The 57,671-nt window shown below is 68.9% G+C and carries 49 protein-coding genes (2 of these 49 cut by a window edge); 38 read left to right on the top strand and 11 right to left on the bottom strand.

The features are described from left to right. Positions 1-138 carry the 3' end of an oxygen-binding di-iron domain-containing protein gene (locus AC07OZ_RS24010; RefSeq protein WP_495469586.1) on the top strand. Its footprint begins 615 nt before the window's first position, so only the last 138 of its 753 coding nucleotides appear in the window; its start codon lies off the left edge, out of view; its stop codon occupies positions 136-138. A 36-nt stretch (positions 139-174) separates the two neighbouring features. Here the strand turns inward: AC07OZ_RS24010 and AC07OZ_RS24005 are convergent, their stop codons facing one another. Beyond that, positions 175-1,275 carry a hypothetical protein gene (locus AC07OZ_RS24005; RefSeq protein ID WP_495469585.1) on the bottom strand — a complete coding sequence of 367 codons (1,101 nt, stop codon included), beginning with the start codon at positions 1,273-1,275 and terminating at the stop codon, positions 175-177. A 164-nt stretch (positions 1,276-1,439) separates the two neighbouring features. On the opposite strand from AC07OZ_RS24005, the gene AC07OZ_RS24000 reads away from it, so the two are divergent. The 3 genes from AC07OZ_RS24000 to AC07OZ_RS23990 are packed head-to-tail and all read left to right on the top strand — an operon-like array spanning position 1,440 to position 4,557. Beyond that, positions 1,440-3,581: a GNAT family N-acetyltransferase gene (locus tag AC07OZ_RS24000; protein ID WP_495469584.1), complete on the top strand. Its 2,142-nt coding sequence runs from the start codon at positions 1,440-1,442 to the stop codon at positions 3,579-3,581. Then, positions 3,578-4,051 carry an ASCH domain-containing protein gene (locus AC07OZ_RS23995; protein ID WP_495469583.1) on the top strand — a complete coding sequence of 158 codons (474 nt, stop codon included), beginning with the start codon at positions 3,578-3,580 and terminating at the stop codon, positions 4,049-4,051. The genes AC07OZ_RS24000 and AC07OZ_RS23995 overlap by 4 nt, the downstream gene beginning before the upstream one ends. A gap of 5 nt (positions 4,052-4,056) precedes the next feature. Next, positions 4,057-4,557 (top strand): hypothetical protein, encoded by a 501-nt coding sequence (locus AC07OZ_RS23990; RefSeq protein WP_495469582.1) that lies wholly within the window; start codon positions 4,057-4,059, stop codon positions 4,555-4,557. A gap of 48 nt (positions 4,558-4,605) precedes the next feature. Here AC07OZ_RS23990 and AC07OZ_RS23985 read toward each other — a convergent pair whose 3' ends face one another. From AC07OZ_RS23985 to AC07OZ_RS23960, 6 genes are all read right to left on the bottom strand, one after another. Next, complete coding sequence (locus tag AC07OZ_RS23985; protein WP_495469581.1) at positions 4,606-5,793, bottom strand: glycerophosphodiester phosphodiesterase; 1,188 nt, start codon at positions 5,791-5,793, stop codon at positions 4,606-4,608. Positions 5,794-6,022: 229 nt separating this feature from the next. Then, a complete protein-coding gene (locus AC07OZ_RS23980) occupies positions 6,023-6,946 on the bottom strand; it encodes a DUF2145 domain-containing protein (RefSeq protein WP_495469580.1) in 924 nt (307 codons plus the stop codon). Between the two features lie 104 nt (positions 6,947-7,050). Continuing rightward, on the bottom strand, positions 7,051-7,533 hold the full coding sequence (locus AC07OZ_RS23975; RefSeq protein WP_495469579.1) for a hypothetical protein: 483 nt from the start codon (positions 7,531-7,533) through the stop codon (positions 7,051-7,053). Positions 7,534-7,611: 78 nt separating this feature from the next. Beyond that, on the bottom strand, positions 7,612-8,010 hold the full coding sequence (locus AC07OZ_RS23970) for a hypothetical protein (RefSeq protein ID WP_495469578.1): 399 nt from the start codon (positions 8,008-8,010) through the stop codon (positions 7,612-7,614). A 6-nt stretch (positions 8,011-8,016) separates the two neighbouring features. Then, entirely contained in the window at positions 8,017-8,592 is a 576-nt protein-coding gene (locus AC07OZ_RS23965; RefSeq protein ID WP_495469577.1) for a hypothetical protein, read from the bottom strand. A 164-nt stretch (positions 8,593-8,756) separates the two neighbouring features. After that, positions 8,757-10,844 (bottom strand): CocE/NonD family hydrolase, encoded by a 2,088-nt coding sequence (locus tag AC07OZ_RS23960; protein WP_495469576.1) that lies wholly within the window; start codon positions 10,842-10,844, stop codon positions 8,757-8,759. Between the two features lie 237 nt (positions 10,845-11,081). Between AC07OZ_RS23960 and AC07OZ_RS23955 the strand changes: the two genes are divergently transcribed. From AC07OZ_RS23955 to AC07OZ_RS23945, 3 genes are all read left to right on the top strand, one after another. Next, positions 11,082-11,495 carry a response regulator gene (locus tag AC07OZ_RS23955; protein WP_495469575.1) on the top strand — a complete coding sequence of 138 codons (414 nt, stop codon included), beginning with the start codon at positions 11,082-11,084 and terminating at the stop codon, positions 11,493-11,495. A gap of 68 nt (positions 11,496-11,563) precedes the next feature. Beyond that, a complete protein-coding gene (locus AC07OZ_RS23950; protein WP_495469574.1) occupies positions 11,564-13,474 on the top strand; it encodes a sensor domain-containing diguanylate cyclase in 1,911 nt (636 codons plus the stop codon). A gap of 213 nt (positions 13,475-13,687) precedes the next feature. Beyond that, a complete protein-coding gene (locus AC07OZ_RS23945) occupies positions 13,688-15,244 on the top strand; it encodes a methyl-accepting chemotaxis protein (RefSeq protein WP_495469573.1) in 1,557 nt (518 codons plus the stop codon). 62 nt (positions 15,245-15,306) lie between these two features. Here the strand turns inward: AC07OZ_RS23945 and AC07OZ_RS23940 are convergent, their stop codons facing one another. Next, entirely contained in the window at positions 15,307-15,843 is a 537-nt protein-coding gene (locus AC07OZ_RS23940) for a carboxymuconolactone decarboxylase family protein (RefSeq protein ID WP_495469572.1), read from the bottom strand. Between the two features lie 233 nt (positions 15,844-16,076). On the opposite strand from AC07OZ_RS23940, the gene AC07OZ_RS23935 reads away from it, so the two are divergent. Next, positions 16,077-17,018, top strand: coding sequence for an AraC family transcriptional regulator (locus AC07OZ_RS23935; RefSeq protein ID WP_495469571.1), 942 nt, complete (start codon positions 16,077-16,079; stop codon positions 17,016-17,018). A 119-nt stretch (positions 17,019-17,137) separates the two neighbouring features. Here AC07OZ_RS23935 and curA read toward each other — a convergent pair whose 3' ends face one another. Then, entirely contained in the window at positions 17,138-18,211 is a 1,074-nt protein-coding gene (curA, locus tag AC07OZ_RS23930) for an NADPH-dependent curcumin/dihydrocurcumin reductase (protein WP_495469570.1), read from the bottom strand. A 71-nt stretch (positions 18,212-18,282) separates the two neighbouring features. Continuing rightward, entirely contained in the window at positions 18,283-19,515 is a 1,233-nt protein-coding gene (locus AC07OZ_RS23925; RefSeq protein ID WP_495469569.1) for an MFS transporter, read from the bottom strand. 77 nt (positions 19,516-19,592) lie between these two features. Here AC07OZ_RS23925 and AC07OZ_RS23920 point away from each other — a divergent pair, with 77 nt between their 5' ends. The 30 genes from AC07OZ_RS23920 to AC07OZ_RS23775 all read left to right on the top strand — a co-directional run bounded on the left by AC07OZ_RS23920 (position 19,593) and on the right by AC07OZ_RS23775 (position 57,541). Then, entirely contained in the window at positions 19,593-20,687 is a 1,095-nt protein-coding gene (locus AC07OZ_RS23920) for an AraC family transcriptional regulator (RefSeq protein ID WP_495469568.1), read from the top strand. A gap of 279 nt (positions 20,688-20,966) precedes the next feature. Beyond that, a complete protein-coding gene (locus tag AC07OZ_RS23915) occupies positions 20,967-21,668 on the top strand; it encodes a DVUA0089 family protein (protein ID WP_495469567.1) in 702 nt (233 codons plus the stop codon). A gap of 13 nt (positions 21,669-21,681) precedes the next feature. Then, positions 21,682-23,601 (top strand): S8 family peptidase, encoded by a 1,920-nt coding sequence (locus tag AC07OZ_RS23910; protein WP_495469566.1) that lies wholly within the window; start codon positions 21,682-21,684, stop codon positions 23,599-23,601. Between the two features lie 315 nt (positions 23,602-23,916). Then, entirely contained in the window at positions 23,917-26,463 is a 2,547-nt protein-coding gene (locus tag AC07OZ_RS23905) for an RHS repeat domain-containing protein (RefSeq protein ID WP_495469565.1), read from the top strand. A 3-nt stretch (positions 26,464-26,466) separates the two neighbouring features. Continuing rightward, positions 26,467-28,734, top strand: coding sequence for an RHS repeat-associated core domain-containing protein (locus AC07OZ_RS23900; RefSeq protein ID WP_495469564.1), 2,268 nt, complete (start codon positions 26,467-26,469; stop codon positions 28,732-28,734). Beyond that, positions 28,731-29,156 (top strand): DUF4279 domain-containing protein, encoded by a 426-nt coding sequence (locus AC07OZ_RS23895; RefSeq protein ID WP_495469563.1) that lies wholly within the window; start codon positions 28,731-28,733, stop codon positions 29,154-29,156. The genes AC07OZ_RS23900 and AC07OZ_RS23895 overlap by 4 nt, the downstream gene beginning before the upstream one ends. 585 nt (positions 29,157-29,741) lie before the next feature. Further along, positions 29,742-30,737 (top strand): EpsD family peptidyl-prolyl cis-trans isomerase, encoded by a 996-nt coding sequence (locus tag AC07OZ_RS23890; RefSeq protein WP_495469562.1) that lies wholly within the window; start codon positions 29,742-29,744, stop codon positions 30,735-30,737. Further along, positions 30,734-31,597: a polysaccharide export protein EpsE gene (epsE, locus tag AC07OZ_RS23885; RefSeq protein ID WP_495469561.1), complete on the top strand. Its 864-nt coding sequence runs from the start codon at positions 30,734-30,736 to the stop codon at positions 31,595-31,597. Before AC07OZ_RS23890 ends, epsE begins: the two co-directional genes overlap by 4 nt. A gap of 57 nt (positions 31,598-31,654) precedes the next feature. Then, on the top strand, positions 31,655-33,067 hold the full coding sequence (gene epsF / locus AC07OZ_RS23880; protein ID WP_495469560.1) for a chain length determinant protein EpsF: 1,413 nt from the start codon (positions 31,655-31,657) through the stop codon (positions 33,065-33,067). Continuing rightward, the gene (locus AC07OZ_RS23875; RefSeq protein WP_495469559.1) at positions 33,067-33,972 is read left to right on the top strand and encodes a polysaccharide biosynthesis tyrosine autokinase; all 906 of its coding nucleotides are present in this window, start codon (positions 33,067-33,069) and stop codon (positions 33,970-33,972) included. Before epsF ends, AC07OZ_RS23875 begins: the two co-directional genes overlap by 1 nt. A 96-nt stretch (positions 33,973-34,068) precedes the next feature. Further along, a complete protein-coding gene (gene xrtB, locus AC07OZ_RS23870) occupies positions 34,069-34,995 on the top strand; it encodes an exosortase B (RefSeq protein WP_495469558.1) in 927 nt (308 codons plus the stop codon). 21 nt (positions 34,996-35,016) lie between these two features. Beyond that, positions 35,017-35,769 carry an exosortase C-terminal domain/associated protein EpsI gene (locus AC07OZ_RS23865; protein ID WP_495469557.1) on the top strand — a complete coding sequence of 251 codons (753 nt, stop codon included), beginning with the start codon at positions 35,017-35,019 and terminating at the stop codon, positions 35,767-35,769. A 53-nt stretch (positions 35,770-35,822) separates the two neighbouring features. Continuing rightward, positions 35,823-37,367 carry an O-antigen ligase family protein gene (locus AC07OZ_RS23860; RefSeq protein WP_495469556.1) on the top strand — a complete coding sequence of 515 codons (1,545 nt, stop codon included), beginning with the start codon at positions 35,823-35,825 and terminating at the stop codon, positions 37,365-37,367. Continuing rightward, entirely contained in the window at positions 37,364-38,407 is a 1,044-nt protein-coding gene (locus AC07OZ_RS23855) for an acyltransferase family protein (RefSeq protein WP_495469555.1), read from the top strand. Before AC07OZ_RS23860 ends, AC07OZ_RS23855 begins: the two co-directional genes overlap by 4 nt. Continuing rightward, on the top strand, positions 38,404-39,984 hold the full coding sequence (locus AC07OZ_RS23850; protein WP_495469554.1) for an Atrophin-1 multi-domain protein: 1,581 nt from the start codon (positions 38,404-38,406) through the stop codon (positions 39,982-39,984). Before AC07OZ_RS23855 ends, AC07OZ_RS23850 begins: the two co-directional genes overlap by 4 nt. Continuing rightward, entirely contained in the window at positions 39,981-40,613 is a 633-nt protein-coding gene (locus AC07OZ_RS23845) for a serine acetyltransferase (RefSeq protein ID WP_495469553.1), read from the top strand. The genes AC07OZ_RS23850 and AC07OZ_RS23845 overlap by 4 nt, the downstream gene beginning before the upstream one ends. 25 nt (positions 40,614-40,638) lie before the next feature. Beyond that, positions 40,639-42,120 (top strand): Atrophin-1 multi-domain protein, encoded by a 1,482-nt coding sequence (locus tag AC07OZ_RS23840; RefSeq protein WP_495469552.1) that lies wholly within the window; start codon positions 40,639-40,641, stop codon positions 42,118-42,120. Continuing rightward, positions 42,117-43,466: a glycosyltransferase family 4 protein gene (locus tag AC07OZ_RS23835; RefSeq protein WP_495469551.1), complete on the top strand. Its 1,350-nt coding sequence runs from the start codon at positions 42,117-42,119 to the stop codon at positions 43,464-43,466. The genes AC07OZ_RS23840 and AC07OZ_RS23835 overlap by 4 nt, the downstream gene beginning before the upstream one ends. Continuing rightward, the gene (locus tag AC07OZ_RS23830; protein ID WP_495469550.1) at positions 43,459-44,667 is read left to right on the top strand and encodes a glycosyltransferase family 2 protein; all 1,209 of its coding nucleotides are present in this window, start codon (positions 43,459-43,461) and stop codon (positions 44,665-44,667) included. The genes AC07OZ_RS23835 and AC07OZ_RS23830 overlap by 8 nt, the downstream gene beginning before the upstream one ends. Before the next feature lie 98 nt (positions 44,668-44,765). Next, positions 44,766-45,617: a WecB/TagA/CpsF family glycosyltransferase gene (locus AC07OZ_RS23825; RefSeq protein ID WP_495469549.1), complete on the top strand. Its 852-nt coding sequence runs from the start codon at positions 44,766-44,768 to the stop codon at positions 45,615-45,617. After that, entirely contained in the window at positions 45,614-46,606 is a 993-nt protein-coding gene (locus tag AC07OZ_RS23820) for a glycosyltransferase family 2 protein (protein WP_495469548.1), read from the top strand. Before AC07OZ_RS23825 ends, AC07OZ_RS23820 begins: the two co-directional genes overlap by 4 nt. 11 nt (positions 46,607-46,617) lie before the next feature. Continuing rightward, positions 46,618-48,117 carry a lipopolysaccharide biosynthesis protein gene (locus AC07OZ_RS23815; protein ID WP_495469547.1) on the top strand — a complete coding sequence of 500 codons (1,500 nt, stop codon included), beginning with the start codon at positions 46,618-46,620 and terminating at the stop codon, positions 48,115-48,117. Then, complete coding sequence (locus AC07OZ_RS23810) at positions 48,114-49,121, top strand: polysaccharide pyruvyl transferase family protein (protein ID WP_495469546.1); 1,008 nt, start codon at positions 48,114-48,116, stop codon at positions 49,119-49,121. The genes AC07OZ_RS23815 and AC07OZ_RS23810 overlap by 4 nt, the downstream gene beginning before the upstream one ends. Continuing rightward, positions 49,121-50,164 carry a glycosyltransferase gene (locus tag AC07OZ_RS23805; protein ID WP_495469545.1) on the top strand — a complete coding sequence of 348 codons (1,044 nt, stop codon included), beginning with the start codon at positions 49,121-49,123 and terminating at the stop codon, positions 50,162-50,164. The genes AC07OZ_RS23810 and AC07OZ_RS23805 overlap by 1 nt, the downstream gene beginning before the upstream one ends. 13 nt (positions 50,165-50,177) lie before the next feature. Further along, positions 50,178-51,497 carry a glycosyltransferase gene (locus AC07OZ_RS23800; protein WP_495469544.1) on the top strand — a complete coding sequence of 440 codons (1,320 nt, stop codon included), beginning with the start codon at positions 50,178-50,180 and terminating at the stop codon, positions 51,495-51,497. Positions 51,498-51,552: 55 nt separating this feature from the next. Next, complete coding sequence (locus AC07OZ_RS23795; protein ID WP_495469543.1) at positions 51,553-52,638, top strand: glycosyltransferase family 2 protein; 1,086 nt, start codon at positions 51,553-51,555, stop codon at positions 52,636-52,638. A gap of 239 nt (positions 52,639-52,877) precedes the next feature. Continuing rightward, complete coding sequence (locus tag AC07OZ_RS23790; protein ID WP_495469542.1) at positions 52,878-53,885, top strand: NAD-dependent epimerase; 1,008 nt, start codon at positions 52,878-52,880, stop codon at positions 53,883-53,885. 52 nt (positions 53,886-53,937) lie between these two features. Then, a complete protein-coding gene (locus tag AC07OZ_RS23785; RefSeq protein ID WP_495469541.1) occupies positions 53,938-55,290 on the top strand; it encodes a UDP-glucose dehydrogenase family protein in 1,353 nt (450 codons plus the stop codon). 148 nt (positions 55,291-55,438) lie between these two features. Continuing rightward, positions 55,439-56,236: a glycosyltransferase family 2 protein gene (locus tag AC07OZ_RS23780; RefSeq protein WP_495469540.1), complete on the top strand. Its 798-nt coding sequence runs from the start codon at positions 55,439-55,441 to the stop codon at positions 56,234-56,236. Positions 56,237-56,383: 147 nt separating this feature from the next. Next, entirely contained in the window at positions 56,384-57,541 is a 1,158-nt protein-coding gene (locus AC07OZ_RS23775; RefSeq protein ID WP_495469539.1) for an acyltransferase family protein, read from the top strand. Here AC07OZ_RS23775 and AC07OZ_RS23770 read toward each other — a convergent pair. Further along, on the bottom strand, positions 57,513-57,671 hold the 3' portion of the coding sequence (locus AC07OZ_RS23770; RefSeq protein ID WP_495469538.1) for an O-fucosyltransferase family protein. 807 nt of this gene lie beyond the right edge of the window; 159 of the gene's 966 nt are visible here — the last part of the coding sequence; its start codon lies off the right edge, out of view; its stop codon occupies positions 57,513-57,515. The two genes, AC07OZ_RS23775 and AC07OZ_RS23770, sit on opposite strands and share 29 nt — an antisense overlap.

Here is a 57,671-nt window from a genome sequence, read left to right as displayed (position 1 = left end):
CCATTGCCCATCCGCATGATCGTGCCGCAGCACGGCGCGCCGCTGGTCGGCGACGCGGTGCGCCAGTTCATAGATTGGGTGGGGACGATCAGCTGCGGGATCGATCTGGTCACGCAGCGCGACTACGCGATGCCGTGAGCGCGTCCTCGATCGCGAGGCCGCGAGCGCGACGCGTCAGTGCTTCGTCGGCGGTTCTTCGCGCTTCAGCAGCTTGTCGACGCCCGTCGTGTCGACCACGCGGATGGTCAGGTCCTTGGCCCAGTTGAGCCCCTTCCTCGCGGCATCCACCGCCTGGTTGGCCGCATCCGCCGTGGTGCTGCGGACCTGCTCGGCGGAGGGCAGCTGCTGCTGCGTCCAGTCCGCCGTCTTGCGCGCGGCGTCCCAGGCCTGGGTGGCGGCGGTGGCCGTGGTGACGAGCACCTGGTCCGCGCTCGGCAGTCGCTGCTGCGTCCAGTCGGCGGTGTCGACCAGCACCGTGCGCACCTGCCCGGCAGCGGCACCGGCGAGCGTCACGGTCTGGGTCCAGCGCTTGGAGAGCTCGCCCGGCGGCGCGGTCGCGAGCAGGCGCACCACGGTGTCCAGCGACGCGGTCTCTTCCGTCGTCAGCGGCCCGCCGGCTTCGAGCATCCCGCGCATGAAGATGCCGAGGTCCTTGGCGATCGCCGCGTGGTTGCAGTCGGGATTGAGGTGGAGGAAGCCCGCACCCTCGACCGCCATGGCTTCGAGCTCGCTGCCGGCCAGCCGTGCTTCGACGGCGGCGACGGACTGCTCGACGAAGGCGCGGTTCAAGCCCCAGTCGGCGATCAGATGGTCGATGAGGTACTGACGTTCCGCGGGTTCGACGGCGCCGTCGACCGCGGCCAGCCGCAGCGAGAGCGGCGCGATCAGGTCGAACAGCGCGAGGCCCAGCGTGTCCAGCGGCGTGTTGAGGTACTTGGGGATCTCGATGACGCGCTCGCCCTTGGTCGAGCTCAGCAGCCGGTACATGCCGTAGCAGGCGCCGCCCGACGCGAGCGCGGCGAAGGCGACCCAGCCGATCGGCGTGGCCGACGCGCCGAGCAGCGATGCGACCATGCCGGTCTTCGCGACGGCCGCGCCGGCGCCCGCGGCGCCGAGCACGTCCCACACCTCGCGGCCGCGGCTGATCATGCGCAGCGAGGTGTAGGCGGCCTCGCCGATGGCGAGCTTGGCCTTGAAGCGCAAGGGATCGGCGACGACCTGGTCGACGCCTTTCAACTCGGGCGGGGGCAGCAGCAATGGCGCGGGGGCAGGCATGGGGGAGGACTCCAGTCGGATAGGGGGAGTCTAGCGAAGTGGAAAGTCACATCCCCATGCAGGCCATGTATGACGGCTGCAACACCACTCATCGGACGTCGGTCCAGGCATGGCTAGCATCGTGCATCCAGTTCAGGGACGGGTAAGAGATGGAGACCAATCGAATGCACACGTTGATGTCGGCGGATCGGGTCAAAGCACATCTGCCCGCCGTTGTCGCAGCGGCGGATGGCGATCGTCTGGCGCTCGGCTTCTTCGCAGATTCGATGTACGCGGACTTCTGTCGGAAGGAACAGCTCTTCGTTCTGATCGATGTTCAAGGAGCTGCGGAGACTTATGCCGGACATCTCTTGTTCGACGTGAAGTTCCCAAAGGCACATGTCCTGCAGATTCACATCGCAAGGCCATTTCGGGGAAATCGACTCGGCGCCGCGTTATTGAACGATCTAAAGAAGCACCTGACGGATCTGGGGTTCATCTCGATCTTTGCGCGTGTCGCAGAAGATCTTGTGGAGGCCAACGGCTTCTGGAATGCACAGGCCTTCTATACGCAGCGCGTGGCTCAGGGAGGAAAGAGTCGGAACCGGACCATCGTCGTGCGCGCTCACGAGTTGGCGTCTCCCCAACTCTTTGCCGCCAGCGGCATCAGTGCTGCAGATCCACTTGGACTCGATTTTGGTGAACGGCGAACGAGGCCGCTGTACTTGCTGGACCTGAACGTATTGTTTGATCTCGGACCGAGGCGCGAACGTCATCCTCTCGCCTTGGATGTTTTTCGCGCAGAACGCATGCAGATCTGTGCGCTGGCGATCAGTTCAGAAATCGAGGTCGAACTGGAGCGCACGGCGCGCGATGCCAAGACTGACCCCATGCTGGCCTTCGCCGGGACGTTGTCGCGCTTTCCAGTTCCAGACGCGCACGTGCTGGATCGTCTGCTGCCAAGGCTCGGCGAGATTGTGTTCTCCGAACGTTCGCGCGCCGGTACTCTCAGGCCAAATGATCTCTCCGACCTCAAGCATCTCGCGACGGCCATCCACAACGGTCTTCCAGGCTTGATCACCAATGATGAGACTGTATTGGCGGGGGCGCCTCTGTTGCAGAAAGAGTTCGGGCTGGACGTGTTGTCTCCGGCGCATTTCCAGGCTCCATTGGACGAACACGAATTGCCTGTTGTTCATACGGCTGCAAGCGACGGAATGGTCACGATCGAGCGCGCGCAGCGCGAAGATTCCACGGTCATTCAGACCTTGTTGACGTCCCTGGGAGTCGCAGTGGCCGATCAGGCCGCGCAATGGGCAGCGACCGATGACAGGACCTCAGCGTGCGTGCGTCTGGTTGCGCGATGCGGGGGCGCGCTGGCTGGATACATGGCCTGGCCAGCCAGTTTGAATCGACCCGGCATGCGAGCGCACGTTGCGATCCGGGAGGACTTGCCTGGCGCGGAAGCGGCGGCTCAAGCTTTTCTTCATCGCCTCGCCGAGAGCGTTCCGGTCGGCGGTGTTGCGAACACTCATCTCAGCTGTCCGACCCGCCAAGTGGTTCTGCGAGAGGTGGCTGCGTCGTTCGGTTACACCGCATCGCCAAGCGCGCCAACGGAACTGATGAAGATATCCTTGAAGCAGCACGTCCGCACTTCGACATGGGACGCTGCGCGGCAGGCATTGCTTTCGGCCTCGGCCATGCAATTGCCAGAAAGTCCACCCCTGTTCCGTCACGTTGACCAGCAGTTGCCGGTGATCCGGCGAGACGGGCAACAGATGCATGTTCCGCTGTTCCAGCTTGAGGCGCATTTGGCCCCTGCATTGCTGTGCCTCCAGGGGCGAGGTGGCGTGATGGTGCCGATACAGCGTCGCTTCGAAGAGTCCTTGATCGCCCAGTCACCGCAGGCTTCGTGGTTGCCCATGAACAAGGCTCAACTGCGTCCGCAGCGTCTCTATGTCAGCGGTCCCAACACGCTGAAGAGCTTCCAGCGAGGTGACCTGATGTTCTTTTATGAATCGAGCAAGGACAAGGGATCTCGATCGGTGATCGCGATCGGTCGTGTCTTGAGGGCCTTCCATCGAGGCCAGGGGGATTCGGACGCTGCGGACCTTTCGGGATCGGTCCTGACGGAGGATCAATTGTCGGAAATCGGCGCCTCGGCCACGAAGACAATCACTGTCTTTGACAACGTCCTCAGGCTGACTCGCCCGGTGGTTCTGGAGGAGCTCAAGGCCCTGGGCTGCGGGGCTCCACAACAGCTTCTGACGACTCAACGTTTGTCGGCACAACAGGTCCAGGGAATTTTGGAGAAGGGTTTTCAATGACGCAGCATGTCCTGATTTCTCTTGAAGAGCGGCACGCCAACAACATCCTCGCCGGTACGAAAACCGTCGAGCTTCGCCGCAGGTCGATGCACGTTGAACCGGGCACGATGGTCTGGTTCTATGTCAAGAAGCCCGTCGCTTGCATTGTCGGCTTTGCGATAGCGGGAACGCGAATCGCCGCAGCACCTACGGCCGTTTGGCACAGGTTCGGGCAGGTGTCCGGACTCGAGAAGAAGGAGTTCATGGACTACTTCGTTGGCTGCAAGGAGGCCTCGGTCATGCCTCTCGATGCGCCTACACGGTTGCGGAAATCAGTCGGTCTCGACGAGGTCAGGGCCAGCGTGCCGGGCTTCCATCCGCCGCAGTTCTACATCCGCATGAACGACGAGTCTCCTCTAAGAGATCTGTTGACTTCCCGCTTGCCAAGGCGACCACGCCGCAGTGCCGGCGCCACAGGCTTGATTAACTGACCTCTATGCTTGTTGTCCAGATCGTCACGATCTGGTGGACCAAAGCCCTGCGGGGCGCGGAGGGCGCGGTCGTGCGCCGCGATCTGCCGCGTGCGTTCCCGATCGAGGATCCGACGGACGGATTCCTGCTGCAGCATCTGAGGCTCGAGGACCGTTCGTCGTTCGCGCCGAAGCTGATCAAGCGGGAGACGCGGCCGACACCGCCCGCTTGTCTCGACGAACTGCGCATCGCGCGGTCCGGCGATGGCGCCTACTCGCTCGGGCTGACGGGCACGACCGGTGGCGGCATGCCGCGGCGCCATCCGATCCCTGAACTGGTCGTCGTCGAGCCCGGAAGCTGGGCGAGGATCACCGTGAACGCACGGCACACCAGCTATTCGGGCCAGCATTATTCGGAGACGACGTACAACGTCGCCGTCGCGTCCCGTGGGAGCCCGACGGCGATCGATCTGTTCCAGTCGACGGCCCCCGCACGCGACAAGGATCTGCGCGCCCATCTCTTCTGAAGACGGGCCGCGGGACGGCCGAGTCGGTGCGCGCGTCGTCGCCGGAATTCAGCGCTTCACGTACGCATCGATCGCCTTGCGCGCCAGGAACGACTGGTCGCTGAACAGGCCGTCCATGCCGAGCTTGAGGAAAGCCTCGATCTGGCCGGCGAGGTTGCCGATCGCCGCCGGATCGGCGCTGCTGTCGAAGTCATCGGGCAGGAAGACGTTCTCCGCGCGGAAGGTCCAGCCGTGCACGATGAGGCCGGCCGCGTGCGCGTCCTTCACCAGCGTCGTCGGCGTGCCCAGGCGGCCGGCGACCAGCGGGATCATCAGATTGGTGTTCGCGCCGATGCCCTGCGCGTAGCTGGAGATCTCGGCCAGGCCGGCCGGCTTGACGAGGTCCGCATAGGTGCGCGTGTCGCCGCTCGCCGTGAAGTCGTAGGGTTGGCCCGATCCGTTGATCAGTTGCACCAGCGGCACCCGCGTCATGCGGTTCAGCTTGCGCAGGTTGCCGACCTCGAAGGACTGGATGAAGACCGCCGAGTCCGGGCTGCGATAGCCGTACTTGTTGAGCATGCGGACCAGCGGTTCCTCCAGCGGCTTGCCGATGCCGGCGAAGTAGGTCGGGTGCTTGGTCTCGGGGTACACGCCGATCGGCTTGACCTTCTGGCCATGGTGACCGTGGCCGCGGCCGTCCCTGCCGTCCTTGGACGCTTCTTCCCTGCGGCGTTCGTTGGCCTGCTGGACCAGTTGCAGCACCTCCTCGAAAGTGGGCACCTCGAACATGTCGTTGAAGCGCGTGTTGCCCGGGCGGATCTGCGGAATGCGCTCGCGGGCGCGCAGGGTCTTGAGCTCGGCCAGCGTGAAGTCCTCGGTGAACCAGCCGGTGATCGCGACGCCGTCGATGGACTTGGTCGCCTTGCGGGACGCGAACTCGGGCCGCTCGGCGACGTCGGTCGTGGCTTCGCGCACCGAGCCGTCGGGATTCAGGATCGCGATGGCGTTCTCGTGGCGCGCGACCAGCACGCCGTCCTTCGTCAGCACGAGGTCGGGTTCGACGTAGTCGGCGCCTTGCTCGATCGCCAGCCAGTAGGCGGCGAGCGTGTGCTCCGGGACGTAGCCGCTGGCGCCGCGGTGCGCGATCAGCAGCGGCTCCTTGGCGCGCGGCGGTTGCTGGCCGCCATGGGCGCAGGCGGCGGTCACCAGCGAGACGGCCGTGAGGGTCGAGAGGACGGCAGTGCGAAGCAGCTTCATGCGGAGGTCTCCTTCGGGTGGATGCGACAGTCGGCGCGTCGTGATCCCGAGTGTTCGCGCGGGATCACGACCGCGTTGGAAAAACGTGAGGCCAAGTGGCGACCGAAGGGTAGGGCCAGGCGGATGAAGGTTTGATGATGACCCTGATGAGGGCAGGTCCCCTGAAACAGGTCTTACAAAGCGCCGGGGCCATGCGCCGCGCCGCGCTTCGCTGAGGAGACGCCGGGCGTCAGGACGCGAGCGGCAGGACCTCGTCGCCTTCGCTGGCGCGGCAGTCCGCCGGCAGCGGTTCCCAGCCGCGGCGGACGACGATCGTCGAGCCGGTGGCGCAGAACTCGACGCGTTGCGCATCGGGCACGAGCCGATGCGCGAAGGCCTCCAGCGCCGTCGGTGTCGAGACCTTCAGACGCATCGCGTAGAGATCGTCGATCGGGTGATCGTCACTGTGGATCAGCGGCACGAACTGGGCTGCGAACATGACCGCGTGAGACGGCACGACGACCGGCGCGGGGTCGTAGCCGAGCGCCTTCAGCCACTGCTGCGCCTGCAACCGTGTCGGCGTGCGGCCATCCGGTGGAGGAGCGCCGTCGGGGCGCGCATCAGCAGCCACAGCCGCACTGTCGTCGCGCGGTGCCCAGGCGAAGCCCATCAATTCCGCCACCCATTGGTTGCAATTCTGATATTGCGTGCTGAAGGCGTAGGCGCTGGCGCTGTATCGCGGCGACAGCAGCGCGAGCGCGCGCCGGTTGTCCAGCGCGCTGGCGGCGAGCCGGGCGCCTTCGCGCTCGGGCAGCGTGACGATCGAGAGCCGGATCGGCTCGGTGCGGCCGGCGCTCAGCAGGAAGCCGGCGAGACCCTGGTCGTAGAGCTTCGCCTGGGATTCGTCGCAGGCGTAGTAGAGCTGCCGCACCGACCACGGGCTGTTGCGGCTGTCCTTCAGCGCGATGCCGCTGTGGGAGTACTGCAGGTGGAAGCGGCTCAGGTCCGTGCCGGAGCGCGAGACGAGCGCGGCGGAGGCGCCGCTTGCTTCCAGAGCCCGCCGCGCGATCGCAACGACCTGAAGCTGGCGGTCCTGCTCGGTGGCGCTGACTTCGTTGCCACGATCGCAGAAGGTGGCGGCTTGCGAGGTCGACGCCGCAGCGAAAGCGGTCATCGCGACGACTGCTGGCGCGAGGCCGCGAAGCACCGGGATGATGCCGGTGCCGCTCAGGGTGGGTCGACTTGCCGCCCGAGCCCGCGTGCGGGGCCCGGCGGGGATCACAGCGTCACCGGATGCGATTCAAGCTCGCGGTGCCAGTCGTCGTGCAGCGCGAGCAGGAAGGCCTGCTTGTTCTCGGCACGGGCGAACTCGTAGCCGTAGTCGCGCTTCTGCGCCAGCACGTGGTCGCCGACGCGCAGCGGCTGGCCGGCGATGGCCTGCTTGGGCACGTAGAGGAAGAACTCGGTGCCGCCTTCGGCGCGGACCGGCTGCAGGCGCAGGCGCTGCGTGTCGGCGCGGCCGGCGGCGTCCTCGACGGCGAGGACCTTGTACTCGCCCTCGGCGACCTTGCGGTCCTTGCTGGAGCTGTCGCTGGACTGGCCGATCGAGTCGGACAGCTGGCGCGAGGACACCGAGCCGGCGCTCGAGGCGGAGGTGGCGATGCTCTCGGCATGCGCCGGCAGCGTCGCGAAGCCGGCGAGTGCGGCGATGGTCGCCGCAGCGGCGGAAGCGAGGGAGAAACGGGAAGAGCTGTGGCGCATAAAACCGTCCATGGGCTGGTCAGTCCGGCCGCGGAACAGCGGCCGGACGGCGCAAGCATAGGGGATGCGACGACATGATCAGGTTTCCGTGTCTGCACACGTCGCAAAGGTCTTGCGCGCGCCTTCGATCTGTTCGCTCAACATCCTTTGATCGACCGGATTCTCCAACTCGTAATCGGCGCGAACTCGCCGGTCGCGTTGCGCCCTCATCAGAAGGCCGAGCGCCCGAGAGCGTTCCGCGATCCTTGCATCGCACATGGGGTCAGGATCCCTGAGACAGTTGATCAACCACACATGAACGCTCCCGGATTTCGGCGGTTCTGGACGATTCGGAAGAAGACTGACCCACGCTAGGCACCGGTGATAGGCAGCGTAGTACGCGCGGGACACTGCGGATCGGCGCCGAGCCTCCGATGTGAATCCGTTGGCAAGCGCCTCCGCGTCCTTGAGGAGTTCTTTGGGAGCGATGGACTTCATGGTGAGCTATTCCTCGTCTCCATCGTCGTCGTCCCCGTCGAGAGCCGGATGCGGACAAGCGCTCCAGTCCTTGGGCTGACAAGGGTGGATGGACCTGAAGCCCACCAGGAATCCGCCGCTGCGACGGTGACAATGCACGGCGTTCATCCGTAGTTCGTCCTCGAGCTCGTAAGTGCGATCGTCGTCCGTATCGACACTGAGTGTCACGCGCGCAAATTGGAAACCGTCCTCCGCCAGACAATGGCTGATGTCCACGGGCCCGCTGCACAGGCGCACCGAGTTGTTCGCCAGAACGCCGAGCGCCAGCCTGACCTCGAGGTAGGCATCGACGCATGTCTCCTTGTTCTCTTCGAACAGCCGGCAGAGCACTTCCCGGACCTCCTCCCAGTCGATGTGCCTGAAAACCGGGGCGGGGATCTGGCCAATCACATAGGGGTTGGTCTTCTCCGGATATCGAAGCAGGTGGAGCAGCGCATCCAGCCCTTCAGTCCATGCGGGCGCCGGTATCTCCTTCTGCAACGCCGTCGGCACTTCGACGGACGCCTGTCCCGGCGTTTCCAATTCCTTCAACACTGCACTCATCTCGCTCATCCTTTCAAGCTGCGAAGTCATCGTCAATGACCAGCAGTTTCGGCAGGCGGCGCGATGAAATCACTCCCTCGCAAGAGCGCTTCGATGGGGGATACACCTCTGAGTAGGTCATTCCCCCGACGAATGCAGATTGGTGGGATTGGGGTTCGCAGGGCTTAGTTGAGCTCCCCGGCCGGCACCACCGGCAGCACGATGCTCGACGGCCGCAGCGACCCGGCGTGGATCGTCGTCACGTTGCCGTTGGCCTGCTGCTGCAGCGGCGTCGGCCAGATGCCCTGGGCCTGGTTGCTCGCGCTGATCGCGATGCGAAGCCGGTGCCCCGCGCGGACCAGGGCCGCGACCGGGAAAACCTCCACCGGCACCAGCATCGGCTCGTTGGCCACCACCGGCAACGCCGCGCCCGCCGTGAACGGATGCCACGGCTGGATCATCGTGCCGTTGACGAAGCGCGAACGGCTCGTGTCCACCGCGCGGTGCGCCGCCGACATCAGGCCGTGCGTCAGCGGCTTCACCGCGCCGGTGGACGGATCCACATCGTCGATGCGCACCGACAGCGCCGCCTGCGATCGCGACGCCGAGATCCACAGGTCCGCCTGGACCGGCCCGTTCAGGTAGAGGTCCTGCGCCAGCGGCGCGGTCTCGTAGACGGCCGCGCCCTGCAGCGACTCGACCTGCGCGCTGTCCGAGTAGCACGGCCGGGGCAGCAGCCCCGCCAGCCCCAGCGTCCATTGCACCTGGCTCGCCGAGCAGTCGCTGTGATCGCGGATCTGCACGCTCGCGGTGAAGATCGTGCCCAGCACCGTGCCGCGCGTGGCCGTCGGCGCGGGCGGCTCCGAGACCGTCCGTCCGGCCGCGACCGCCGGGATGCCCGACGCCAGGCTGCCGTCCGGCTGCAGGTACCAGCGCTGCGGCGCCATCTTCGGATGCGGCCAGTCGCTCGCCGTCGCGAACCTCGGCTTGCCGCCGCTGCCGTAGCCGTCGACGAACTGCGTCACCGTCGGCAACGTGTCGGCGCCGGCCGGGCGGCCCTGCAGATACTGGTCGAACCACTGCAGCAGCAGCGAGGTCGTGCTCGGCGGTCCGTACGACGGCGCGCCGCCGAAGCCGCTGATCCCGCCTTGCACCGACTGCAGGTGCGAGCCCGGCAGGATCGCCAGCTTCGCGGGCACGTTGCGCTTGAGCTGCTCGTAGAGCAGCGGCTGGTCGCGTTGGAAGATGTCCAGCGAGGCCCCGACGATGAAGGTCGGCACGCGGATCCGACCCGCACTCTCCACCGGCGAGCGGCCCGCCCAGAACGAGCCGTCGTCGGTCGCGATGCCGCTCGTATTGCCGACGAAGCCGTCGAAGGTCGGCGCATACCAGGTGTCGATCGCCGCGACGTGATCGCCGGTCGCGGCGTTGATCTGCGTCGCGTACCAGGGATTGAGCAGCAGCTCCGGCGCGTTGGCCACGCTCAGCGACTGCGTCAGCGGCAGCCAGGTGCTCAGGAACTGCGCGTTGAAGAGACCACCGGTCGCCGCGACGCCGCGGTAGGCGTCGCCCATCGGCACCGTCGCGAAGGCAGCCTTGATCGCCGGGTGCTGCTGCCCCGCCGTCAGCAGCGAGCTGATGCCGAGGTAGGACGTGCCCGCCACGCCGATGCTGCCGTTGAAGAAGGACTGCCGCGTCACCCACTCGACCGCCTCGCGGTAGGCCTGCTGCTCGTCGGGGCCGATCAACTGGGTGACACCGCCGCTCATGCCGGTGCCGTGGGCGTCGATCGCGACCGTCACGTAGCCGCGGCGCACCATGAACTGGTCCAGGCCGCCGATCAGCAGCGTGTTGCCGCCGGCCGGCGTGAACACGCCGAGGAACTGGCCGACATCGATCCGGTAAGCGGTCTGCGTCAGCACGACCGGATAACGCCCGGACTTCGGGAAGCCCAGGAAGTCCGCCGGCATGGAGACCAGCACCGCCAGCTGCTTGCCCGATGAGAGCCGGATGAACTGCAGCGGCAGGGTGACCGCGCGGGGATGGTCCGGACCGCGCGCGTAGGCCGCGGACGGCCAGGTCGCGCCGGCGTTGGCGGTGACGGCGGGATTCGGCGCGGCGGTCGTGCCGCGCGTGCCCAGCGTCGTGGTCTGCGCGGCGGCGCCGAGCGCCGTGCCGGCGGCCAGCGCCACCAGCAGGGCGCGGCATCGCGCACGGCGGCGTGCGAGCCAGGGGCGGACCGTACCGCGCTGCGTCGGAAGGGCCAGGGTCATGTCTTGTCTCCAGGTCCCGAGGGTCGGGTGGTCGCTGAGCGACTCTGTGGGGGCATGAGCCGCCGACTATGCCAGGACCGTGCGCGATGTCACGCCCGCCGGGCCTGGCGCTGTCGGGTTCCGCCGTCCCGGCGGCGCTGTAGGTCAAGTCCCTACAGCAGCTGCGGCAGGCGGCGCTCATCGCGAGTGGCAGCCGCTGGATGGCGGCAATGAGGCCCAGCGACGACGATGACATCCATGAACATCGCCGTCATCGAAGACAACGTCCCCGTCCGCCAGCTCCTGGTCCGCCGTGCCCAGAAGCTCGGCGGCATCACCGTCGTCGCGCAGGCCTCCGGCGAGGACGAGGCCGTGGACGCCGTCATGGCCACCACGCCCGACGTCGTGCTGCTCGACCTGAACCTGTCGCAGGGCACCGGCCTGTCGGTGCTGTCCCGCCTGCGCGATCGCGACTACGCGGGCCGCGTCTTCGTGCTCAGCGCGGAGGACGCCGCCACCCACGCCGCTCCGTGCCGCCGCGGCGGCGCCGACGCCTTCTACGACAAGGCCTTCGACTTCGAAAAGCTGCTCGCCGACCTGCACGACCTGTGCCGGCGCGGCGCTGCCAACGTCCCGTGGAGCGCCGGCCCGCGTGCCGTCGCCAACGGCTGAGTCACCGATCCACGAACCGGCACCCAAAGACCGGACCATCCGCATCCACCGACCTGGGAGGACCCGCCATGAAGCTCACGATGACACTGCCCCGGCTGCCGTTCCCGCTGCCGACGCTGTCCTGGGCGCCGCGCGGTCCGATGGCCTCCTGGCTGCTGGTCGGCAACCTGCTGATGATCGTCGCGCTGGCCGCGATGACCGCGCTCAGTCTCTGGAACCACCGCGAGACCGAGACCGACCGTGCCCGCGACGTGGTCGAGAACCTGGCGCAGAACATCGCCGTCGAGGTCGGCGCCGAGCTGCGCAACACCGACAACGCGCTGGCCACCATCGCGCTGCGCTACCGCAGCACGCGCCAGTCCCCGGACCAGGCGGCGATGGTCGCCCGGCTGATCGACGAGCAGCGCGGCCTGCTGCCGCAGGTCGTCGCGCTGCGCGTGACCGACATCCACGGCACCGTCACCACCGGCCTGATGCCCGGCGAACGTCCCTTCAACGTCGGCGACCGGAGCTACTTCTCGCAGGCGCGGCTGACCGACACGATGGTCGTCTCCGAGCCGTTGAACAGCCGTGCGCAGAACCACTGGTGCATCATCCTGGCGCGCCGCCTGATCGACCATGACGGCAACTTCGACGGCATCGTGTATGCCGTGGTCACCGCGCAGCACTTCGTCGACCGCTTCAGCGGCGTCGCGCTGGGCCCGTCGGGCGCCGTGTCGCTGCGTTCGCAAGGGCTGAACCTCGTGGCGCGATATTCCGCCAGCGAGCCAGCCTCGACCAAGGGTTTCGGCGCGAAGCTGCTGTCCGAGCAGGCGATGCGTTCGCTGGCTCAGAACCCGGAGCGCGGCGTCTACATCACGCCGACGGCGCTCGACCGCGTGGAGCGCGTCACCGCCTACCGCAAGGTGCCGGGTTATCCGATGACGCTGTTCACCGGCATGAGCAGCAGCTACTTCCTGGCCGGCTGGCGGGGCCAGGTCGTGCAGCAGTCGCTGCTGGCGGCGCTGGTCGCGCTGGCGGTGGCTGCCGCGTCGGCGCTGATCCACCGGATCCACCGCCGCGAACGCCGCGCCAAGGATGCCGTGCAGCAACTGGCGCGCGAGCAGGAAGCCATGCTGCAGAACGACCTGATCGGCATGGTCCGCATCCGCGACAGCCACGCGCTCTGGAACAACCCCGCGATGGAACGCATGTTCGGCTACCTGCCCGGCGGGATGGTCGGCCAGTCCGCGCAGGCGCTCTTCCTCAGCCCGGCGGAGCACGCCCGCGTGCGCGATGCCAGCCTGGCGACGATGCGCTCGGGCGGCCGCTTCCATACGCAGCTGCGCATGCGGCGGCTGGACGGCGCCGAGTTCTGGGTCGACCTGCACGGCACGGTGCTGTCGGAGTCGGAATCGATGTGGATGCTCGTCGACATCGATGGCCTCAAGCGCAGCGAGGAGCAGGCGCAGCACCTGGCGCTGCGCGACGTGCTGACGGGCTTGCCCAACCGCCGCCTGTTCCAGGAGAAGGTCGGCGATGCGATCAACGCCGCGCGCCGCACCGGCCGCGGTTTCTCGGTCTGCTACCTGGACCTGGACGGCTTCAAGGCCATCAACGACCAGCACGGTCACGAGGCCGGCGACGAGGTGCTGAGCGAGATCTCGCGGCGCCTGCAGGACCTGGTGCGCAGCAACGACGTCGTCGCCCGCCTGGGCGGCGATGAGTTCGCCATCCTGCTCTCCGGCGTCACCCGGCCGGAGGACGTCGAGCAGACGCTGCAGCGCTGCCTGTTCTCGATCCAGCGCCGCATCACGCTGGACAGCGGCGAGAAGGTGTCGGTCGGCGCCAGCATCGGCGCGGTGATCGGCGGCGGCGGCGACGTGTGCCGCGAGCTGCTGCACGCGGCCGACGAGGCCATGTACGCGGTCAAGCGCACCGGCAAGGGCCAGATCCGGATCGCCGGGCATGTGCAGTCCGAATGGGCCGTGGCGGCCTGACGTCGCGGCGGCCGGTGCGGGAGCGCGGATGCCCCTGCAACGGGTGACAGCGCCCGGGGCCCGGGCGACTGCCGTATCGCTTCATTCAACTTCGGTGCAGGATGCGCCGATGTCTTGGGAAGCGCCCCGGCGGGACGTCGGCTAGGAATCCTGATCTAGCGCGCCCCGCGCCGGGGATGTCATTCAAATCTGTCCAATGGGAGGAGAGATCCAATGAACATCGGCACCTGGCGTTTGTCCACGCAGTTGACCGTGTCCTTCGTGATGCTGGTGGCGCTGTGCGCGCTGGTCGGCGGCATGGGCCTGCTGCAACTCAACCGCGTGCATGACAGCACGAACGAGATCGCCGAGGACTGGTTGCCCAGCATCCAGAACATGGCGGCGATCCGCGTGAAGGCCAACCAGATCCGGCGCATGGAGCCGGACCATCTGCTGTCCGACGACCCGCAGGAGATGGCGCAGATCGAACGCAACATCGCGCACGCCCGCAAGGAGCTGGCCGACGCGGAGAAGGCCTACCTGCCGTTCATCACCAATGACGAGGAACGCCGGCTCTACGCCGAGGTCGTCGCCGCGCGCGACACCTACTTCGCGGCGCAGGAACGGCTGCTGCATCTTTCGCGCAATGACGGCACGGACGCGGAGGCGAAGGCCTTCTTCCGCGCCGATTCCCGCAACAGCTTCAACAACTGGGTCAAGGCGATCGAGCGCAGCGCGGACTACAACGCCGCCGGCAGTGAGCAGTCGCGCCTGGATGCGGCCAGCAGCTATGCCGCCGGGCACGGCTGGAGCCTGTCGCTGACGCTGGTGTCGGTGGGCGTGGCCATCGGGCTGGCGCTGCTGCTGCTGGGGCATGTGCGGCGCCAGCTCGGCGGTGATCCGGCCGAGGCGGCCCGCCTGGTGCGGCAGGTCGCGGAAGGCGACCTCAGCGGCGAGATCCACGTGCGGCCCGGCGACGACCGGAGCCTGATCGCGGCGCTGAAGGCCATGCAGACCGGCCTGCGGCAGGTGGTCGGCGGTGTGCGCGAGGGCAGCGAGTCGGTGGCCAGCGCCAGCGGCCAGATCGCGATGGGCAATCACGACCTGAGTCAGCGCACCGAGGAACAGGCCAGCGCGCTGGAGGAAACCGCGGCGACGATGACCGAGCTGGGCGAGACGGTGCTGCAGACCTCCGAGAACGCGCAGCAGGCCGACCGGCTGGCGCGGTCCGCCAGCGAGGTGGCGCATCGCGGCGGCGCGGTGGTGACGCAGTTCGTCGAGACGATGCGCGGCATCGACGAGAGCAGCCGCCGCATCGCCGACATCATCGGCACCATCGACGGCATCGCCTTCCAGACCAACATCCTGGCGCTGAACGCGGCGGTGGAGGCGGCGCGGGCCGGCGAGCACGGCAAGGGCTTCGCGGTGGTGGCGTCCGAGGTCCGCGCGCTGGCGGGACGCAGCGCGGAGGCGGCCAAGGAGATCAAGTCGCTGATCGCCGCCAGCGTCGAACGGGTGGAGCAGGGCTCGGGCCTGGTGGAGCAGGCCGGCGCCACGATGACGGAGATCGTCGCGGCGATCGGGCGCGTGACCGACGTCGTCGGCGAGATCAGCAGCGCGACGCGCGAGCAGTCGCAGGGCGTGAATCAGGTCGGCGAGGCGGTCAACCAGATGGACCAGGTGACGCAGCAGAACGCTGCGCTGGTCGAGGAGTCCGCCGCCGCCGCGGAAAGCCTGCGCCAGCAGGCGCAGGCCCTGGTCGCGTCGGTGGCGAAGTTCCGGCTCGGCTGACCTTTCTCCCTCTCCCGCTTGCGGGAGAGGGCAGGGGTGAGGGCCAGCAGCCGACGCCAAGCTCAGACCGGGACCGGGAAGTCGACCTCCGTGTCGTTGACCCGGTTCACGAGATTCGTGAAACCGATCAGCGAGATCGTCAGCAGCGCCTCGACCACCTGCGCCGACGTCCAGCCCGCAGCGAGCACGGCCTGCACACGTTCGGCGGCGACCGTGCCGGTCGTCGCGCTCACATGCCGCGCGAAGTCGACCAGCGCCTGGCGCTTGATGTCCTCGACGCTGTCGCCGCCGCGCAGCTGGCGCAACTCATCGCCCTTCAACCCGACCATCTTGCCGATGGCCGAGTGCGCGGCCACGCAGTAATCACAGCCGTTCTGCGCGCTGACCGCAACGCGGATGGCCTCGATGTCGACCTTGGAGAGCGCGCCGCGCGACAGGGCGGCGTCGCCTTCGAGCGCCACCTTCAGCGCGGCGGGACTCAGCGAACCGATCAGCGCGTAGGCGTTGGGCACCTTGCCGGCGCTCTTGCGGATGGCGTCGAACAGCGGTTGGGCCGCGGCGGGCGCGTCGGCGATGGCGGGAGCGGAGAGGCGGGACATGGCATTTCCTTTCGAAGTGGGTGGGCCGTCATTTCCGGGGTGTTCGTCGAGGCCTCTTCTGAAGGCGTTTCCCGGGAGGGCGGCGCTGCATCGCTGCAGTGACTCCACTGTAGAAATCGCCGCCGCCGGCGCCCATGCTCGTCCGAGCCTGTCTAATGCCCGTTCGTTTCAGACGGGCCTGAATGACGGGCCTGAACGACGGGCACGATCGACGGTCAATGGGAGGAGAGCCGATGGTGGAAGGGAAGGACGGCGCGGGCTTGCTCGACCGGCTGCTGGCGTTGGTGGACGTGGACGGGCGGCTCGACATCCGCTGCGATCTCGGCGTGGGATGGGCACTGGCGCAAGCGGCCGAGGCCGGCCATCACATCCCCTTCCACGTGCTGCTCGACGGCGAGGCCGTCGTCGACGCCGACGGCCTGCGCGCCGCGGCCATGCGCGCCGGCGATGTGCTGATGCTCCCCGGTGGCGGCGCGCACCAGCTCCGCGACCGCGATCCGGCCAGCCTGCACCGTCCCGGCGAGGGCACGCTGCTGTGCGGGCGCTTCATCGTCCCCGCCGCGTCGGCGAAGCTGATCCGCGCGCTGCTGCCGCCGGCGATGGTGGTCCGGTCGCCGGGGCCCGGCTCGCGCCTGACGCGGCTGCTGGGCTTGATGCGCGAGGAGGCCGATGCGCCGGGCGAGGGCGGTGCGGCCCTGCTGCGACACCTGTCCGGCGCGCTCTTCGCCGTCGCGCTGCGCGCGGCGATGGGAGAGAACCTCTCACCGACCGTGGATGCGCCCGGCGTCCTCGCGCTCGGCGCGCATCCGCGCCTGGCGGCGCTGGTCGTCGACCTCCTCGGGAACCTGGCGCAGGACTGGACCCTCGACGGGATGGCCGACCATGCGGCCTTGTCGCGCTCGTCGCTGATCCGCAGCTTCCAGGCTGTGGCGGGCGTGTCGCCGGCCGAGTTCCTGACGCAGGTCCGGATGACCGAAGCCGCCCGCCGGCTGCGCGCCGGGCGCGAATCGCCAGCCGCCATCGGCGAAGCCGTCGGTTATGCCTCCGAAGCGGCGTTCCAACGCGCGTTCAAACGGGAGATCGGTGTGACGCCGGCCGCTTGGCGCGATGGGGCGGAGACGCTCGGGTCATCGGCCGGCAACGCGGCGCTCCCGGTGCGCCAGCGGCTTGGCTGAGGCCGCCTGACTCCGCTTGGCCAAGCGCGGGCACTCCACGATGCATGGGGCATCGCGTCCGCGAACCCCAAGCATCATTCCGGCCCCACGGGCAGCGCAGCGTGCGGGCCAGACATCTCTCACGGCGCAGCGATCGCCACCACGGCCTTGCCGATGTTGCGACCGTCGAGCAGGTCGATCAAACCCTTCGGGGCGAGTTCGAGTCCGTCGACGACATGCTCCAGCGCCCGGACCTCGCCCGCGGCGATCGCCGCGGTCATCTCGCGCTGGAACGCCTTGAAGCGCGCCATGTCTTCGCCGTAGTGGTCCAGGACGATGAAGCCTTCCATGCGGACGCGCTTCTGGAGCACCGTCGCCAGCAGCTTCGGCAGACGGTCCGGGTCGGTCGCGTTGTCGATGCCGGCCTCGTTGTAGTGCGCGATGAAGCCGCACACCGGAACGCGCGCGCCGATGTTCAGCAGCGGCAGCACCGCGTCGAGCACCTCCCCACCGACGCTCTCGAAGTAGACGTCGATGCCGTCCGGTGCTGCTTCGCGCAGGCGCTCGGAAAACTGCGGATCGCGCCGGTCGACCGCCGCATCGAAACCGAAGGTGTCGATCAGGTGCCGGGTCTTGTCCGCGCCGCCGGCGATGCCGACGACGCGCGCGCCCGCCCGCTTCGCCAGTTGCCCCACCATTGCGCCGACCGCGCCCGTCGCGGCGCCGACCACCACGGTCTCGCCAGCGCGCGGGCGTCCGATCTCGGTGAGACCGACATGCGCGGTGAACCCGGGCATGCCTGCCGCGCCCAGCGCGAGCGAGGGCCGCGTCATGTCGCCCAACGCGATCAGGTCACTGCCGTCGCTCAACGCGAAGTCCTGCCAGCCCGCGTTGGACAGCACGAGGTCTCCGGCGCGAAAGTCCGCGTGCCGCGACTCGACCACCCGGCTCACCGTGCCGCCGACGATGACGTCGCCGAGGGCGATCGGCGGCGCGTAGCCGGGTCCGACTTCCTCCATCAGGTTGCGCATGTACGGGTCCAGCGACAGGTAGAGCGTTCGAAGCAATACCTGACCCTCAGTGGGAGCGGGGATAGGCTGCGACTCGAGGCGGAAGTTCTCCGGCACTGGCCGTCCCGCAGGGCGGGCCGCCAGCACGATGCGGCGGTTGAGGGTCGGCGCCGAAGCAGGTGTCGAAGTCGAAGAGGCGGTCATGCGAAAGCCTTTCCAGTGATCGAAGGACGTCAGGGACGCCAGGGACATCGAGGCGGCCGAGGCCTTGCGCGTCAGGCCTTCGCGACGCGCGGTCCGTGGCGCAGCGTGAGCAGCGTGCCCAAGGTGATGGCCGCCGCCGCGAAGGTCGGGCCGCCGAGCGCGCCGATGTGGTCCACCAGCATCCCGCCGCCGATGGCGCCGCTGGCGATGGCGATCTGGAAGGCGGCGACGAGCAGGCCGCCCGCGCCTTCGGCCTGGTCCGGCGCCGCGCGCACGATCCAGGTCTGGAAGCCGACCGGGAAGGCGCCGAAGGCGAAGCCCCAGAGCACGACCGCCACTGCGGTGACCCAGGTCGAGCTGCCCGCCATCAGCAGGGCGGCCGCGAGGACCACGATCAGCGAGCCGCCGGCGACGATGGCGCGCCGCTCGCTGCGTTCGGCGAGGAAGCCGCCGACGAGGTTGCCGAAGAAGCCGCCGATGCCGTAGCCGAGCAGCACCGCCGAGATCATCGAGACCGGCAGGTGGGTGATGTTCTCCATCAGCGGCCGGATGTAGGTGAAGCCGGCGAAGTGGCCGGAGATGACGAGCAGCACCGCCAGCAGCGCGACGCGCACGCCGGGGCGGGTGAGCAGTTCGCCGAGGACGCGCAGGTTGGGGTTGTCCTTCGGGGGCAGCTTGGGCAGGGTCAGGAGTTGCGCCGCCAGCGTGACGAGGCTGAGCGCGCCCGCCGCGACGAAGGCGCTGCGCCAGCCCCACATCTCGCCCATCCACGCGCCGATGGGCGCGGCGCAGACGGTCGCGACCGAGACGCCGGCCAGGATGACCGACATGGCCCGCGCGAACAGGTGCATGGGCACGAGCCGCATCGCCAGGGCCGCGGCCATTGACCAGAAGCCGCCCAGCGCCACACCCAGGATCACGCGCGCCGCGAGCAGCACGCCCAGGCTGGAGGCGGTGACGGCCATGACGTTGGACAGCACCAGCAGCAAGGTCAGCGCGATCAGGACGAGGCGCCGGTCGAAGCGCTTCGTCAGCAGCGGGATCGAGGGCGCCGCCACGGCGCCGACCAGCGCGGTCGCCGTGACGGTCTGGCCGGCGGCGCCGGCGCTGATGTTCAGGTCGGCCGCCATCGCGGTGAGCAGGCTGGCGGGGAGGAACTCCGCCGTCACCAGACCGAAGACGCCGATGGTCAACGAGGCGATCGCGGCCCAGTGGGCGTGTTCCTCGGCAGCGGGGGCGGCAGGGGCGGGGGAGGCCGCCGGGGTGTGAGGGGCGTCGAGGCAGTCGGTGCAGGTGGAAGACACGGCTGGGTAGAGGGACAGTGGGAATGGTCTTCAGCTTATGGGTAGGATTCAGGCGTTTCCATGCCGGAAGAGCCGAAATGCATGACGATTCCTCCAGAGTCCCCGTGGAGCCGCTGCCGCCGACCCCGCTGAAGCCCGCCGACCTGCTGACGCAGATCCTGCTGGGGCTGCGGCTGGAGGGCGTCGAGTACGGCCGCTGCCTGTTGCGCGCGCCATGGGCGATCGCCTTCCCGGCGCGCAAGGAGGCGCGTTTCCATTTCCTCGCGCGCGGCATCGCGTGGCTGAAGACGCCGGGCAGCGACTGGGTGCAGCTGAATGCCGGCGACGCCGTGCTGCTGCCGCGCGGCAGCGCCCATGTGCTGGCGAGCGCGCCGGACCTGCCGGCGGTGGAGATCGATTCGATCGCGCGCCGCGCGGTCGCGGAGGACATCTACCTGGTCGGCGCGGAGGCGGTGGCCTTGGCCGGCGCACGCGCCGGCACCGCGACCCGGAGCGGAGCCGATGCGACAGTCGTTGCGGGGGCCGATCAGGAGGCCGATGCGGAGGCTGCGTCGGGCGAGGAACCGCCCGACGTCATGTTCTGCGGCGCGATGCGCTTCAATCTGGACCCGCTGCATCCGCTGCTGGCGATGATGCCGGATGCGATGCGCGCCAACGACCTGGCGCGCCGCGACCCGACGGTGCCGACGCTGCTCGAGGCGATGGAACGCGAAGTGGCGCTGGACCGCATCGGCGCCTGCGGGATCCTCGCGCGGCTGGCCGACGTGCTGGCTGCCACCATCATCCGCGCCTGGGTGGAATGCGCCTGCAACGACGCCAGCGGCTGGATCGCGGCCGTGCAGTGCCCCGGCATCGGCAAGGTGATCGCCGCGATCCACAACGAGCCCGAACGCGACTGGAGCGTGCCGGAGCTGGCCGGCCTGATGGGCGCCTCGCGCTCGCGCTTCGCCGAGGCCTTCACCAAGACGGTCGGCGAGAGTCCGGCGAAATACGTCGCCAAGGTCAAGATGTTCCAGGCCCGTCAGTGGATCGCGCACGAGGGCATGCGCGTCGCCGTCGCGGCGGACCGGCTCGGTTATGACTCGGAGGCCTCGTTCAGCCGCGCGTTCAAGCGCATCGTGGGCCAGCCGCCCGGCGCGTTGCGGCGCTCCGCCGCGCGCCCCACCGGCTGACGTCGCACGGCACGGCCGGGCACGCCGGCGCAGGACGTCGTACGACTCGGGCTAACCCGGAGTCGGCGGCCTTTACACCCCCGTGTCGCGGGGATCCCCCATGGATCGGGGTGTACGCCGCACGACGTTCGCAAGTGCCGATGCCATCGGGGTTTCCTGCAACGTACCTCGAAATATCGTGACACTTGGCACAGCTTGTGCATCGTTCCCTCTGTTCAGCACCGCACCGAGCGTGGTTGTGCCGCGCGGGGTGTCCACACCTTTCAGGGGGAACGTCCGATGTTCACGCGAATCAAGAGCTTGAAGAGCTTCAAGAACACCTGGCTGCCGATCGCAGCCCTGGCCTTCGGCGCGGCGACGTCCGCGCAGGCCGCCGCAGTCTTCATCGAAGGCGGCGACGCCGGCGAGACCATCATCACGGCCAAGACCTTCCTGGGCGGCGGCCCAATCGATGCGATCCAGGGCTCGATCGACGGCGACGCGGACCTGTTCGCGATCTACCTGACCGCGGGCACGGCGTTCTCCGCCACGACCACCGCGTCGACGGGCCTGGACTTCAATTTCTTCGACACGGTGCTGTACCTGTTCGACGCCGCGGGCAAGGGCCTGATCGGCAACGACGACGATGGCATCGTGGGCGGCTCGCAGTCGACCCTGAGCAACTACATCCCGACCGTGAGCGGCCTGTACTACCTGGCCATCACCGGCGCGAGCTACACGCCGGTGAGCGGCGGCTCGCCGATCTTCCCGTCGCTGCTGGGCGCGGGCGGCAACGTCGCCGCCAACCCCGGCGCCGGCCCGCTGACCGGCTGGAGCAGCCTGACCAGCGAGTTCGGCGAGTACGAGATCCAGCTGGTGGGCGCGAGCGCCGCCGCGGCCTCCGACGTGCCCGAGCCCGGCAGCCTGCTGCTGGCCGGCGCCGCCCTCGGCGTGGCCGGCCTGATCCGCCGCCGCAAGCCCGTCACCACCGCACAAGCCTGAGGAGCCGCCCATCATGACGACTTCCAACCGTACCGCTTCCCGCACCGCCCCGCGTCTGCGCGTCCTGAGCGCGCTGCTGGCCCTGGCCGCCTGCGGCGGCGCCTATGCGCAGCACGCCAAGCTCGACGGCGCGCTGTCCGACCTCGTCGACCAGCAGTCGCGCCGCCAACTGCGCTCGCTGGCCGTCGACACCGATGAGATCAAGCCCTACGTCAAGTCGCTGACCGACTCGCAAGGCCGCGTGCTGGTCGACATCTACCTCGAGGCCGGCACGTCGATCGACGACTTCAAGGCCCAGCTCGAGGCGTCCGGCGCGCAGGTGACCGGCGTCAACCGTGCCTTCAACAACGGCGCGATCTCGGCCTACGTGCCGACATCCGCGCTGGCCGCGCTGTCCGTTACCGACGGTCTGCACCTGGCCAAGCTGACGCGCCGTCCGCACAAGAACGTGGGCCTGACGACCTCGCAAGGCGCGCCGGTGCTGCGCAGCAACGTCGCCAACGCCGCCGGCTGGACCGGCGCGGGCATCACGGTCGGCGTGCTGTCGGACTCCTACGACGGATCGCCGCTGAGCTTCACCACGGTGCGTGCCGCCAACGACATCGCTTCCGGCGACCTGCGTCCGCCGAAGTGGGTCCTCGACATCGGTGCCGATCCGAGCAACACCGATGAAGGCCGCGCGATGATGCAGATCGTGCAGGACGTGGCCCCGGGCGCGGACCAGTGCTTCGCCACCGCCTTCGCCGGCGAGGCCGCCTTCGCCGACAACATCCGCCGGCTGCGCACGGAACCCGCCTGCCGCGCCGACGTGATCGTCGACGACGTCTTCTACTACGACGAGCCCTTCTTCTCCGACGGCCAGGTCGCGCAGGCGGTCAACGATGTCGTCAACAGCACGACGCTGGCGGGCCGTCCGGTCTCGTACTTCTCGTCGGCGGGCAACCAGGGCTCGGCCGGCGGCGGCGGCGCGATCGACGTGCCGGTCGCGACCTTCTCGACCACGCCGTCCAACCTGGGCAACGTCAACCTGGCGTCGCTGAACACCTGCACCAGCTCGCCGGCTTCCGGCAGCACCAAGGCCAACCAGGGCGGCGGCTTCCTGGACTTCGGCGGCGGCACCTACGCGCTGCCGGTGAACTACAACGGCGCGGGCTCGACGCTGCTGCTGCAGTGGGACGATCTCTTCTATCAGGGCAAGGTCACGACCGACCTGAACTTCTACCTGATCAACTCGGCTGGCAACTGCGTGTTCACGTTCGCGACCAACAACATCGCGGCGGACTTCGGCGAGGAGATCGTCGGCCTGTCGGGCGGCGCCAGCGGCACCTACCGCATCATGGTCGGCCGCACGAGCGCCGGCACCAAGCTGGCGTCGCGCGTGCGGATCGTCAGCCTGGAAGGCTGGGGCGGCACGCCGTTCCAGGTGCGCAGCAGCCCGACGACCTTCGGCCACAGCGCCGCGGCCGGCGCCAACAGCGTGGCGGCCTACCGCTACAGCTTCCCGGCGACGCAGCAGAGCCCGTTCATCCCCGCGTTCGAGAGCTTCAGCAGCCCCGGCCCGGTGACGATCGCGTTCGATGCCGCCGGCAACCGCCTGGCGGTGCCCGAGACCCGCAAGAAGCCCGACATCGCCGCGCCGGACGGCGGCAACACGACCTTCTTCTTCCCGAACTCGGATTACGAAGGCGACGGCTTCAACAACTTCTTCGGCACCAGCGCGGCGGCTCCGCACGCGGCCGGCGTCGCGGCACTGATGCTGCAGAAGGCTGGCGGCCCTGGCTCGCTGACGCCCAAGCAGATCAAGAGCATCCTGCAGACGACGCCGGCGGCGCGGGTGATCCCGTTCTCCGGCGGTGCCGCGGTCAAGGGCTGGAGCCTGTACGACGGCTTCGGCCTGATCGACGCGGTGAATGCGTTGAACAAGCTGCCCTGATCGACACCGCCCGCCGTCCCGGTCCTGTCCGGGACGCGTAAAGGCCGCCGAGGCCGCCGTCCGAAAGGTCGGCGGCCTTGTTCTTTTGGGGGCCGAAGACGAGGGCTCCGACGGCGACAAGCGCACGGGATCCACCCTGTTGGGGGTGTCACGGAGGCTCAGGATTCACGCTGGCAGAATCGCCGCCGACCAATGCAGGGAGGGGGCCGCACGGCATCGGACGCGACAGACGTCCGCCGGGCGGTCAAGGGATGGGCGCGCGCGTCTGTCTGCGACTTCCTGGATGGCAAGACCTGTCACTTCGGGAGAGATCGCGTGAGCGATGCAACAAGACGCTTCTCGGCCGCCAAGGCCTTCCGCTGCCTATTGATCGCCATCGGTTTAGGCTTTTTCGTATTGCCGGCGATGGCAGCCAGGGACTGCTGGTCACTCAATGGGCAGACCGCCAACATCGGCTCCTATTACCCGAATGAGCTCACGTTCAATTGCTACGACAGTGCGGAAGCCGCGCTGGCGGCCGTCATTGCTTCCGCCAACCAGAACGGACAGGTTCCGCGCGACCTCGGGAGCTACAAGACCACGGCCTCATTCGTTGGCAAGTCGTGTGCGCTCTGGCGCAATTTGGCCCGGCCTGGCATCACGATGCTGTGCGACTACGTCAGCTCGTACACCTACTTTTATCCCGACGGTGTGGTCAAGGTGGGCAGCGAGATGTCGGGCACGCTCACTGCGCTGCTGCTTTGCGGCGAGTACAACAAGAAGGCGCCGATCGGCAGTACGACCTCGTCCTGCAAGCCGGTCCTCGACAAGTTCGGGACGGCAGCGCCGTCGAGTTGTCCTGCCCGCATCGGTTCACCGAACGTCGGCAATCCGGTTGACGTGCTGACCGGCATCAAACGCCAGACGGAGCCGTTGCTGACGTGGGGACGAGGGCATTCGCTCTCGATGACCTACGTGGGAACGCAGCCGATGGAGGGTTGGACACTCCAGGAGGGTGGGGCGCATTCATTCGGCCGCCGCTGGTTCAGCAATCTCCATCGGCAAGGCATGTATGAGTCCGACCATGGGTATGCCGTCTATCTGTATCAGCGCGAGGGCGGCGTGTGGAAGCGATTCCGGCAGGATGTGGGAAGCGATGACGCCAGTCAGCGGGATCCGATGCCGGTCGGCAAGTCCGTGGGATCGTCGTATTACTGGCTCTATCGGGACGTTCAGACTGGAGCCATCGAGGTCTACCGCTACGAGGACTACAAGCTGGTCAGCATCGCCTACATCGACGGGCGGCGGCTGGACTTCACCGGTTCGGTGCACCCCGCGACGACCGGTCAACTCGAAGATCGTTACCTGATCGACAGAGTCACGGACGAGTCGGGGAGGACCGTCTCATTCCAGTACAAGTCGGTGGACAAGAAGTACTCGGCGATCGAGCAGGTCACTGATCCGGCAGGCCTGCCATTGCGGATCGCGTACGACGCGATCGGCAACCTGACGTCTGTGACCTACGCGGACCAGAAGTCGCGCGAGTATCTGTATGAGAACTCCAGCTTCCCGGTTCTCTTGACGGGGCGCCTCGATGAAGGCGGAGGTCGCATCGGAACGTACCGGTATGACAACGCCGGCCGCGCGGTGGAGACGCAGACCGGATCGCTGGCGCCCTGGACGATCCGCTGGGATTCGGCACCGCCCGATCCGGCGCCGCAGGAGTACTACGATCCGGCGCTCGACGTCATCATCCGGATTCAGCCGCAGGCGATGCCGACGGCAACACAAGCGCGGGTGACCTCGCCTGACGGTGTCGAGTCGGTGCTGGGCGGAGCTGTGGTCGGACGCTCCGCCATGGTGACGTCGCGCTCCCAGCCCGCCGGTGCCGGTTGCGAGGCGTCGACGTCGAACGCCGTCTTCGATGCGGCAGGCAACGTCGTCCAAAGCGATGACTTCAATGGCGGCCGCAGCTGCATGGCCTACGACGCGACTCGCGGACTCGAATTGAGGCGTTTCGAAGGGCTCACGAGCGCGACAGCATGCACTGGCGTCAATGCGTCGTCCATGCCGGTTGGGGCGCGCCTGGTGACTTCGCAATGGCATCCCGACTGGCGCCTGAAGACCAAAACCGCGGAGCCTCGCCGCATCACCACGCTGGTGTACAACGGCCAGCCTGATCCGTTCAACGGCAATGTGGTGGCGAGCTGCGCGCCGACCGACGCAAAGCTGCCGGACGGCAAACCCATCGTGGTGCTGTGCAAGCGCGTCGAGCAGGCGACGACCGATGAGACCGGAGCGCTCGGCTTTAACGCCACGCTTCAGTCCGGCGTGCCCGCTCGCGCGACGAGCTGGACCTACAACGCGACGGGTCAGGTCTTGACGGAGACCGACTCGCGCAACCGGGTCGTGCTCACGAATGAGTACTACGCCGACACGACGGCCGATCACACGAAGGGCGACTTGAAGTCATCGCAGAACGCCGCCGGACACGTCACGAATTTCCTGCGCTACGACGCTTACGGCAAGCCGCTCGAGACGGTGGATGCCAACGCAACAACGACGACCTACGTCTATGACCTCCGTCAACGGCTGACGTCGGTGACCACTGCGGGCTCGACGACGACCTACGAGTACTGGCCCACCGGCCTGCTCAAGAAGTCGTCCCAGCCGGATGGCAGCGCCGTGAACTACGAGTACGACGATGCGCATCGACTCGTCGCCGCGTCGGACACGCGGGGCAATCGCATCGAGTACACGCTCGACCAGAGCGGCAACAAAACCAATGAAGTGGCCAAGGACCCGGATGGAGCGCTCAAGCGGACGATGAGCCGCGCGTTCGATGCGCTGGGTCGGGCGCAACAGACGACGGGGAGGGAGTAAGCCATGAACCGCATCGACAGGCACTCGAAGTGCCGGAGCACACTCGCATCCGCCGTGGCTGCGCTCATCGGTCTGATCGGGGCTCTCGCACCGATCGCCCATGCCGCGACGTTGCCGCCTCCGCCAGTCTCTCCGGCACCGGTCACCGACTACGAGTACGACGCCAAGGGCAATCCGACCAAGGTCATCAAGGCCAAGGGGGTGAGCGGCTTCGGCTTCGCGACCACCAACGCGTACGACCCGTTGGACCGCGTCAAGACCAGCACGGACGCGCGCAACGGCGTGACGCAACTGGGTTACGACGGCATCGATCAGCTGAAGCAGGTCACCGATCCTCGCAGCCTGGTGACCTCGTATCAGCGCAACGGGCTGGGAGACCTCACTCAGCTGGTGAGCCCGGACACGGGCACTGCCAACAGCACCTACGACGCCGAAGGGATCCTGCTCACCCGCACGGACAGCCGCGGCGTCCTGGCGACCTATGGCTATGACGCCCTCGACCGCATGACTTCGGCGGTGTACACGCAGAGCGGCCAGACGACGCAGAGCTACGCGTGGACCTACGACCAGACCGGCGGTGACTTCGGTGCCGGCATCGGCCGGCTCACGACGGCCACGGGTACCGCGGGCAACACGAAGTACGGCTACGACGCCAAGGGCCGCGTGATCACGGTGATCCAGACGGTGGGGACGGCGGTCTTCACCACGCGCTACGGCTATGACTTGGCCGACCACGTCACCAGCATCACCTACCCGTCGGGCCGCGTGCTGACCATCCAGTACGACGCCGGCCTGCCGGTGAGCATGAGCCTGGCCAAGGACGTGTCGAGCGCCGCACAGCCGCTGATCACCGGCATCCAGTGGGAGCCCTTCGGTCCGGCACGCAGCTGGAACATTCAGCTCACTGCTGGCCCAAAGCCCATCGAACGGGTCTTCGACCAATACGGCCGGATCGTCCGTTACTCGCTGAACTCGCGAGTGCGCGACATCACCTACGACGCGGCGGATCGCATCGTCAGCTACACGCACCTGGACGCGACGACCGGACAGGCCACCGCAGAGGCCCAGTCGCTCAACCAGAGCTTCGGCTACGACGAGCTTGGCCGCCTGACCGGCATCGTCACGCCCACCTTAAGCTGGAGCATCGGCTACGACGCCAACGGCAACCGGACCGGCGTCACGCTCAACGGCACGGCTCGGGCCTACGCCACCGAGGCGACGAGCAACCGCCTCACGAGCATCAGCAACCCCACGCGCGGCTTCGGCTACGACGCGATGGGCAACACGCTGAGCGACACCGGGCTCGCGTACACGACGACCTACGGCCTCGATGGCCGGATGGGGACGATCACGAAGTCCGGGGTGACGACGACCTACAGCTACGACGCGGGTGGGCAGCGAGTGCGCAAGGTGTCGGGCTCGACCACCACGCACTTCAACTACGACCAGAACGGGCAGCTGCTCGGCCAGTACTCGGGCACGACACCCTCACAAGAGTACGTGTGGCTGGGCGGCATTCCGGTCGCCGTGCTTCACGGCGCGTCGCAGGATCCGGAGGTGCTCTACGTGTTCTCGGACCACCTCGGCGCACCGCGCGTGATGGTCGACAAGAACAACGGCGGTCGCTGGCGCTGGATCAGCGAGCCGTTCGGAACGACAGCGCCGGAAGAGGCGCCCGGCGGCCTCGCGCCGGTGACGCTTAACCTGCGCTTCCCCGGCCAGTACTTCGACAAGGAGTCGGGGCTGAGCTACAACTACTTCCGGGACTACGATGGGACAATGGGGCGGTATGTCCAAAGTGACCCAATTGGATTGCGAGGCGGCATCAATACTTACGCATATGTTGAAGCGGATCCGCTGAGTTATGTGGATCCGTTGGGAAATGTAAGGCAGGGCGGCAAGACAGGCCAATGGTGGGAATATACAGATAGAAACTTTCAACGCTGGTTTCATCAATGTATAAAGGATCCTAACGATAGAACAGACGCCACGAGGACTGAACTTGCTGATGCTCACGCGGAGTGGATCCTTTACGGCAAGCCAGATGGAAAGAATGGTTGTGGCGGGCCGCCGCCGCCGCCAGCGCCAGCGGCGGCAGCACCTACTTCAACCCCGGTGTCCGGGCCTGCTTGTGGAGAGGATTGCAAGAAGGTTGCAACGACGGTGTTTATTGGTGGAACTGCATATGTGGTTTATCGGTGCTTGCGTATGGTGCCCTCTCTGCTTCCACCACTTTGGCCCACTATCCCAGCCAATGCGGCAATACCATGAGTTTAAATAAATTGACTGCATCGCACGTATATACCGTAGAGCTTCGATTCTCCGGTGATGATTTGGATCCGCTTGAAATTACATCGCGACTGCATTTGCAGCCAAGCCACTTCTCTACACGGAATGAAGTTGAATCCCAAGTTAGGCGGCGACGCCCATTCTGGGCATACAACGGTCGAGGTGAGATCGACTTTCAGCCTGAATGGTTTGCTCTGGAGGAGGGGCTTGCCTTTCTTCTCAATACACTAGATTCGAGGAAGTCGGAGATTCTCTTGTTGTCAGAACAATTCGACGGTGTATGGTGGTGTGGGCACTTTCAAAATTCTTTTGATGGCGGGCCAACGCTTTCGTCGACCCTGCTCGCCGAGTTGGGAGGGTTTGGTGTTCCTCTCAGTATTGATAATTATTTTTCTGACGAGTAGAAACGGCTTTCGACTTGGCCGATTGGAGGTGGGCTGCAACCCCGTCAAGCCATGGGGGGCAGGGCGCGGGAGCCCCGCTGATAGCGTGCAAGAGCCTTGAGGTGCGGCGCACAAGTCGGGATGACTTGATCGCCCTCATTGAGACCTCCTTCCGCCAAGTAGAAGCATGAACTTGGGCGACGTGCACCATGTGCCTCAGGCACGCCTTGACGCTCCGTGATCGTGCTGACGTGACGTCTTGAAGGCTCGACCTCACATCCACTTCCGCGTGCCCGTCGCCGCCTTCCCGCCTCGTCTGCTGACGGCTTTTTCAAGCCGTTGCAATGAGCGTCCGGAGCGCGTTTCCGACGTTGTCTTTACCGGGCGCATCCCCCTTGTTCATGGGGTCTCCGGACGGCCGGGAGGCCGACCCGGGACCCATTCTTGCTATGGACCCCTGCGAACCCGGGATGGTGGCTTTCAAGCCCTCCGGAACGGGGTAGTCCGGTCATGGTGCAGGGCTACACTCGCCGCTCGCGTACGCGTAGAGCACCCCTCAAGGGGCCGCCGGACAGACACAACATCAAGGTCGACACCATGCTTGCGATGAGGACTCGGGATCAAGGAATTCAAGCGCGACAGGCCACGCCGGCCGTCGCCATCGCCACCACCCTGCTGGCCGCGGCATTGCTCGCCGCGTGCGGCGGCGGCAGCGGCGCCAAGGCCTCGCAGACCGCGGCCAAGGTGAACAAGGAAGAGATCACCGTCCACCAGATCAACTTCGTGCTGCAACGTCAGCCGAACGTGAAGCCGGAGCAGGTGGACGCCGCGTCGCGCCAGATCCTCGAGCGCCTGATCGATCAGGAACTGGCCGTGCAGAAGGCCCAGGACCTCAAGGTGGATCGCGATCCGCGGGTGGTGCAACAGATCGAAACCGCAAAGCGGGAGATCATCGCCAGGGCCTATGCTGAACGCATCGGCGAGACGGCGAGCAAGCCCACCGATCAGGAAATCAAGCAGTACTACAACGACAAACCGGCACTTTTTGCCGAGCGTCGCATCTACAACTTGCAGGAAATCAACATCGAGGCGAAGCCGGATCAGTTCGAAGCGATCCGCGCCAAGCTGCAGGGTGCCAAGACCCTCCCCGAGTTCCTCGAATCGCTCAAGAGCGACAACTTCAAGTTCGTCGGCTCGCAGATCGTGCGCTCGGCCGAGCAGATCCCGCTCAACAACCTCGACGCGATCTCGCGCCTGAAGGACGGCCAGTTCATCATGAACGGCCAGCCCAACGGCCTCACCGTGCTCTTCCTCGCCGGCTCGCAGCGCCAGCCCGCGACCGAGGCGCAGGCGCGCGCGTCCATCGAGATGTTCCTGCTGAACCAGCGTCGCGCCGAGCTGGTCGCCAAGGACATCAAGACCATGCGCGACAACGCCAAGATCGAATACGTCGGCAAGTTCTCCGACATGGCCGCGTCCGCGCCCGCCGCCACCCCCGCTTCCGCGGCACCGGCCCTCGTGCCCGCCGCCTCCGACAGCCCCACCGGCGCCAGCGGCCCGGTGGACAACAGCGCACTTTCCAAGGGCCTAGGCATCAAATGAAACATCTGCGTCGCTTCCCGATCCTTGCCATCGCGCCGGCCCTGCTGGCCGCGGTGCTCTCCACCAGCACGCTCGCGCAGACCGCGCAGCGTCCCGCCACGCCCGCACCGGTCGCCCTGGCCACCGGCGGCGCCGCGGAGTACCGGCTCGGATCGGGCGACGCCCTGAAGATCACCGTGTTCCAGAACGCGGACATGGCCCTCGAGACCCGCGTCTCCGAAGCCGGCACGATCAGCTTTCCGCTGCTGGGCGTCGTGCGCATCGGTGGCCTGACCGTCAGCGAGGCCGAGGCCAAGATCGCCGACGGCCTGAAGAAGGGCAACTTCGTCAAGCAGCCGCAGGTGACCATCCTGGTGATCAAGGTCGTGGGCAACCAGGCCAGCGTGCTGGGCCAGGTCAACCAGCCGGGCCGCTACCCGCTGGAAGTCTCCGACACGCGCCTGACGGACCTGCTGGCCAACGCCCGCGGCGTCGCCTCTTCCGGCAGCGACACGCTGGTGCTCAGCGGCGCGCGCGGCGGCAAGCCCTTCCGTCTCGAGATCGACCTGCCCACGCTGTTCGGCCCCAACGGCCGCGAGCAGGACATCATCGTGCAGAACGGCGACGTGCTGTGGGTCGACCGCTTCCCGATGGTCTACATCTACGGCGAGGTGCAGAAACCCGGCCAGATCCGCCTCGAGCGCGGCATGACGCTGCTGCAGGGCCTGGCCGCCGGCGGCGGTCTGACGCTGCGCGGCACCGACCGCGGCATCCGCGTCCACCGCAAGGACGACAGCGGCAAGGTCCAGGAGATCAAGCCCGCGATGGACGAGGCGCTGCGCAACGGCGACGTGATCTTCGTGCGCGAGAGCCTGTTCTGACGGTCCGGCTTTGACGACGTGTAGTGCCGGGCCCCGGGCCTGGCGAAGGAGTGCAGGGTGACGCCCAGCAAATTGATGTCCATCATCCGCGCGCGCTGGTCGCTCGTGCTGCTCGTGGTCGCGCTGACCACGCTGACGGCGCTCGGCGTGAGCCTCGCGCTGCCCAAGCGCTACATCGCGACCGCCTCGGTGCTGGTCGACGCCAAGCCCGATCCGGTCTCGGCGCTGATCTATCCGGGCCTGGCCTCGCCGGCCTACATGAACACGCAGGTCGACGTGATCTCCAGCGACCGCGTCGCGCTGCGCGTGGTGCGCGACCTGCGCCTGACCGAGCTGCCCGAGCTGCGCCAGCAGTGGCAGGAGGCCCAGCTCGACGGCACGATGGAGCAGTGGCTGGGCGACGGCCTGCGCGGCAACATGGACGTCAAGCCGTCCAAGGAAAGCAACGTGCTGATGGTGACCTACAAGTCGCCGTCGCCGCAGGTCGCAGCGACGATGGCCAACGCCTTCGTCAAGGCCTACCTGGCCACGACGCTGGACCTGCGCGTGGAGCCCGCCCGCCAGTACGCCGGCTACTTCGACGTGCAGGCCAAGACGGCGCTGGAGAAGCTCGAGTCCGCGCGCGCCAAGCTCTCCGTCTACGAGCGAGAGCACGGCATCCTCGCCAGCGACGAGCGCATGGACGTCGAGACGGCCCGCCTGTCGGAGCTGTCCTCGCAACTGGTCGGCCTGCAGGCGCAGTCGTCCGAGTCCGGCAGCCGCCAGGGCCAGGCCGCGCGCGGCGCCGACACGCTGCCGGACGTGCTGGCCAACCCGGTGGTGTCGCAGCTCAAGTCCGACGTCAGCCGCGCCGAGGCGCAGCTGCAGCAGCTCAGCACCCGCTACGGCGACAACCACCCGCAGGTGGTCGAGGCCAAGGCCTCCCTGAACGATACCCGCGCGAAGCTGCGCACCGAGATCTCGCGCGTGACCGGCGCGGTCACGGCGACCAACAACATCAACCGGCAGCGCGAGTCCGAGACCCGCGCCCAGCTCGAGTCGCAGCGCGAGAAAGTCGCCAAGCTGAAGCTGGCGCGCGACGAGGCCAGCGGCCTGATGCGCGAGGTCGAGAGCGCCCAGCGCGCCTACGAGAACATCACCACGCGCCTGAACCAGACCAGCCTGGAAAGCCAGACCACGCAGAGCAACGTCAACGTGCTGACCGAGGCGACACCGCCGCGGGCGCCGGCGTCGCCGCGCGTCGGGCTGAACACGGCGCTGGCCTTCGTGGCCGGCCTGATCCTGGCGATCGGCCTGGCGCTGCTGCTGGAACTGCGCGACCGCAAGGTGCGCGATGCCGACGACGTGATGGCGGTGCTGCCGCTGCCGATGCTGGGCGTGCTGCCCGCGCCGGGCCGGCGTCAGCCCAGCGGCCTGGCGTCGAACGAGCGCCGGCTTCTGGGACACGCGGCCCCTCGGGGGACTGCGTGATGTCCGACATCAAGGAACCCCTGGCCTACAGCAAACCCGTGGACGCACCCAACAAACCTCCTGGCGGCGTGCACGACCGCTCGATCGGCGCGATCATCGCCGAGACCCGCAACCTCAGCGCCGACCAGGTCGAGCGCGTGCTGCAGTACCAGCGCGAGCGCGGCATCCGCTTCGGCGAGGCCGCCGTGGCGCTGGGCTACGCCAACGCCGAGGACGTGCTGGAGGCGCTGTCCAAGCAGTTCCACTATCCCTACGCGCCCAACGAGCGCAAGGTCCGCAGCCCCGAGCTGGTGGCGCTGAACACGCCGTTCTCGTCGCAGGCGGAAGTCTTCCGCGGCATCCGCAGCCAGATCATGATGCGGCTCTACCGCGAGGGCGAGGCGCGCCGCGCGCTGGCCATCATCAGCCCCGACACGCTGGACGGGAAGAGCTACTTCACGGCCAACCTGGCGGTCACGCTGGCGCAACTGGGTGGCCGCACGCTGCTGGTGGACGCGGACCTGCGCCGCCCGCGCCAGCACGAGATCTTCGACGTGCAGAACCAGGCCGGGCTGTCCTCCATCCTGTCGGGACGCAGCGAGCCGCGCGTGATCCAGCAGGTGGAGGGCATGAACAGCCTGTTCGTCCTGCCGGTCGGCGCGGTGCCGCCGAACCCGGTGGAGTTGCTGGAACGGCCCGCCTTCGGCATGCTGATGCGCGAGCTGGCCGGCAAGTTCGACCACGTCATCGTGGACACCTCGGCCGGCCAGTACGGCGCGGACGCGGCGATCGTCGCCGCGCGCTGCGGCGCCGCGCTGGTGCTGGCCCGTCAGAACCAGTCGCGCGTCGTCGCGCTGCAGGAACTGACCGACAGTCTCGACGGCGTCGCCACGACGCTGATCGGGACCGTCATGAATCAATATTGAATTCAGGGCCGCAGAGCCTTCGATGGAGACACGTCCGGTCCCGGCCGGCGTGTCTTCGCATGTCTTGACGCTTCAGCAGGGATCGCAGTGAAAGTGATGTCGCGCAATCTCTTCGCCCAGTCTTCCGGCAGCCCCGGCCGCCTCGGGCCGGGCTTCTGGGCCGCCAACCGGGTCGCGCTGCTGGTGCTTGCGGCCGGCCTGCTGGCGCTGTACGTGCCCACGATCATCGACTTCATCCATGGACCGTGGCGGGGCGACCGCAACTCCCATGGGCCGATCGTGCTGGCGCTGTCGGCCTGGTACTTCTACTTCCAGACGAAACGCCTGGCCGGGCAGGGCGAGACCTTCCAGGCGCGTCCCGCGCCCGTCCTCGGCTGGACGGTGATGCTGGTCGGGCTCGCGGCCTACGTGCTGGGCCGCTCCCAGCAGCTGGCCATCCTGGAACTGGGATCGCTGCTGCCTGTGCTGCTGGGCCTGGCGTTCCTGCTGTTCGGTCCCGGTCTGGCCAGGCGCTACTGGTTCGCCTTCTTCCTGCTGCTCTTCGCGGTGCCGCTGCCGGCGTCCATCGTCGACCTCATCACCCAGCCGATGAAGATCGCCGCGTCCTGGGGCGCGGAGCATCTGATGTTCGCGCTCGGTTATCCGGTCGCGCGCTCCGGCGTGATCCTGCAGATCGGCGCGTACCAGCTGATGGTCGCGGACGCCTGCGCGGGCCTGAACTCGCTGTTCACGCTCGAGGCGCTGGGGCTGCTCTACATGAACGTCGTGCGCCACGAATCGGTGTTCCGCAACATCACGCTGGCGATCCTGATCGTGCCGATCTCGTACTGCTCCAACGTCGTGCGCATCCTGATCCTGGCGCTGCTGACGTACCACATGGGCGACGAGGTGGGGCAGGGCTTCATGCACGAGTTCTCCGGCATGGCGCTGTTCCTGACGGCGCTGATGCTGATCGTGGTCGTGGACGGGCTGCTGCGCCAGCTGTCCCTGCGCTGGGCGCGTCTGCGCGGCCGGCCCGCCTGAGGCCTAAGGAAGGAAAAGCCGATGACCACGAATGCCACCGCGCCCATGCCCGCCACGCCGCCCGGCGCGCCGCTGAACCGCCTCCCGCGCCTGCCGCTGGGCGTCTGCGTCGCGGGCGTCATCCTGATGCTGGCCGCGGCCGGCGGCGCCTGGCTGGCGACGCCGCGCCTGCAGGCCATGCAGGGCGCGCCCAACCTGGACGCCGTCGTGCCCAAGGCCTTCGGCGACTGGCGCGCGGTGCAGGACGCGACGCCGCAGATCGACGTCTCCCAAGGTGTCGAGACGGTGCAGGAGCAGCCCTACGACCAGACGGTGATGCGCACCTACGTCAACAGCCAGGGGCAGCAGATCATGCTGGCGCTGGCCTGGGGCGAGCGCCAGCGGCAGGACGTCAAGGTGCACCGGCCCGAGGTCTGTTATCCGGCGCAGGGTTATGCCGTGCGCAAGCTCGTGGCCGGCCCGGCGATCGCGACCGGCGCGCGCGCCGCCCCGGTGCCGACGACGGAACTGCTCACCGAAGGCGGCGGCGGTTACGAAGCGGTGCGCTACTGGATCCGCATCGGCGAGATGTACGGCGGCGACGGCCTGGCCGCGCGCTGGTACATCCTGAATGAAGGCTTCCGCGGCCGAATCCCGGACGGCATGCTGGTGCGCGCCTCGCAGCGGCTGCCGCAGGCGGGCGCGGAGGCGCAGTCGCAGGCGCTGATGGCGTCCTTCCTGTCCGAACTGGTGGCCGCGGTGCCGGCGCCGGCGCGGACGATGCTGGTGCGATGACGCCGGAACGGTCGAGAGGCGAGGGCGGCGTGGCGCGTGTGTTCCGAGGATTGATGACAGCCTGGCGCGGTGTGCGCGGGGGCATGGACGGCACGTCGTGGACGGGCCTGATGGGCCTGGCCGCGGGCGCCGTCGCGATCGGCTACCTGACGGTGATGGTCAGCTCGATGGCGCCCGACAAGCCCGCGATGCTGGCGGTGCTGCCGCTGATGCTGTTGACGGGCTTCCTGTTCGTCTACAGCCGCGAGGCCTTCCTGATGGTCGTGCTGCTGGTGCGCGCCGGCGCCAACCCGATCTTCGAGGAGACGCGCCTGGCCGCCATCGGCGGCCTGGGCGGCCTGCTCAACGCGCTGGTGATCCTGCTGGCCGGGCTGATCATCGCGCGCGATCCCAAGCGCGTGCCGCGCGCGGCGTGGATGATCTGGCTGCCCTTCATCGCGATGCAGGCGCTGGGCATCGTGTATTCGCCGGAGAAGGTGCAGGCGATCCGGCTCTACCTGGGTCAGCTGTCGGTGGTGGCGTTGTTCCTGGTGAGCTTCTATCTGGTGACCGCGGAAGCGGATCTCAACAAGCTGCTCAGGTTGGTCACCTGGTCGTCGGTGCCTGTCGCACTGGTTACCCTGGTTTACATCGGGCTGGGCCGCACGGCTGGTAGCGTGGATGGCTTCGAATCCGGAGCCGGCCGTTACGGCGGTCCCTTCCCCCACGCCAACATCCTGGCGTTCTATCTGGTGTTGTGCCTGGGTGTCTTGCTTTACCGCTGGAAGAGCGGCCAGATCGGCCGCCAGCCGGTCACGCTGATGGCGGTGACCGGCTACATGCTGCTGCTGATCGGCCTCCTGTTCGCGACCAAGACGCGCAGCGCGTGGATCTCGGTGGTGTTCCTCTTCGTCGTCTACGGGCTGTTCCGGGAGCGGCGCTACATCGTCTACCTGGCCGTCGGCGGGATGCTGTCCATGCTGATCCCCGAGGTGCGCGAGCGCGTCATGGGCATGACGCAGGGCAATGAGGTCGTGCAGTACGCGCAGCTGAACTCCTTCGCCTGGCGCAAGCTGCTGTGGACCGACGCGCTGACGTGGATGTCGCCGTCGCGCTACCTGACCGGTTACGGCGCGGAGTCGTTCCAGGACCTGTCGACGACCTTCTTCTCGATGGCCGGCCGGGTGAAGTGGGGCGCGCACAGCGCGGCGGTGCAGGTGTTCTTCGAACTCGGCGCGATCGGGCTGGGCGCGTTCTGCTGGGTGTACTGGCGCACCGGCCGGATGATCGCGACGCTGTGGGGCGCGCGGCCGCTGCTGGCGCTGGTGGGTTTGTCGCTGCTGGGGGCCAACTTCCTGGTCTCCCTGTCCGACAACATGCTGTTCTACCTGATCTACAACTGGTACTTCTGGCTGACGATGGGCGCGATCTGCGCGCTGGCCTGCCGTATCGCCGGCGCCGGCGAACGCCGCAAGGCCCGGCCCTGGGGCATCCGGCCGAGCAAGTACCGGCCGCCGCCCGACTTCCCGCCGACGGAGCCGCTCCACCCGACCTTGCCGCCGCCGCTGCCGGCCTCGCACGCGCGGCCGGCCCGGCTGACCGGAGGGCGCTTCCGATGAGCCACGACACTGCGAACCCCGCCGCCGTGGGCGCCGCGCATCCCGAGGGCGGACGCCAGCCCGTGCTGGACGGCGTGCGCGCCATCAGCATCCTGTCGGTGCTGTATATCCACCTGTTCCCGCTGCGCGTCGGCGGCCACTCGCTGAACGATTCGCTGGGCATGTTCGGCATGGCCCTGTTCTTCATCCTGTCGGGCTACCTGATCACGCAGCAGTTGCTGAGGCGGCCGCCGGTGGTCAACTTCGTCGCGCGCCGGCTGCTGCGCGTCGTGCCCGCCGCCTGGATCTGCATGGCGGTGGTGTGGTGGTTCGTGCCGGTCGACGTCGAGACGGCGCTGAGCTACCTGTTCTTCTATGCCAACCTGCCGCCGCAGCGGCTGGTCTGGCCGATCGACCACTTCTGGAGCCTGTGCATCGAGGTCCAGTTCTACCTGCTCGCGGCGGTGCTGCTGTGGCTGCGGGTACGCGCGATCGGGTGGCTGTTCCCGGCGCTGCTGCTGGCCGTGACGGTGATGCGGGTGACGCATCTGTCGACGACCGGCAGCATCACCTGGTTCCGCGCGGATGACCTGCTGGCCGGCGCCTGCCTGGCGCTGCTGATGCAGTCGCGCCATGCGCCCACGGCGCGCATGCTGCTGGGCCGGCCCGCGGCGGTCCCGCTGGCCCTGATGCTGCTGCTGGCCTGCAGCCTGATTTCCCACCACAGCGTCTATCCGCTGAGCTTCCTGCGCCCGTACGCGGCGGCGGCCTTCGTCTGCGCGCTGCTGGTGCAGCCGGGGCATTGGCTGTCGCGCTGGCTGGGGGGAGCCGCGCTTGCCTATATTGCTTCTGTTTCCTACGCCTTGTATGTGTGGCACCTGCCCCTGGCGGCCACCTGGCTCGGCAGCGGTGAGCACTGGACGAAATACCTCAAACGACCGCTGTTGTTGCTGGTGGTCTTCGGCATCGCGCACGTCTCCACCTTCCAGGTGGAACGGCGCTTCAACGAGCTGGCCAAGCGCATTGGGGCAGGGCGCGGCCGGCAGCTGAAGGAGGTATGAAAGTGTCGCTGTCATCACCCCACCGTTCCTGCTCCCGTTCCCGGACCGGCCCGCTCGCGGCGCCCGGCCAGGAACGCACCGCCTCTCGCCGCGAGGCTCCCACCCGGCGACGGCCCCCCGCGACGCGGCTGCTGGCCGCCGTCGCGGCCGGCACGCTGCTGATGCTGGCCGCGGGCACCGCCGCGGCCCAGTACGGGCTGGGCGTGCCGTCGCCGCGCTACGGCAGCTTCGAGTCGCCGTTCGCGTCGTACTCGCCCTGGAACCTGCGCCCGGTCAATCCGGTGCTGGGCACCGCCGTCATCCCGCTCTCGGAGTACTACCCGACGCTGGCCGAGGGCACCTGGTCCACCGGCGCCTTCAAGGCCGCGAGCACCGACGCGCCGGTCACGGTCTACCCGCTGGCCGGCCAGTCCGGCGTCTGGGACCCGGACATGGAGGTCTACCGGCCCACCGTGGTGATCCCGCGCTGGCCCGCCGGCGTCACGCCGGCCTCGGGCTCGGACGGCCACGCCGACATCGTCGACGAGACGATGGGCATCGTGCATTCGTTCTTCCAGCTCCGGCGCGAGAGCAACGGCCAGTGGCGCGCCGGCCAGTACGCCTGGGCGCCGTTGGCGGGCCGCGGCTTCGGCGAGCCGGCGCACTACTACATGGGCGCGCGCGCCGTCGGCGTGTCGGCCATCGGCGGCATCATCCGCAAGGGCGAGGTGGACGACGGCCTGCCGTTCTACCGCCATGCGCTGGCGATGTCGCTGACCTTCAACGGCCTGAGCGCCACGACGCCCTACATCTTCCCGGCCACCTCGGCCGACGGCAACGCCGCCACGACCAACACCGGCGCCATCCCGCAAGGCGCGCTGATGATGCTGCCCGCGGACTTCGACACCGCCTCGATCCAGAACCTGAAGCTGCGCAAGGTCGCGGAGACGCTGAAGAAATTCGGCGCCTACGTCGTCGATCGCAACTACGGCACGCCCTACGTGATCTACGTCGAGAACGGCAGCAACTTCAACCTGATGCCCACCGGCTGGGACGATGCGACGGCCGTGCAGCTCGACCGCATCCGCGCGTCGCTGCGCCAGGTGATGAGCGTCGCGTGGTGGATCAACGCCAACGGCGAATCGGTGGTGCCGGAGCGGCGCCTGAACCTGCTGTCGATGCGCGGCCAGTGGTCGCTGCAGCGCGGCACGGCGATCGGCGCCTTCGACACCTGGAAGCAGGCGGTGGCCTTCCCGGCGGAAGCGGTCGATGTCATCCAGGTGAACTACAGCAGCCGCGTGCTCAGCACGGTGGCGTGGTCCAGGCCGGTGGCCGGCGCGCCTTACAAGCTCACCGCGCGGGCGACCGGCGGCGCCCGCCTGAAGTTCCAGCTGTTCAGCAGCGCGGGCGTGAAGCTCTTCGACAGCGGCGAACTCGCCGACGGCCAGAGCATCGAGTTCCCCTGGCCCGACGGCTCGGGGCTGCTCACGGCGCTGTTCGCCTACAGCGGCGCGGCGGGCACGGTCTCGACGGTGGGCGGCACGCTGGTCCTGAACTCGCCGCTGACCCTGATGTCCGGCAAGGTGCTGATGCCATGAGCGGAGGCGGCGACACCGGGACGACCCACGCGCGGAGCGATCCGCGCGCGGACTGGGCCGCCGACCTCGCCCGCTACGGCGGGCGTGCGGCGCTGCACCGGGACCAGTCGCTGTGGGCGATCCGGGTGCACCGTTTCGGCCGGCGCGTCGACGCGATGCCGCCCGGCTTCTCGCGCCGCTGGCATACCCGGCTCTACTGGCTGCTGTTCCGGTTCGTGGAGACGCTGACCGGCATCAGCCTGCCCAAGGAGTGCCGCATCGGTCCCGGGCTGCGGATCTGGCATTTCGGCGGCATCTTCGTCAATCCGGCCACCGTCATCGGCGCGAATTGCACCTTGCGCCAGGGCGTGACGCTGGGCAACCGCGTCGAGGACGGTCCGTGTCCGGTGCTGGAGGACGGCGTCGAGCTCGGCGCCTATGCCCAGGTGCTGGGCGGCGTGCGGCTGGGCGCCGGCTGCAAGGTCGGCGCGATGGCCGTCGTGCTGACCGATGTGCCGCCGGGCGCGACCGCCGTGGGCAACCCGGCACGCATCTTGCCCCTAGTGGCGCCCCGGGCCGACGCGGCCGGGATCGTTTCGCCCGGAATTTCCGGTGCGTCCGAAGTGCCGGCGCTGCTGGCGGACGACTGACCATGGGAGGAGTTCCGACGTGACGATGCAGTGGAATCGACGCCGCTGGTGCGGTGCCGGCCTCGGGCTGACCGCGGGCGCCGCGGCGCCGTGGCTGGACGCGGCGGCGGCCGACGCCGGCGACGCGAAGGACGCCAAGGCCGACAAGTCGGAGAAGGCCGGCAAGGAGGCGGAGAAGGGCGGCCGCCGGCCGCGCTTCGGCACCTTCGAACGTCCGTTCTCGGCGCAGTCGCCCTGGAATTCGCGTCCGGTCGATCCAGTGCTGGGCGACACCCGCATCCCCAAGGACGACTACTACCCGACGATCGAGAACGGCACCTGGTCCACCGGCGTGTTCCTGTGCGGGCCCGACGACCGGCCCCAGCGCGTGCTGGGCCTGCCCGGCCAGCCCGGCGTCTGGGACCCGGACGCCGAGGCCCACCAGCCCGAGGTGCTGATCCCGCGCTGGCCCGAGGCGGCCATGCCGTCCAAGGGTTCGGACGGCCACCTGGACCTGGTCGATCCGCAGACAGGGATCATCCATTCCTTCTTCATGCTCAAGCGCGTCGGCGACGACTGGCGCGCGCAGCAGTACGCCTGGACACGGCTGGACGGCCGCGGCTGGGGCGATCCGGCGCACTACTTCCAGGGCGCGCGCGCGGCCGGCGTGCCGACGATGGGCGGGCTGATCCGCAAGCACGAGTTCGAGGACGGCGACACGATGTACCGGCACGCGCTGGCGATCTCGCTGACCTTCTCGGCGCTGCAGGCGAAGCCGAACTACGTGTTCCCGGCCACCTCGGGCGACAACCAGCCCGAGCGCAACAAGGGCGCGATCCCCGAGGGCGCGCTGCTGATGCTGGCGCCGGACTTCGACGTCAAGTCGCTGAACGACGCCAAGATGCGCAAGATCGCGGAGACGCTGAAGGTCTACGGTGGCTACGTCGTGGACCGCAACGTCGGCACCCCCTTCGTGATCTACGCCGAGATCGGCACGCCGGTGCGCCTGCATCCGATGGGCGGCTGGAACAACCAGGTCGCGAGCGACCTCGACAAGCTGCGCTGGAGCCTGCGCCCCGTGCGGTCCACGTCGGGCTTCCTGGACGGCCACGGCCGGCCGGTCGATCTGCAGACGCCGCTGAACGTGCTGTCGATGCGCGGCGAATGGAAGGCCGAACGCGGCGACGCGCGTGCGCGTTTCGACAGCTGGAAGCAGGCCGTGGTGCTGCGCGACGCGAGCGCGGGCGACGTGGTCGTGAACGAGGGCTGGCGCGCGATCACTTCGGTGAACTGGGCCAAACCCAAGGCGGGTCAGGACTGCAAGCTGACCGCGCGCACCTCCAACGCGACGCTGCGTGTGCAGATCCGCGGCGAGAAGGGCATCGCCTTCGACACCGGCGACCTGGTCGACGGCAAGACCTCGAGCTTCCGCTGGCCCGAGCGCTTCGGCGGCGCGCGGCTGCTGGTGCGCGCCACCGGCGGCGGCGAGGTCTGGGCCGGCGGCGACCTGCTCGCGCAGAACGAATGAACGCGATGACCTCGACGACCGAGTCCACTCCCCTGCCCACCCCCTTGCCCAGCGCCTTGCCGTCCGACGCCGCGCCCCGCCATCCGCGTCTGGCCTACCTCGTCAACCACTATCCCAAGGTCAGCCACACCTTCATCCGGCGCGAGATCCTGGCGGTGGAACAGCAGGGCCTGGAGGTGCTGCGCCTGGCCATCCGCGGCTGGGACGACGACGCGCCCGATCCCGTCGACCAGGCCGAGAAGGCGCGCACGCACTACCTGCTGAAGGACGGCGCTCCCGGCCTGCTGAAGGCGACGCTCGCGCAGGCCGTGCGCGCGCCGGGCCGCTTCTTCGCGGCGCTGAAACTGGCGCTGCGGATGAGCCGGCGCGCCGACCGGCCCTGGCCCTTCCACCTTGCCTACCTGATGGAAGCCTGCGCCGCGATGCCGGTGCTGCGCGCCGCCCGCATCGAGCACTTGCACATCCATTTCGGCACCAACCCGGCCGAACTCGGCATGCTGATCGAGGCGCTCGGCGGCCCCGGCTACAGCATGACCGTCCATGGCCCGGAGGAATTCGACCGGCCGGACTTCCTGCACCTGGGCGCGAAGATCCGCGGCGCGCGTTTCGTCGCCGCGATCACGTCCTTCTGCCGCAGCCAGCTGTCGCGCTGGGTCGCCTACACCGAGTGGCCCAAGCTGCGCATCGTGCATTGCGGGCTGGACCCCGAGTTCCACGCGGTCGACGCGCCGCCGCCGCAAGGCAAGCGGCTGATCTGCATCGGCCGCATGACCGAGCAGAAGGGCCACCTGCTGCTGATCGAGGCCGCGGCCCAGGTCGCGCGCCAGGTGCCGGACTTCGAGCTGGTGCTGGCCGGCGACGGCGAGCTGCGCGCGACCATCGAGCAGCGCATCGCGCAGCTCGGCCTGCAGCGCAACGTCCGCATCACCGGCTGGATCTCCAGCGACACCGTGCGCAGCGAGCTGCTCGCGGCGCGGGCGCTGGTGCTGGCGAGCTTCGCCGAAGGCCTGCCCGTCGTGATCATGGAAGCGATGGCGCTGGGCCGCCCCTGCGTCAGCACCTGCATCGCGGGCATCCCCGAGCTGATCCGCGACGGCGAGAACGGCTGGCTGCTGCCTGCCGGCGATCCGGACGCGCTGGCGCGGGCGATGCTCGATTGCCTGCGGCTGGACGACGCCGAACTCGCGCGCGTCGGTCAGCGGGCGAGGGCGTCGGCGCTGGAGCGCCACGACGTGGACCGCGAGGCGGCCAAGCTGGTGGCGCTGTTCGAGGAATACGCATCGCCGGCCAAGACCTATTCGAGCCAGCGCGCCGCCTCCGGCGCGAAGGGGAGCGCGCATGCCTGACGTCGTCTTCGTCGTGCTGTGGGTCGTGATGGTCGCGATCGGGCTGCTGCTGCTCGCGCCGGTGGCGCTGGTGCTGGCGCAGGTGCTGCTCGCGCTGCTGCCGGACCGGACGATCCCCGACATGCCGCGTCCGCGCCGCATCGCCGTGATCATGCCGGCGCACAACGAGGGTCGCGGCCTGCGGCCCACGCTGATGCAGGCGCTGGCGCAGCTCGGGCCCCAGGACCGGCTGCTGGTCGTCGCCGACAACTGCAGCGACGACACCGCGGCGCAGGCGCGCGAGTTCGACGTGACCGTCGTCGAGCGCTTCCACGAGACCGAGCGCGGCAAGGGCTACGCGCTGGACTTCGGCGTGCGCGCGCTGGAGGCGCTGGCGCTGAAGGAGGGCCAGGCGCCCGATGTCGTCGTCATCCTCGATGCCGACTGCGTGCTGGACCCGACGCTGCTGCCGCGCATCGCGTCGGTGGCGCACGGCACCGGCCGGCCGGTGCAGGCGACCTACCTGATGACGGCGGCCAACGATGGCCTGAAGGCGCGGGTCGCGGAGTTCGCGATGCGCGTCAAGAACCTGGTGCGGCCGCGCGGCATGCATCAGCTCGGCCTGCCCTGCGGCCTCTACGGCACCGGCATGGCCTTCCCGTGGGACGTGGCCGTGCAGGCGCCGCTGGCCAGCGGTCATCTGGCCGAGGACATGCAACTCGGCGTGCGCCTGGCCCAGCTCGGCGCGCCGCCGCTGCTGTGCGAGGACGCGCGGGTGACCAGCGTCTTCGCCAACAGCCAGGAGGGCGAGGCCAGCCAGCGCACGCGCTGGGAGCACGGCCACCTCGCGATGCTGGTCGGCGAGGGCCCGGGCCTGCTCTGGCGCTCGCTGCGGCCGGGCCGCGGCGCGCAACTGCTGCAGGTGCTGGACATGCTGGTGCCGCCGCTGGCGCTGTTGGCGATGTCGCTGGTCGGATGGACGTTCGTGACCTTGGTCGTGGCCGTCGCAGCCGGTTGGGTGGCACCGTTCGTCCTGGCGCTGGGGACGCTGGCCCTGCTCGTCGCGGCGATCGTCGTCGCGCAGCAGCGCTGGGCCGCCGATGTGCTGAGCCTGGGCGAGCTGGCCCGCGCCCCGTTCATCCTGCTGGCCAAGATCCCGCTGTACCTGCGCTTCGTGTTCAAGCGCCAGACCGACTGGGTGCGCACCAAGCGCGACACCTGAACCGGCGCCGCCGAAGCCTGACGGCACCCGTTGAACCTCTTTGAATCCCGCCTCCTGGCTCCGAACGCAACCACCCGATACCACCGATGACCGTGCCGATGTCTGACACCGCATCCTTCGCCTCCGGCGCCTCCGCCGGGGATGGCGCGCGTCCTGGAGGCGCCTCCGTGCTGCCCACCGTGCGCGTCGACGGGCTGGACTTCGTCGCCAGCACCGTGCCGCAGGTGTCGGCGCACATCGTCGCCGAGGCGGGCGCGGGCCGCGGCGGCTGGGTGGTCACGCCCAACATCGACATCCTGCGCCGCTGGCGCGTCGACGCGGCCTTCCGCGCGCTGGTCGAGTCCGCGACGATCTTCACCGCCGACGGCCGCCCCATCGTCTGGGCCAGCCAGCTGCAGGGCACGCCGCTGCCGGCGCGGCTGACCGGCTCGGACCTGTTCATCCGGCTCGTGGGCGAGGCCCACGCGGCCGGCCTGCGCATCGCGCTGATCGGCGGCAACGAAGGCGCCGCCGAGGCGGCCGCCGCGACGCTGCTGCCCGAGGGCGGCGCGGACCGCGTACGCTGCCTGTGCCCGCCGTTCGGCTTCGAGCAGCAGCCGGCCGAGATGGCCCGGCTGGAGCAGTTGCTGACCGACTGGCAGCCGCACATCGTGTTCATCGGCCTGGGCTCGCCGAAGCAGGAGAAGCTGATCGCCCGCCTGCGCCCGCTGGCGCCGCGCGCCTGGTACCTGGGCGTGGGTGTGAGCTTCAGCTTCGTCGCCGGCGACGTGAAGCGCGCGCCGGGCTGGATGCAGCGCTCCGGGCTGGAGTGGGTGCACCGGCTGGTGCAGGAACCGGGCCGGCTGGCGCGGCGCTATCTGGTGGACGGGATCCCGTTCGCCGTCGGCCTGCTGTGGCGCGCGCGCCTGGCCCGCGGACGCGCGCCGCAGGGTCCGGGAGCGGCACGATGAACGCCACCACCAACGACTCCGTGAACGACTCCGTGGACCGCGCCCCGGGCGCGCCCGCAATCAGCGTCGTCATCCCGCTCTACAACAAGGAGAGCCACATCGCGCGTGCCGTCGATTCGGTGCTGGCGCAGACGTGGCGGGACTTCGAGCTCGTGGTCGTCGACGACGGCTCGCGCGACGGCGGCGCTGCCGTCGTCGAGGCCTACACCGACCCGCGCGTGCGGCTGCATCGCCAGCCCAACGCCGGCGTGTCGGTGGCGCGCAACCAAGGCGTGGCGCTGACGTCGGCGCCGCTGGTCGCGTTCCTCGATGCCGACGACGCCTGGGAGCCGGACTTCCTCGAGCAGGTGATGACGCTGCAGGCGCGGCATCCGCAGGCGGTCGCCGTGGCGATGAACTACGAGGTCGTCGCGCCCAACGGCGCGCGATCGCTCGGCGTGGATCCGGCGCGTGCGCCGTCGCAGTTGCTGGACCCGCTCGCTTATTTCCGCATCGGCAAGCATGGCTCGCCGGTGTTCTCGTCGGCGGTCGCGGTGCGGCGCGAGGCGCTGGCCGCGGCCGGTGGTTTCCCGGAAGGCGTGCGCCTGGGCGAGGACATCGACACCTGGATCCGGCTGCTGTTCCAGGGGCCGGTGGTCTTCGACGCGCGGCCCGGCGGCATGTACTTCAACGACGCCACGAACCGTGCCCTGAACACGCACGCGCCGCCGGCGCGCTACGTCTTCTTCGACACCATCGACCGCTGGCTGGCCGCGCACCCCGCCCTGGTCGAGGAGCGACGCGAGGCCGAGGAGTTCAAGAACTTCTTCCGCCTGCTGCACGCGCACCACCAGATCCGCTGGGGCGACGCCGCCGCCGGCCGGCGGCTGCTCGGCCAGACGCGGACCCGGACCTTCCGCCGCGAGAAGCTGCGGCTGCAACTGCTGAGCCGCGTGCCCCGCGCCTGCTACACGGGCCTGTCGCGGCTGCGGCAGGCCCTGTTCTCCTGAGCGGGCGGCCCATGAAGGAAAAGCTCGCCCGCGGCGTGCTGTGGCTCAGCGGAGCCAAGGTCGTCGTCAACGTCCTGGGACTGGTCAGCACGCTGGTGCTGGCCCGGCTGCTCACGCCCGAGGACTTCGGCCTGGTCGCCATCGCGATGACGCTGATCGCGCTGCTGCAGTCGGTGACGGAGATGTCGCTGTCCGCCGCGCTGATCCACCACCAGGCGCCGACCGACGAGCACTTCAACAGCGCCTGGACGATGAACGCGCTGCGCGCGCTGCTGCTGGCCTCCGTGCTGGGCATCGCGTCGCCCTTCGTCGCCGACTTCTACAAGGACCCGCGCCTGCTGCCGGTGCTGCTGCTGCTGTCGGGCTCGATGGCGCTGGCCGGCCTGAACAACCCCAAGCAGGTGGTGCTCACGCGGCGGCTGGAGTTCTGGCAGGAATTCGCCGTGCTGGTCACGCAGAAGCTGGCCGGCTTCCTGGTCGGCGTGGGCATGGCGCTGGTCTTCCGCAGCTACTGGGCGCTGGTGGCCGGCACGCTGGCCACGCAGATCGCGGGGCTGATCGTGTCCTACTGCGTCGTGCCGTTCCGCCCGCGGCCCTCGCTCTCCAAGGTGCGCGAGCTGTGGTCGTTCTCGGCCTGGGTCACGCTGAGCTACATCCTCAACACGATCAACTGGAAGCTGGACCACCTGCTGATCGGCACCTTCATCAGCCCCAAGGCGCTGGGCATCTACACCGTCGGCGACAACCTCGCCGGACTGCCGACGCGCGAGACCATCGGCCCGCTGGAGCAGGCGCTGTTCCCCGGCCTGCGCCAGGTCACCGACGACCCCGAGCGGCTGCGGCGCACCTATGCGCGGGCGCAGGCGCTGATCACGATGATCGCGCTGCCGGTGGGCTTCGGCGTCGGCGCGCTGGCGCGGCCGCTGGTCGAGCTGGTGCTCGGGCCGAAGTGGCTGGAGGCGGTGCTCATCGTGCAGGTGCTGTCCTGCGTCTTCGCGGTGCAGACCATCAGCTCCGCCGTGCATCCGCTGGCGATGGCCAAGGGCAAGACGCGCATGATGTTCGGCCGCGACGTCTTCGGCTTCTGCCTGCGCGTGCCCATCATCCTGGTCGGCATGTGGTGGGCCGGCATGGTCGGCATCGTCTTCGGCCGCATGGTGTCGGGCACGCTGGGCGTGTTCATCAACGCGACGCTGGTGCGGCGCCTGATCGGCCTGACGATCCGGCAGCAGCTGTTCAACAGCTGGCGCTCGCTGCTCAGCGTGGCCGTGATGTGGAGCGCGCTGACCGCGACCGTGCACCACTGGCCGGTCAACGGCGGCGCCCTCGAGCGCGCCGGCTGGCTGGCCGGACTGGGACTGGCGGGGGGGGCGACCTACCTCGCCCTGCATTTCGCGCTCTGGGGCCTGGCGGGCAAGCCCGCCGGCGCGGAGCAGGATTTCATCGAACTCGCCGGCAAGGCTGCCGGCAAGCTGGGCAAATTGATTCCGATCGGAAGGGAAGCGACGTGACGGACACGACCGACTACAGGCGTTTGATCGAGGACCAGGCCGCGCGCTCCGCGCAGGCGCTGTCGCGCTTCGTCAGGACCGGCCAGGACTTCGCGCTGGTGGATTTCCCCGACCACTACAACGTCGGCGACAGCGCCATCTGGCTGGGCGAGATCGCGCTGTTCAAGCGCCTGCTCGGCGGCGCGCCGAGCTACGTCAGCACCGTCGAGAGCTACTCGAAGGAGGCGCTGCGCCGCGCCGCGCCGACCGGTCCGATCTTCATCCACGGCGGCGGCAACTTCGGCGACATCTATCCGAAGCACCAGGACTTCCGCATCCGTCTGATGACCGACTTCCCGGACCGCGACATCGTCCAGCTGCCGCAGTCCATCAGCTTCAGCGCGCCGGAGGCGGTGGCCGCCACCGCGCAGGCGATCGCGGCACACGGCCGCTTCACGCTGCTGGTGCGAGACCAGCCCAGCCTGACCTTCGCCCGCGAGCATTTCGTCTGCCCGGTCGAGCTGCTGCCCGACATGGCCTTCGGCATCGGCCCGATCGAGAAGCCGGTGTCGCCGAGCTCGGCGATCTTCATGCTGCTGCGCGAGGACACCGAGCGCGCCGCCTACGACCGCGAGCCGCTGCTGCGCCGCCCGGACGCGGTCGCCGCGGACTGGGTCACCGAGCCGCAGCGCTTCCACCGCCTGTGCACCTGGCGCAGCCGGATCGCGATGGCCGGCAAGGGCGGGCTGTCGTCGCCGCAGGGCACGCTGGACCTCTACAACCGCCTGGCGCAGGGCCGCGTGCGGCGCGGGCTCAAGATGCTGGCCTCGGGCCGCGTCGTCGTGACGGACCGGCTGCATGCGCACATCCTCTCGACGATGATGGACATCCCGCACGTGGTGCTGGACAACAGCTACGGCAAGATCGCCGGCTACATGGCCGCCTGGACCGGCGTCTATCCGAAGGTGCGACGCGCGAAGACCTCCGACGACGTGCTGGCCCACCTCAAGGAATGGGGTTTGTGATGAGCACGACGGCCTCCGGCACGACGCTTTCCGGCATGACGCCCACCGACCTCGACGTCAGCGTCGTCATCTGCACCCGCAACCGCGCGCGGCAACTGGCGGAGGTGCTCGACTCGGCCACGCAGCTCGAGGTCCCCGAGGGACTGCGCTGGGAGCTGCTCGTCGTCGACAACGGCAGCAGCGACGACACCGAGGCGGTGATCCGCGGCTTCGCCGGCCGGCTGCCGGTGCGTTATGCCCGCGAGGACACGCCGGGCCTGTCCAACGCGCGCAACCAGGGCGTGCGCTCGGCCCGTGGCGAGTACCTCTGCTGGACCGACGACGACGTGCGCATGGACCGTCGCTGGCTGGCGGCCTATGTCGAGGCTTTCCGCCGGCATCCCGAGGCCTCCGTCTTCGGCGGCCGCGTGCTGCCGCGGCTCGAAGGCGGCGGGGCGCCGCAGTGGTTCATCGACGAACACCTGAAGTACCCGATCGCCAGCCCGATGGCCTACCGCGACCTCGGCGACGAGGAACTGGCGCTGAGCTTCACCGGCAACCGCGTGCCCTACGGCGCCAACTTCGCGGTCCGGACCGCCGAGCAGCGCCAGGCGCTGTACGACCCGGAGCTGGGTGTCTCGCCGACGCACAAGCGCCTGGGCGAGGAGGTCGACGCGCTCTACCGGATGATGAAGGCCGGCGCGACCGGCTGGTGGGTGCCGGGCTCGCGGGTGCACCACCTGATCCCGCCGGGGCGCCAGACGGCGGCCTACATCTACGAGTACTACTTCCTCGCCGGCGCGACGACCGCCCACCTGAAGGCGCGCCGCCCGGACGACAACTACCTGATCGTCGACGGCGACGTGCCGTCCGACCTCGGCCTGTCGCGCTGGCGCTGCTACCGCCGCGGACTGCGGCGCTTCCTGGCCTACCGCACGGCCCGCCGGCGCGGCGACCTGCGCTGGATCTCCGACCTGGCCGACCTGGGCTACTACCTGGGCATGGGCTCCTACGGCGGCGCGGCCGAGAAGACCTTCCTCGGACTGAAGACCCGCTTCGAATGAGGAACGCCGCGTCATGACCCGCAAGATCCTGTTCGTGGCGCCGGTGCCGCCGTGGCCGGCCGACTCCGGCGGCGCGCAGCGCAGCTTCCTCCTCTACCAGGCGCTGAAGCGGCTGGGCGACGTCGACCTGGTGCTGATCACCGCGAACGAGATCGCCGGCGACACGCTGCGCGTGCTGCGCGACGACTTCGGACTGAAGGCCGTGCTGCGGCCGGATCCGGGCCTGCTGACCTTGCGCCGGCTGCACTTCGGCTACGGGCGCATCGGCGTCAACGTGCTGCGCCTGACGCGCTGGCTGCTGGGCAGCCGCGACACGCTGTACCGCAGCGGTTCGCTGGCCCGCGAGATGCGCGCGCTGGTCCGTGCCGGCGGCTACGACCTGGCGGTGGGCCGCTACCTGTGGACGGTCGAGCAGAGCGGCGTGATCGACGAACTGCCGACCTGGCTGGACTTCGACGACCTCGAGTCCGAGGTCTGGCAGAGCCGCGCCGACGAGGCCGGCGGCCGCCTGCTGAAGGCCTATTACCGGCAGATCGCCGGCAGCTACGCGACGCGGCAGCGCCAGCTGGCGCGCCGGCTGGCCGGCGGCTGGGTCGCGAAGGCGCGCGACGCCGGCCGGCTCGACCGGGCCGACCTCGGCGTGCTGCCCAACATCCCGTTCGCGAACTACCCGCGCCCGGCCGAGCCGCTGCCGTACGAGGGCGAGGGCGAGAGCGAGGGCGGCACCCACGGCGGCGCCGGGACGCTGAACGTCATCGGCGTCGCCGCCTTCGACTACCGGCCCAACCTGCTGGGCTTCGACTGGTTCGTCACGCAGGTCTGGCCGCGCGTGGTCGACCGCTTCCCGCAGGCGCGGCTGAACCTCGTGGGCAAGCTCAAGGACGAGGACGCCGCCGCGCGCTGGCGCCAGGTGCCCGGCGTCGTGCTGCACGGCCGCGTGCCGGAGCTGCCGCCGTACTACGCGTCCGCGCTGTTCGCGGTGGCGCCGGTGTTCCAGGGCGGCGGCACCAACATCAAGGTGATCGAGGCGCTGGTCTACGGCCGCTGCTGCGTCGGCACGCCGCACGCGCTCAAGGGCTTCGAGGGCCTGGGCGGCCTCCACGAGGGCGCCGACGCCGAGGCCTTCGCCGCCCGCTGCATCGCGCTGCTGGCCGCGCCGGCCGACTGCGTCGAGGCCGGTCAGGCGGCGGCGCGCGGCGCGGCGGACCGGTTCTCGTTCGCGCACTTCGCCGACGAGGTGGCCCGGACGCTGGAGGCCCCACGAACGCCCTCCGAACGGGCGCACCAGCACGTGGCGGATCGCCTCAAGCCGGTTCAGGATCCCCCCGCTTGAGGGGTCTCGCGCCTTGACGTGGTGCGGTGCCCTCTACGATACGCGTGAAGACGCCATGAAGATGGCGGCGCATCGCGCGCCGCAGCCGCTCCCGGGCCAGGCGCTGTCGGAGGTTCCCCGTGAACGCAGTGACACCCGCGCCGGCCCTGGCAGGGCGAGACACGACCGTCGCGCCGCCGCCGTTCCGGGGCCCTCGGTGACGGCGCCGACCGTCAGCGTGGTGATCCCGCTCTTCAACAAGCAGCACCACATCGGTCGCGCGATCGAGTCGGTGCTGAGGCAGAGCTGGTCCGACTTCGAACTGGTGGTCGTGGACGACGGCTCCAGCGATGGCAGCGCAGCGGTCGTGGCGGGTTACGACGATCCGCGCCTGCGTCTGGAACGCCAGCCCAACGGCGGCGTGTCCGCCGCGCGCAACCGCGGCGTGGCGCTGGGCCGCGGACGGTGGGTCGCGTTCCTCGACGCCGACGATGCCTGGACGCCCACCTTTCTGTCCGACGCGATGGCGCTGGCGACCCGGCATCCGGAAGCCGCCGGCGTGGCGCTGAACTACGAGATCGTCTCCCCCGGCGGCACCCGCGCGCTGGGCGTGGACCCGGCCCTCGCGCCTGCGCAGCTCCTGGATCCGCTGGCCTACTTCCGCATCGGACGGCATGCGCCGCCACTGTCGTCGTCGTCGGTGGTCGTGCGCCGCGAGGCGCTGCTGACGGTTGGCGGATTCCCGGTCGGCGTCAGGCTGGGCGAGGACATCGACACCTGGCTGCGGCTGCTGTTCCGGGGCGGGGTCTACTTCGACCCGCGGCCGGGCGCGCAGTACTTCGTGGACGCCGGCAACCGCGCGCTGAACACGCATGTGCCGCCGGCGCGCTACGCCTTCTTCGACACGATCGAGGGTTGGCTGGCCGCGCATCCGGAGCGCGTCGAGGAGCGCCGCGAAGCCGAGGAGTTCATGAACTTCTTCCGCCTGCTGCATGCGCGCCACCAGATCCGCTGGGGCGACGCCGAAGCCGGCCGGCGCCTGCTGGCGGAGATCCGCACCACCGTCCACCGCGGCGAGAAGCGCCGGCTGCAGGTGCTGAGCCACCTGCCGCGCCCCTGCTACGACGGGCTGGCAAGGCTCAAGCGCAGCCTGTTCTCCTGAGGCGGGCGGGGCCGCGCGGCCGTGCGCGGCCGCATGTGGCGGAGGGGGACGCCAAGGCCCTGTCATGCGCACGAGGTATACAACGCCCTGTGCCGAACGCGGACCGGCCCCTGAACGAGCGGGGGGGACCGCGCGGTGCACGGGCCGGGCTGGTGGAGAATCGGCGCCGTTCCACCCGGAACTCAGGGGAACCGGGCGCCGCGTGGCGCGCCGGCCCGATCCAGACTGCAGGAGTGCGCTTGAAAGTTCTCGTGACCGGAGCCGCCGGCTTCATCGGCATGCATGTCAGCCAGATCCTGCTGGCGCGCGGCGATCAGGTGGTCGGCCTGGACAACCTCAACGACTACTACGACCCGACGCTCAAGCACGCCCGCCTGGCGCGCCTGAGCGGCCAGCCCGGCTTCGAGTTCGTGCAGATGGACGTCGCCGACCGGGCCGGCATCGCCGAGCTGTTCGACAAGCAGAAGTTCGACCGCGTCGTGCACCTGGCCGCGCAGGCCGGCGTGCGCTACTCGCTGGTCAACCCGCATGCGTACATCGAATCCAACATCGTCGGCTTCACCAACATCCTCGAGGGCTGCCGCCATTCGGGGGTGAAGCACCTGGCCTACGCGTCGAGCTCCAGCGTCTACGGCGGCAACACGCACATGCCCTTCAGCGAGCACCACGGCGTGGACCATCCGGTCAGCCTGTACGCCGCGACCAAGAAGGCCAACGAGCTGATGGCCCACACCTACAGCCACCTGTTCAACCTGCCGACGACGGGGCTGCGCTTCTTCACCGTGTACGGGCCCTGGGGCCGGCCGGACATGGCGCTGTTCCTGTTCACCAAGGCGATCCTCGCGGGCGAGCCGATCAAGGTCTTCAACCACGGGAAGATGATCCGCGACTTCACCTACATCGACGACATCGCCGAAGGCGTCGTGCGCGTGCTCGACCGCACCGCGACGCCCGACCCCGGCTACGACCCGGTGCAGGCGGATCCGGCGCGCTCCAGCGCGCCGTACCGCGTCTTCAACATCGGCAACCACGCCCCGATCCCGCTGATGGACTTCATCGGCGCGATCGAGCAGGCGGTGGGCCGCGAGGCGGTCAAGGAGTTCCTCCCGCTGCAGGACGGCGACGTGCCGGCCACGCATGCGGACGTCGAGGAGCTCGCCGCCTGGACGGGCTTCCGTCCCGCGATGCCCGTGCCGGAGGGCATCCGCCGCTTCGTCGCGTGGTACCGCGATTACTACAAGGCTTGACCGCCATCCGGGCGGGCAGCGCTGAGCTGGACACCTTCAAGAGAGACGCAAGATGAAAGTGACGACGATCGGCACCGGCTACGTGGGCCTGGTGACAGGCGCGTGCCTGGCCGAGATGGGCAATCACGTGGTCTGCCTGGACGTGAACGCCGAGAAGATCAAGGTCCTGAACGACGGCGGCATCCCCATCCACGAACCGGGCCTGGATGCGATCGTCGCGCGCAACGCGGCCGCGGGCCGGCTGCAGTTCACCACCGACGTGGACGTGGCCGTCAACCACGGCACCGTGCTCTTCATCGCGGTCGGCACGCCGCCCGGCGAGGACGGCTCGGCCGACCTGCAGTACGTGCTGGCGGCGGCGCGCTCGATCGGCGAGCGCATGACCGACTACAAGGTCATCGTCGACAAGAGCACCGTGCCGGTGGGCACCGCCGACAAGGTCCGCGCCGAGATCCGCGCGGCCCTGCAGGCGCGCGGCACCGACGTGAACTTCTCGGTCGTGTCCAACCCCGAGTTCCTCAAGGAAGGCGCGGCGATCGAGGACTTCATGAAGCCCGACCGCATCGTCGTCGGCTCGGACGACGAGCAGGCCACGCTGATGATGCGCGCCCTGTACGCGCCCTTCACGCGCAGCCACGACCGCCTGTTCGTGATGGACGTGCGCAGCGCCGAGTTCACCAAGTACGCCGCCAACGCGATGCTGGCCACGCGCATCAGCTTCATGAACGAGCTGGCGCTGCTGGCCGAGAAGGTCGGCGCCGACATCGAGCTGGTGCGCCGCGGCATCGGCTCCGACCCGCGCATCGGCTATCAGTTCCTGTACGCGGGCGCCGGTTACGGCGGCTCGTGCTTCCCGAAAGACGTGAAGGCGCTGGTGCGCACCGGGCGCGAGTTCGGCCAGGACCTGAAGGTGCTGAACGCCGTCGAGGAGGCCAACGAGCACCAGAAGCGCGTGCTGGTCGACAAGGTCGTGCGCCGCTTCGGCGAGGACCTGAGCGGCCGCCGCTTCGCGCTGTGGGGCCTGGCCTTCAAGCCCAACACCGACGACATGCGCGAGGCGCCGGCGCTCGTGGTGATCGAGGAACTGACGCGCCGCGGCGCCGCGGTGGCGGCCTACGACCCGGTGGCGATGAGCGAGGCCGCCAAGCTGCTGAGCCAGGTGCCGGGCGTGAGCTTCTGCGAACGCGCGGACCACGCGCTGCAGGACTCCGACGCGCTGATCATCATCACCGAGTGGAAGGAGTTCCGCACGCCGGACTTCGACCGCATCAAGGCCGAGCTCAAGCAGCCGGTGGTCTTCGACGGACGCAACCTGTACGAGCCCGCGCTGATGAAGACGCTGGGCATCGAGCACCACGCGATCGGCCGCGGCACCACCGCGCCGCCGGACACCCCGCCCGTTTGAGCCACGCATCCCTGCGGCAAATGCTGCAGGGACGCCGACCCCCACGTTTGAAGATGTCCAGGGCTAGTCCCTGGCGCGCAGATTGCTGACTCCCCGGCACGCCTGAGCGTCGCCCAGGCGCATCCACCAACGCCTGGGAGTCCGCGAGATGAGTCGTACAGCGAGCCTGGAGTCGAACGAGGAATTCGTCAGCATCCTGATGCTGACCTACAACGCACCGGAATACGTCGAGATCTCGGTGCGCAGCGTGCGCGAACGCACCCGGGGAGTGCGCTACGAGCTGGTCGTGCTCGACAACGACTCCCAGCCCGAGACCAAGGCGCTGGTGCAGCGCCTGCATGACGAGGGGCTGATCGACAAGCTGCGGCTGCTCGATCGCAACTCTTTGTTCGCCGAGGGCAACAACCTGGCGTCCGAGATGGCCGATCCCGCGGCCACGCACTACCTGCTGCTGAACAGCGACATCGAGGCCCACGACCCCGATTGGCTGCGGCATCTGCTCGACGAGCACCAGCGCGGCATCACGGCCTACGGCGTGGCGCCGGACCCCGATCGCGTCGACGGCTACTGCCTGCTGATCGACGCCGACCTCTACCGGCGCTACAAGCTGGACGAGGGTCACCAGTGGTGGTGGGCCGTGACCAAGATGCAGGCCCTGGTGTTGAGCGCCGGCTTCCCGGTGCGCGGCTTCGCCGAGCACGAGCAGTACCTCCACCACTTCGGCGGCAAGAGCGGCAGCGGCTTCAAGAACGCGAAGGGCATGAACGTGTCGCGCGAGGAGGTGCTGGGCTGGTTCGCCGACCGGCGGCCGGTGGTCCTGGACCGCAATGCCGACGGGAGCCTGCCGGGGCCCCGTCATGTCCCGGTGCCCGAGGCCCCGCGGTCCTTGCTCAGCCGTGCCAGGGGCCGGCTGCGGCGCCTGCTGGAGTCGGTCACCACGCATTGAGGATCCATGGCGGATCCATGGGCGGCCATTGACGATCCGCTGACGTTCCGTTGAGGACGCGCTGACGAGCCGTTACCCGCGAACCATCCGGTAACGGCTCCGGGAGCGTGCATTGCTGACCTCGTCCGCTTTGGCGGAGGAGCGGTAATGAGCACAACAACGGGCGGCGGTGCCGACCACCATGTCGGATCCCTGGACGGCCTGCGCGCGCTCGCGGCGCTCTGGGTCTACCTGTCGCACGTGGCGCTGCTGACCGGGATGCGCATCCTGCCGGTGCTGTCCTGGGGCGACATGGCGGTGGACCTGTTCATGATGATCTCGGGCTTCCTGATGGCCCACCACTACCTGCATCGCCGCGATCGCGAACCCTGGGCGGCCCCGGCCACCTGGCGCGCCTTCTGGCTGCGGCGCTTCTTCCGGATCGCGCCGGCCTACTACCTGCTGCTGGTCGTCGCGCTGCTGATCGGCCCGTGGCTCGGCGAGTGCCGCACGCTGATCGCCGGCCCCTTCCCCGGCACGGCGACGCCGATCGAGCGCTACACCGACGCCTCGTTCGCCAACATCGCCGCGCATGTGGGCTTCGTGTTCGGCGCCTTGCCCGCCTACGCGTTCCGCACGCCGCTGCCGGACTGGTCGATCGGGCTGGAGATGCAGTTCTACGCGGTCTTCCCCTTCCTCATGCTGCTGATCGGCGTGCGCGGCCGCGCGGTCCGCCTGGCGCTCGCCGTGGCGCTGGCCTTCGCCGCCCTGTGGCTGTTCCGCGGCTACGGCGCGCGTTTCGAGATGCCGGCCTTCCTCGGCCTCAAGCTGCAGGTCTTCCTGATCGGCGTGCTGCTGGCTTACGGGCGCCGTGGGGGCTTCACGCGCGTGTCGGCGGCCTTGATCGCGGGCATCGTCCTCTTCGAGTCCTGGCGCCAGGGCGGCGTCCATGGGGCCTGCTTCGCGCTGCTCGTGCTCGGCTTCGGGCTGCTGGTCGCCGGACCGGCGCGGTCGCGGCCGCTCCAGCGCGTGCGTGCCGCGCTGTCCACGCCGCTGGCCAGCCAGGCCGGCGAATACGCGTACTGCCTCTACCTGATCCACCTGCTGTGGCTGATCCCGGTCGCCGGCCTGCTGACGCTGCAGCCCTGGTACCTGGAGCTCAAGGGCGTGCTGCGCTTCCTGGCCTGCATCGCGCTGAGCCTGCCGCCCACGCTGCTGTGCTGCGCGGCGATCTACCGCTTCGTCGAGACGCCCGGCATCCGCCTGGGCAAGCGGCTGGTGGCGGGGCGCGGACCGCTCACTGCGCCCGTCGCAGCGCATCCCTGACGCGCCAGCGCAGCTTGTCCACGAAGGTCTGCGGCTGTATCGGCGCCGGCCGCGGCCGGTTCGCGTGGATGTCGGCGTGGCGGACCTCGCGCCATCGGCCCTCGAGCGCCCGATGGGCGACCTCGATGTC

It is taken from the genome of Roseateles sp. GW821-FHT09G03, assembly GCF_059416045.1.
The sequence above is the reverse complement of the archived record's forward strand: the minus strand, read 5'-3'. Positions and strand labels throughout refer to the sequence as shown.

Bases quoted from the DNA above. Each gene is read 5' to 3' on its own strand.
- AC07OZ_RS23995 (WP_495469583.1), top strand. From the start codon at position 3,578: ATGACGCAGCATGTCCTGATTTCTCTTGAAGAGCGGCACGCCAACAAC.
- AC07OZ_RS23920 (WP_495469568.1), top strand. From the start codon at position 19,593: ATGCATGACGATTCCTCCAGAGTCCCCGTGGAGCCGCTGCCGCCGACC.
- AC07OZ_RS23950 (WP_495469574.1), top strand. From the start codon at position 11,564: ATGAAGCTCACGATGACACTGCCCCGGCTGCCGTTCCCGCTGCCGACG.
- AC07OZ_RS23830 (WP_495469550.1), top strand. From the start codon at position 43,459: ATGCCTGACGTCGTCTTCGTCGTGCTGTGGGTCGTGATGGTCGCGATC.
- AC07OZ_RS23890 (WP_495469562.1), top strand. From the start codon at position 29,742: ATGAGGACTCGGGATCAAGGAATTCAAGCGCGACAGGCCACGCCGGCC.
- AC07OZ_RS23775 (WP_495469539.1), top strand. From the start codon at position 56,384: ATGAGCACAACAACGGGCGGCGGTGCCGACCACCATGTCGGATCCCTG.
- AC07OZ_RS23960 (WP_495469576.1), bottom strand. From the start codon at position 10,844: ATGACCCTGGCCCTTCCGACGCAGCGCGGTACGGTCCGCCCCTGGCTC.
- AC07OZ_RS23965 (WP_495469577.1), bottom strand. From the start codon at position 8,592: ATGAGTGCAGTGTTGAAGGAATTGGAAACGCCGGGACAGGCGTCCGTC.
- AC07OZ_RS24005 (WP_495469585.1), bottom strand. From the start codon at position 1,275: ATGCCTGCCCCCGCGCCATTGCTGCTGCCCCCGCCCGAGTTGAAAGGC.
- AC07OZ_RS23990 (WP_495469582.1), top strand. From the start codon at position 4,057: ATGCTTGTTGTCCAGATCGTCACGATCTGGTGGACCAAAGCCCTGCGG.
- AC07OZ_RS23780 (WP_495469540.1), top strand. From the start codon at position 55,439: ATGAGTCGTACAGCGAGCCTGGAGTCGAACGAGGAATTCGTCAGCATC.
- AC07OZ_RS23795 (WP_495469543.1), top strand. From the start codon at position 51,553: ATGAAGATGGCGGCGCATCGCGCGCCGCAGCCGCTCCCGGGCCAGGCG.
- curA (WP_495469570.1), bottom strand. From the start codon at position 18,211: ATGACCGCCTCTTCGACTTCGACACCTGCTTCGGCGCCGACCCTCAAC.
- AC07OZ_RS23935 (WP_495469571.1), top strand. From the start codon at position 16,077: ATGGTGGAAGGGAAGGACGGCGCGGGCTTGCTCGACCGGCTGCTGGCG.
- AC07OZ_RS23875 (WP_495469559.1), top strand. From the start codon at position 33,067: ATGTCCGACATCAAGGAACCCCTGGCCTACAGCAAACCCGTGGACGCA.
- AC07OZ_RS23900 (WP_495469564.1), top strand. From the start codon at position 26,467: ATGAACCGCATCGACAGGCACTCGAAGTGCCGGAGCACACTCGCATCC.
- AC07OZ_RS23860 (WP_495469556.1), top strand. From the start codon at position 35,823: ATGACAGCCTGGCGCGGTGTGCGCGGGGGCATGGACGGCACGTCGTGG.
- AC07OZ_RS23840 (WP_495469552.1), top strand. From the start codon at position 40,639: ATGCAGTGGAATCGACGCCGCTGGTGCGGTGCCGGCCTCGGGCTGACC.
- AC07OZ_RS23910 (WP_495469566.1), top strand. From the start codon at position 21,682: ATGACGACTTCCAACCGTACCGCTTCCCGCACCGCCCCGCGTCTGCGC.
- AC07OZ_RS23845 (WP_495469553.1), top strand. From the start codon at position 39,981: ATGAGCGGAGGCGGCGACACCGGGACGACCCACGCGCGGAGCGATCCG.
- AC07OZ_RS23835 (WP_495469551.1), top strand. From the start codon at position 42,117: ATGAACGCGATGACCTCGACGACCGAGTCCACTCCCCTGCCCACCCCC.
- epsE (WP_495469561.1), top strand. From the start codon at position 30,734: ATGAAACATCTGCGTCGCTTCCCGATCCTTGCCATCGCGCCGGCCCTG.
- AC07OZ_RS23815 (WP_495469547.1), top strand. From the start codon at position 46,618: ATGAAGGAAAAGCTCGCCCGCGGCGTGCTGTGGCTCAGCGGAGCCAAG.
- AC07OZ_RS23895 (WP_495469563.1), top strand. From the start codon at position 28,731: ATGAGTTTAAATAAATTGACTGCATCGCACGTATATACCGTAGAGCTT.
- AC07OZ_RS23825 (WP_495469549.1), top strand. From the start codon at position 44,766: ATGTCTGACACCGCATCCTTCGCCTCCGGCGCCTCCGCCGGGGATGGC.
- AC07OZ_RS23800 (WP_495469544.1), top strand. From the start codon at position 50,178: ATGACCCGCAAGATCCTGTTCGTGGCGCCGGTGCCGCCGTGGCCGGCC.
- AC07OZ_RS23805 (WP_495469545.1), top strand. From the start codon at position 49,121: ATGAGCACGACGGCCTCCGGCACGACGCTTTCCGGCATGACGCCCACC.
- AC07OZ_RS23985 (WP_495469581.1), bottom strand. From the start codon at position 5,793: ATGAAGCTGCTTCGCACTGCCGTCCTCTCGACCCTCACGGCCGTCTCG.
- xrtB (WP_495469558.1), top strand. From the start codon at position 34,069: ATGTCGCGCAATCTCTTCGCCCAGTCTTCCGGCAGCCCCGGCCGCCTC.
- AC07OZ_RS23975 (WP_495469579.1), bottom strand. From the start codon at position 7,533: ATGCGCCACAGCTCTTCCCGTTTCTCCCTCGCTTCCGCCGCTGCGGCG.
- AC07OZ_RS23945 (WP_495469573.1), top strand. From the start codon at position 13,688: ATGAACATCGGCACCTGGCGTTTGTCCACGCAGTTGACCGTGTCCTTC.
- AC07OZ_RS23980 (WP_495469580.1), bottom strand. From the start codon at position 6,946: ATGACCGCTTTCGCTGCGGCGTCGACCTCGCAAGCCGCCACCTTCTGC.
- AC07OZ_RS23785 (WP_495469541.1), top strand. From the start codon at position 53,938: ATGAAAGTGACGACGATCGGCACCGGCTACGTGGGCCTGGTGACAGGC.
- AC07OZ_RS23820 (WP_495469548.1), top strand. From the start codon at position 45,614: ATGAACGCCACCACCAACGACTCCGTGAACGACTCCGTGGACCGCGCC.
- AC07OZ_RS23955 (WP_495469575.1), top strand. From the start codon at position 11,082: ATGAACATCGCCGTCATCGAAGACAACGTCCCCGTCCGCCAGCTCCTG.
- AC07OZ_RS23915 (WP_495469567.1), top strand. From the start codon at position 20,967: ATGTTCACGCGAATCAAGAGCTTGAAGAGCTTCAAGAACACCTGGCTG.
- AC07OZ_RS23850 (WP_495469554.1), top strand. From the start codon at position 38,404: ATGAAAGTGTCGCTGTCATCACCCCACCGTTCCTGCTCCCGTTCCCGG.
- AC07OZ_RS23855 (WP_495469555.1), top strand. From the start codon at position 37,364: ATGAGCCACGACACTGCGAACCCCGCCGCCGTGGGCGCCGCGCATCCC.
- AC07OZ_RS23940 (WP_495469572.1), bottom strand. From the start codon at position 15,843: ATGTCCCGCCTCTCCGCTCCCGCCATCGCCGACGCGCCCGCCGCGGCC.
- AC07OZ_RS23970 (WP_495469578.1), bottom strand. From the start codon at position 8,010: ATGAAGTCCATCGCTCCCAAAGAACTCCTCAAGGACGCGGAGGCGCTT.
- AC07OZ_RS24000 (WP_495469584.1), top strand. From the start codon at position 1,440: ATGCACACGTTGATGTCGGCGGATCGGGTCAAAGCACATCTGCCCGCC.
- AC07OZ_RS23865 (WP_495469557.1), top strand. From the start codon at position 35,017: ATGACCACGAATGCCACCGCGCCCATGCCCGCCACGCCGCCCGGCGCG.